50 protein-coding genes and 1 tRNA gene (1 of these 51 only partly in view) are annotated in these 57,671 nt (G+C 34.9%); 27 read left to right on the top strand and 24 right to left on the bottom strand.

All coding sequences use genetic code 11. The annotated features are described in order from the left end of the window. Positions 1-361, top strand: partial view of a hypothetical protein gene (locus tag ACFQ13_RS13220; protein ID WP_386118093.1) — the 3' portion only. The gene continues 347 nt to the left of window position 1, outside the view; only the last 361 of its 708 coding nucleotides appear in the window; the start codon falls outside the window, past its left edge; its stop codon occupies positions 359-361. Positions 362-488: 127 nt separating this feature from the next. Here ACFQ13_RS13220 and ACFQ13_RS13225 read toward each other — a convergent pair whose 3' ends face one another. After that, positions 489-1,016, bottom strand: a complete 528-nt coding sequence (locus ACFQ13_RS13225; RefSeq protein ID WP_386118095.1) for a hypothetical protein — start codon at positions 1,014-1,016, stop codon at positions 489-491. Between the two features lie 170 nt (positions 1,017-1,186). Between ACFQ13_RS13225 and ACFQ13_RS13230 the strand changes: the two genes are divergently transcribed. The 5 genes from ACFQ13_RS13230 to ACFQ13_RS13250 all read left to right on the top strand — a co-directional run bounded on the left by ACFQ13_RS13230 (position 1,187) and on the right by ACFQ13_RS13250 (position 6,387). Then, complete coding sequence (locus ACFQ13_RS13230; protein WP_386118098.1) at positions 1,187-2,140, top strand: NAD-dependent epimerase/dehydratase family protein; 954 nt, start codon at positions 1,187-1,189, stop codon at positions 2,138-2,140. A 56-nt stretch (positions 2,141-2,196) separates the two neighbouring features. Next, on the top strand, positions 2,197-4,239 hold the full coding sequence (locus ACFQ13_RS13235; RefSeq protein ID WP_386118101.1) for a response regulator: 2,043 nt from the start codon (positions 2,197-2,199) through the stop codon (positions 4,237-4,239). A gap of 420 nt (positions 4,240-4,659) precedes the next feature. Continuing rightward, on the top strand, positions 4,660-5,475 hold the full coding sequence (locus tag ACFQ13_RS13240; RefSeq protein ID WP_386118104.1) for a 5' nucleotidase, NT5C type: 816 nt from the start codon (positions 4,660-4,662) through the stop codon (positions 5,473-5,475). A gap of 89 nt (positions 5,476-5,564) precedes the next feature. Further along, complete coding sequence (locus tag ACFQ13_RS13245) at positions 5,565-6,050, top strand: DUF6557 family protein (protein WP_386118106.1); 486 nt, start codon at positions 5,565-5,567, stop codon at positions 6,048-6,050. A 22-nt stretch (positions 6,051-6,072) separates the two neighbouring features. After that, positions 6,073-6,387 carry a hypothetical protein gene (locus tag ACFQ13_RS13250; RefSeq protein ID WP_386118109.1) on the top strand — a complete coding sequence of 105 codons (315 nt, stop codon included), beginning with the start codon at positions 6,073-6,075 and terminating at the stop codon, positions 6,385-6,387. Positions 6,388-6,780: 393 nt separating this feature from the next. Here the strand turns inward: ACFQ13_RS13250 and ACFQ13_RS13255 are convergent, their stop codons facing one another. From ACFQ13_RS13255 to ACFQ13_RS13285, 7 genes are all read right to left on the bottom strand, one after another. Next, the gene (locus tag ACFQ13_RS13255; RefSeq protein ID WP_386118112.1) at positions 6,781-9,285 is read right to left on the bottom strand and encodes a DUF4268 domain-containing protein; all 2,505 of its coding nucleotides are present in this window, start codon (positions 9,283-9,285) and stop codon (positions 6,781-6,783) included. Positions 9,286-9,287: 2 nt separating this feature from the next. Next, positions 9,288-9,791, bottom strand: a complete 504-nt coding sequence (locus ACFQ13_RS13260; protein WP_386118115.1) for a hypothetical protein — start codon at positions 9,789-9,791, stop codon at positions 9,288-9,290. Between the two features lie 178 nt (positions 9,792-9,969). Beyond that, on the bottom strand, positions 9,970-10,218 hold the full coding sequence (locus tag ACFQ13_RS13265; RefSeq protein ID WP_386118117.1) for a hypothetical protein: 249 nt from the start codon (positions 10,216-10,218) through the stop codon (positions 9,970-9,972). A gap of 32 nt (positions 10,219-10,250) precedes the next feature. Further along, positions 10,251-13,430: an Eco57I restriction-modification methylase domain-containing protein gene (locus ACFQ13_RS13270; RefSeq protein WP_386118120.1), complete on the bottom strand. Its 3,180-nt coding sequence runs from the start codon at positions 13,428-13,430 to the stop codon at positions 10,251-10,253. Positions 13,431-13,763: 333 nt separating this feature from the next. Continuing rightward, positions 13,764-13,837: transfer RNA gene (locus ACFQ13_RS13275), tRNA-Asn, on the bottom strand. A 94-nt stretch (positions 13,838-13,931) separates the two neighbouring features. Next, the gene (rseP, locus tag ACFQ13_RS13280; protein WP_386118123.1) at positions 13,932-15,278 is read right to left on the bottom strand and encodes an RIP metalloprotease RseP; all 1,347 of its coding nucleotides are present in this window, start codon (positions 15,276-15,278) and stop codon (positions 13,932-13,934) included. A gap of 95 nt (positions 15,279-15,373) precedes the next feature. After that, positions 15,374-17,308 (bottom strand): M1 family aminopeptidase, encoded by a 1,935-nt coding sequence (locus ACFQ13_RS13285; protein ID WP_386118126.1) that lies wholly within the window; start codon positions 17,306-17,308, stop codon positions 15,374-15,376. Positions 17,309-17,392: 84 nt separating this feature from the next. On the opposite strand from ACFQ13_RS13285, the gene ACFQ13_RS13290 reads away from it, so the two are divergent. From ACFQ13_RS13290 to ACFQ13_RS13305, 4 genes are all read left to right on the top strand, one after another. Then, positions 17,393-18,073, top strand: coding sequence for an SCO family protein (locus tag ACFQ13_RS13290; protein ID WP_386118129.1), 681 nt, complete (start codon positions 17,393-17,395; stop codon positions 18,071-18,073). Between the two features lie 97 nt (positions 18,074-18,170). After that, a complete protein-coding gene (locus tag ACFQ13_RS13295) occupies positions 18,171-18,398 on the top strand; it encodes a FeoA family protein (protein WP_181858342.1) in 228 nt (75 codons plus the stop codon). After that, complete coding sequence (gene feoB / locus ACFQ13_RS13300) at positions 18,391-20,490, top strand: ferrous iron transport protein B (protein ID WP_386118132.1); 2,100 nt, start codon at positions 18,391-18,393, stop codon at positions 20,488-20,490. Before ACFQ13_RS13295 ends, feoB begins: the two co-directional genes overlap by 8 nt. 60 nt (positions 20,491-20,550) lie before the next feature. After that, entirely contained in the window at positions 20,551-20,691 is a 141-nt protein-coding gene (locus ACFQ13_RS13305; protein ID WP_386118135.1) for a FeoB-associated Cys-rich membrane protein, read from the top strand. Positions 20,692-20,997: 306 nt separating this feature from the next. Here the strand turns inward: ACFQ13_RS13305 and ACFQ13_RS13310 are convergent, their stop codons facing one another. Together ACFQ13_RS13310 and ACFQ13_RS13315 are read right to left on the bottom strand one after the other, a co-directional pair. Beyond that, positions 20,998-21,807 (bottom strand): DUF6503 family protein, encoded by an 810-nt coding sequence (locus tag ACFQ13_RS13310; protein ID WP_386118137.1) that lies wholly within the window; start codon positions 21,805-21,807, stop codon positions 20,998-21,000. A gap of 118 nt (positions 21,808-21,925) precedes the next feature. After that, the gene (locus ACFQ13_RS13315; RefSeq protein WP_386118140.1) at positions 21,926-22,588 is read right to left on the bottom strand and encodes a metal-dependent transcriptional regulator; all 663 of its coding nucleotides are present in this window, start codon (positions 22,586-22,588) and stop codon (positions 21,926-21,928) included. A 100-nt stretch (positions 22,589-22,688) separates the two neighbouring features. On the opposite strand from ACFQ13_RS13315, the gene ACFQ13_RS13320 reads away from it, so the two are divergent. The 6 genes from ACFQ13_RS13320 to ACFQ13_RS13345 all read left to right on the top strand — a co-directional run bounded on the left by ACFQ13_RS13320 (position 22,689) and on the right by ACFQ13_RS13345 (position 29,227). Continuing rightward, the gene (locus ACFQ13_RS13320) at positions 22,689-24,941 is read left to right on the top strand and encodes a TonB-dependent receptor (protein WP_386118143.1); all 2,253 of its coding nucleotides are present in this window, start codon (positions 22,689-22,691) and stop codon (positions 24,939-24,941) included. Between the two features lie 40 nt (positions 24,942-24,981). Further along, positions 24,982-25,893: a metal ABC transporter solute-binding protein, Zn/Mn family gene (locus ACFQ13_RS13325; protein ID WP_386118146.1), complete on the top strand. Its 912-nt coding sequence runs from the start codon at positions 24,982-24,984 to the stop codon at positions 25,891-25,893. Further along, on the top strand, positions 25,893-26,627 hold the full coding sequence (locus tag ACFQ13_RS13330) for a metal ABC transporter ATP-binding protein (protein ID WP_386118149.1): 735 nt from the start codon (positions 25,893-25,895) through the stop codon (positions 26,625-26,627). Before ACFQ13_RS13325 ends, ACFQ13_RS13330 begins: the two co-directional genes overlap by 1 nt. Positions 26,628-26,734: 107 nt before the next feature. Then, positions 26,735-27,862 (top strand): metal ABC transporter permease, encoded by a 1,128-nt coding sequence (locus ACFQ13_RS13335; RefSeq protein ID WP_114307982.1) that lies wholly within the window; start codon positions 26,735-26,737, stop codon positions 27,860-27,862. After that, positions 27,855-29,015 (top strand): metal ABC transporter permease, encoded by a 1,161-nt coding sequence (locus ACFQ13_RS13340; RefSeq protein WP_386118153.1) that lies wholly within the window; start codon positions 27,855-27,857, stop codon positions 29,013-29,015. The genes ACFQ13_RS13335 and ACFQ13_RS13340 overlap by 8 nt, the downstream gene beginning before the upstream one ends. A 62-nt stretch (positions 29,016-29,077) precedes the next feature. Next, the gene (locus tag ACFQ13_RS13345) at positions 29,078-29,227 is read left to right on the top strand and encodes a hypothetical protein (protein ID WP_386118154.1); all 150 of its coding nucleotides are present in this window, start codon (positions 29,078-29,080) and stop codon (positions 29,225-29,227) included. Positions 29,228-29,247: 20 nt separating this feature from the next. Here ACFQ13_RS13345 and ACFQ13_RS13350 read toward each other — a convergent pair whose 3' ends face one another. Continuing rightward, complete coding sequence (locus tag ACFQ13_RS13350; protein ID WP_114307984.1) at positions 29,248-30,024, bottom strand: TerB family tellurite resistance protein; 777 nt, start codon at positions 30,022-30,024, stop codon at positions 29,248-29,250. Positions 30,025-30,454: 430 nt separating this feature from the next. On the opposite strand from ACFQ13_RS13350, the gene ACFQ13_RS13355 reads away from it, so the two are divergent. The 5 genes from ACFQ13_RS13355 (at position 30,455) to ACFQ13_RS13375 (ending at position 33,820) form a co-directional block, all read left to right on the top strand. Next, positions 30,455-30,868 carry a BrxA/BrxB family bacilliredoxin gene (locus tag ACFQ13_RS13355; protein ID WP_114307986.1) on the top strand — a complete coding sequence of 138 codons (414 nt, stop codon included), beginning with the start codon at positions 30,455-30,457 and terminating at the stop codon, positions 30,866-30,868. 93 nt (positions 30,869-30,961) lie between these two features. Continuing rightward, positions 30,962-31,357 (top strand): hypothetical protein, encoded by a 396-nt coding sequence (locus ACFQ13_RS13360; protein ID WP_386118157.1) that lies wholly within the window; start codon positions 30,962-30,964, stop codon positions 31,355-31,357. A gap of 51 nt (positions 31,358-31,408) precedes the next feature. Beyond that, on the top strand, positions 31,409-32,146 hold the full coding sequence (locus ACFQ13_RS13365) for a lysophospholipid acyltransferase family protein (RefSeq protein WP_386118160.1): 738 nt from the start codon (positions 31,409-31,411) through the stop codon (positions 32,144-32,146). A gap of 21 nt (positions 32,147-32,167) precedes the next feature. After that, a complete protein-coding gene (locus ACFQ13_RS13370) occupies positions 32,168-33,148 on the top strand; it encodes an acyl-ACP desaturase (RefSeq protein ID WP_114307988.1) in 981 nt (326 codons plus the stop codon). A gap of 9 nt (positions 33,149-33,157) precedes the next feature. Further along, positions 33,158-33,820 (top strand): HD domain-containing protein, encoded by a 663-nt coding sequence (locus ACFQ13_RS13375; protein ID WP_386118162.1) that lies wholly within the window; start codon positions 33,158-33,160, stop codon positions 33,818-33,820. 39 nt (positions 33,821-33,859) lie between these two features. Here ACFQ13_RS13375 and ACFQ13_RS13380 read toward each other — a convergent pair whose 3' ends face one another. Together ACFQ13_RS13380 and ACFQ13_RS13385 are read right to left on the bottom strand one after the other, a co-directional pair. After that, positions 33,860-34,033 (bottom strand): hypothetical protein, encoded by a 174-nt coding sequence (locus ACFQ13_RS13380; RefSeq protein WP_386118165.1) that lies wholly within the window; start codon positions 34,031-34,033, stop codon positions 33,860-33,862. A gap of 15 nt (positions 34,034-34,048) precedes the next feature. Beyond that, positions 34,049-34,927: an AraC family transcriptional regulator gene (locus tag ACFQ13_RS13385; RefSeq protein ID WP_114307990.1), complete on the bottom strand. Its 879-nt coding sequence runs from the start codon at positions 34,925-34,927 to the stop codon at positions 34,049-34,051. A gap of 265 nt (positions 34,928-35,192) precedes the next feature. On the opposite strand from ACFQ13_RS13385, the gene ACFQ13_RS13390 reads away from it, so the two are divergent. The 3 genes from ACFQ13_RS13390 (at position 35,193) to ACFQ13_RS13400 (ending at position 38,122) form a co-directional block, all read left to right on the top strand. Continuing rightward, positions 35,193-35,750, top strand: a complete 558-nt coding sequence (locus ACFQ13_RS13390; RefSeq protein WP_386118168.1) for a hypothetical protein — start codon at positions 35,193-35,195, stop codon at positions 35,748-35,750. A 655-nt stretch (positions 35,751-36,405) separates the two neighbouring features. Continuing rightward, positions 36,406-36,963 (top strand): hypothetical protein, encoded by a 558-nt coding sequence (locus ACFQ13_RS13395; protein ID WP_386118170.1) that lies wholly within the window; start codon positions 36,406-36,408, stop codon positions 36,961-36,963. A gap of 601 nt (positions 36,964-37,564) precedes the next feature. Next, entirely contained in the window at positions 37,565-38,122 is a 558-nt protein-coding gene (locus tag ACFQ13_RS13400) for a hypothetical protein (protein ID WP_386118172.1), read from the top strand. Positions 38,123-38,186: 64 nt separating this feature from the next. Here the strand turns inward: ACFQ13_RS13400 and ACFQ13_RS13405 are convergent, their stop codons facing one another. The 10 genes from ACFQ13_RS13405 to hemH all read right to left on the bottom strand — a co-directional run bounded on the left by ACFQ13_RS13405 (position 38,187) and on the right by hemH (position 49,956). Then, on the bottom strand, positions 38,187-39,260 hold the full coding sequence (locus ACFQ13_RS13405; RefSeq protein WP_386118175.1) for a PA0069 family radical SAM protein: 1,074 nt from the start codon (positions 39,258-39,260) through the stop codon (positions 38,187-38,189). 300 nt (positions 39,261-39,560) lie between these two features. After that, entirely contained in the window at positions 39,561-40,052 is a 492-nt protein-coding gene (locus tag ACFQ13_RS13410; RefSeq protein ID WP_386118177.1) for a hypothetical protein, read from the bottom strand. A gap of 532 nt (positions 40,053-40,584) precedes the next feature. Further along, a complete protein-coding gene (locus tag ACFQ13_RS13415) occupies positions 40,585-41,334 on the bottom strand; it encodes a hypothetical protein (protein WP_386118179.1) in 750 nt (249 codons plus the stop codon). Positions 41,335-41,540: 206 nt separating this feature from the next. Continuing rightward, entirely contained in the window at positions 41,541-42,197 is a 657-nt protein-coding gene (locus ACFQ13_RS13420) for a response regulator (RefSeq protein WP_386118182.1), read from the bottom strand. 102 nt (positions 42,198-42,299) lie between these two features. Continuing rightward, complete coding sequence (locus ACFQ13_RS13425) at positions 42,300-44,342, bottom strand: tetratricopeptide repeat-containing sensor histidine kinase (RefSeq protein WP_386118183.1); 2,043 nt, start codon at positions 44,340-44,342, stop codon at positions 42,300-42,302. A 157-nt stretch (positions 44,343-44,499) separates the two neighbouring features. Continuing rightward, positions 44,500-45,282 (bottom strand): enoyl-CoA hydratase/isomerase family protein, encoded by a 783-nt coding sequence (locus tag ACFQ13_RS13430; protein WP_386118186.1) that lies wholly within the window; start codon positions 45,280-45,282, stop codon positions 44,500-44,502. A 120-nt stretch (positions 45,283-45,402) separates the two neighbouring features. Further along, positions 45,403-46,812 (bottom strand): sensor histidine kinase, encoded by a 1,410-nt coding sequence (locus tag ACFQ13_RS13435; RefSeq protein ID WP_386119456.1) that lies wholly within the window; start codon positions 46,810-46,812, stop codon positions 45,403-45,405. Positions 46,813-47,005: 193 nt separating this feature from the next. Beyond that, a complete protein-coding gene (locus ACFQ13_RS13440) occupies positions 47,006-47,557 on the bottom strand; it encodes a CopD family protein (protein ID WP_386118188.1) in 552 nt (183 codons plus the stop codon). Between the two features lie 9 nt (positions 47,558-47,566). Continuing rightward, positions 47,567-48,919: an MATE family efflux transporter gene (locus ACFQ13_RS13445; protein WP_386118191.1), complete on the bottom strand. Its 1,353-nt coding sequence runs from the start codon at positions 48,917-48,919 to the stop codon at positions 47,567-47,569. After that, the gene (hemH, locus tag ACFQ13_RS13450) at positions 48,919-49,956 is read right to left on the bottom strand and encodes a ferrochelatase (protein ID WP_386118194.1); all 1,038 of its coding nucleotides are present in this window, start codon (positions 49,954-49,956) and stop codon (positions 48,919-48,921) included. The genes ACFQ13_RS13445 and hemH overlap by 1 nt, the downstream gene beginning before the upstream one ends. A gap of 220 nt (positions 49,957-50,176) precedes the next feature. On the opposite strand from hemH, the gene ACFQ13_RS13455 reads away from it, so the two are divergent. After that, positions 50,177-53,692, top strand: coding sequence for a TraB/GumN family protein (locus ACFQ13_RS13455; protein ID WP_386118197.1), 3,516 nt, complete (start codon positions 50,177-50,179; stop codon positions 53,690-53,692). 4 nt (positions 53,693-53,696) lie between these two features. On the opposite strand, the gene ACFQ13_RS13460 is transcribed toward ACFQ13_RS13455, so the two are convergent. Next, the gene (locus tag ACFQ13_RS13460; RefSeq protein ID WP_386118200.1) at positions 53,697-54,596 is read right to left on the bottom strand and encodes a helix-turn-helix transcriptional regulator; all 900 of its coding nucleotides are present in this window, start codon (positions 54,594-54,596) and stop codon (positions 53,697-53,699) included. Positions 54,597-54,805: 209 nt separating this feature from the next. Here ACFQ13_RS13460 and hemA point away from each other — a divergent pair, with 209 nt between their 5' ends. Together hemA and hemC are read left to right on the top strand one after the other, a co-directional pair. Continuing rightward, positions 54,806-56,053 (top strand): glutamyl-tRNA reductase, encoded by a 1,248-nt coding sequence (gene hemA / locus ACFQ13_RS13465; RefSeq protein WP_386118203.1) that lies wholly within the window; start codon positions 54,806-54,808, stop codon positions 56,051-56,053. After that, complete coding sequence (gene hemC / locus ACFQ13_RS13470) at positions 56,046-57,626, top strand: hydroxymethylbilane synthase (protein WP_386118205.1); 1,581 nt, start codon at positions 56,046-56,048, stop codon at positions 57,624-57,626. Before hemA ends, hemC begins: the two co-directional genes overlap by 8 nt. Positions 57,627-57,671: the final 45 nt, after the last annotated feature.

A 57,671-nucleotide genomic window follows, 5' to 3' on the forward strand; every position in this document is an offset into this window, starting at 1 on the left:
GCTTTATAAAAGAAACCCTAATGTGTATTTAGCTTATGAAATCGCTGATATGAACATTCAGACCGGTGATTTAGCTGGCGCTAAAGAAAAATTAAATTACGCGCTATCAAACGTAAAAGACGATATGAAGCGTGCGTTTTACGAAACCCAAAAGCCTTATGAAACGTCTATGAAAGCCGCCATATTTTACCTTAAAGGGCTTTTAACGTTTAACGAAAACAAAACTGCGAATATCGATGCGGCTTTAAAGCTTATGAACGACGCTTTAGCTATTGACCCTAATTTTAATTTAGCAAAAATTAGTAGAGAAGCTTTAGAGGCTCAGAAAGCACAACAAGCCGCAGCACAAAGCAAAAACTAAGACCACAAGTCTTATCAGCTATAAAAAAAGGCAGCTCAATGAGCTGCCTTTTTTTATGGTTATATCATGATCGGATGGGTAAATCCACACATGCATCCTGATGTAAAACCCTTCAGATGAAAGGCTATTACTCAGGCAAAATTTTATTGTAGGTTTCGCGTTCAAGTTTCTTATTCATCATGTCATTCAGATTAGAAAAAGCTATAAACAGACCTTTTATACTCTCTAAACGCGTGCTATTTTTAATATTATCTAAAGTAAGATTTTCATTGAGCTGTAAAAGCTCGGTTTCAATCACGGCAATACGCGATTCTATAGGATTGGTTTCAAACGTCTCTGGTAATTTATTTTTAAACTCTAAAATAAACTTTTTAAGCACCGCTTTATCTCCATTAAAAAAGGAGAAATCGCCTCTTTTAAGGAAATCGAGCTGACGCCCTAATTCATGGTATTCTCCCCAAGAAGCAATGGCACGATCGGCTTCCGGACTTAAAGCAAAATCTCTATACTTTAAAGACTCAATCATTTTAGCTGTAATTTTTTTTGAAGTCGTTTCTACCGCGACCTCTTGCACCACAGTCTCGTTTTTTGCGTCTTCATCACAACTAGAAAGCCCAATAAAACTCAAAAACAATAGGATATATCTCAATTTCATAAGTCGTTTTTAATTTTACGGTAAATATACTAAACAATCTATTTTTAATAACAAACCCTAGGCACAATCCCACGTTAAGGAATTCTCAAATAAAAGCGTTTATTTTCTTATAAATTTAATATTGCAGCCTTTTTATTCTTATTACTTTTGCAAAAATTTAAATAGCACAAATGTCTTCAAAAATACTCATCATTGGTGCCTGTGGGCAAATAGGAACAGAGCTAACGGCTAAACTAAGAGAACTCCACGGAGTTGATAATGTTATAGCAAGTGATATTAACACAAGAAACCTAGATCTGGTTAACGCGGGGCCTTTTGTTATTTTAGATGCTAAAAATTTTAATGCCATTAAAGATTGCTGCATTAATCATAACATCGATACGGTGTATTTAATGGCAGCTTTATTAAGTGGAACCGGCGAAAAATACCCGATGGAAGCCTGGGATCTAAACATGAACTCTTTATTTCATGTTTTAAACTTAGCAAAAAACAAGTTTATTAAAAAGATCTTTTGGCCAAGTAGTATTGCGGTTTTTGGACCAACAACACCTAGAGAAAATACACCACAACACACCATTTGCGAACCAACAACCGTTTACGGAATTACCAAACAAGTCGGTGAACGTTGGTGTGAATACTACCATGATAAGTACGATGTGGATGTAAGAAGTATTCGTTATCCCGGCATTATAAGTCATAAAGCTATGCCAGGTGGTGGAACTACAGATTACGCCGTTGAAATTTATCATGAAGCCATAAAGCAGGGGACTTACGAAAGTTTTTTATCTGAAAACACAAAGCTTCCTATGATGTTTATGGATGATGCTATTAAAGCAACAACCGATATTATGCAGGCTCCGGCAAACGCGCTTAGCATTAGATCATCTTACAATTTAGCCGCCATTAGTTTTACCCCAGATGATATTGCTGAGAGTATTAAAGCTGAAATGCCTGAGTTTACCATGACCTATAAGCCCGATTTTAGACAAGCTATTGCAGACAGTTGGCCGTCATCTATAGATGATACCGTAGCTCGAAAAGATTGGAATTGGTCGCATAATTTTGATCTTAAAAAGATGACTTCGGAAATGCTTACTCAATTAAAGAAAAAATATAAGCCTTAACATTTCTATAGTATTACATCGTTTAATGCTTATATTGATGCATATATTGTAATTCAATGTTTTCAACCATTACAAAAAAAGAATATAGTATTCCCATTCTATCATTCTTTGTGCTCAATCTTATTATTCTATCTATATGGAGTATAGCGATTAATACCCAAAAATCAGACTTAGAAGCACAAGTAGAAACCCTTGGAGAACTTTTAACCAATAAATTCCATACCATTGTAAATTCGGACATTGAGCGCTTAGAAAACCTCAAAGACCGCCTCCAAACTACAGATGGTTACTATTTTAAATATTGGGAACATGATGCTGAAACCCTCTTAAAACAAAACAAGTCGTTTAAGTTTATAGAATGGATTGACAGTTTAATGATCATTAGAAAAATTAACCCCTTAAAAGGTAATGAGGCCGTAATAGGTTTAGACATTTCTACTATTGAATACCGAAAAGACGAGTGGAATAAACACCGTTTAGATAGCACCACCAATATTACACAATGGGCAAAGCTTACGCAAGGGGGGAATTCGTTTTTAGTGGATGTGCCGGTTTATTTTAATAATCGTTTTCAAGGCACCATTACTGCCGGCATGGATTTTAAAATAAACTTAGACGCCTATACCAGTAATTTAAAGGACTTCGCTATTGAAATAAAAGACAATAAAGGCGTCGTTTTTTACACTTATAATGAGATTTTAAAAAACAGGGCTAATTTAGACTTTCATTATTTTAACACCTTTACCATAGACCAACGCGATAATGAACAGTGGTCGATGACCATAACACCAGTGTCGCCTAATTTTCTTATGGATAAGAGCGCATCATTACTGAATATGCTCTACTTTGGCTTGGTCCTTTCCGCCTTAATGAGTCTATTAATCTTCTTCTATTTAAAAGCCAAAAAAGAAGCTTTACGAACCCGTATCAGTTATAAAAAATTAAAACGCGCCAATAAAAAACTAAATAAAGAACGTAATAAGGCCGAAAAGGCTTCCAAGGCAAAGACGGAGTTTTTATCGAATATGAGTCATGAAATACGCACGCCTTTAAATGCCATATTAGGGTTTATTCAATTGCTACAAGATTCAGATAACGAAGCCAGTAATAAGACCTTTTTAGATCTTATGGACAAATCGTCTAAAAATCTACTCGCCTTAGTCGATGATGTTTTAGATATTGATAAAATTGAATCGCGAGAAACGAGTCTCAACCTCGTTACCTTTAAGCCGTCTACTGAAATAAAAGCCATTGTAAGTCAATACACCTCTATCTATAACGAAAAGGACCTCTATCTCAAGCTAAACATTATACAAAGCCACGACGCCACAGTAATTGGCGATGAAGGGAAATACAACCAGGTTTTAATAAACCTTATTAAAAACGCCTTAAAATTCACCGTAGCCGGGGGTGTAACCGTCAGCTATGAGGAACATATCCAAAACGAAAATCTACAAGTAAAGTTAACCATAAACGACAGTGGTATTGGGATTCCTAAGGATAATTTAACGCGGATATTTGAACGCTTTACGCAAATAGATTACGGCTTAAAGAAAAAACATTCAGGAAGTGGACTTGGACTCTTTATTAGCAAGAGCCTTGTTGAACTTATGGGCGGTAAAATTAGTGTAGAGAGTAAACTTCAAGTTGGAAGTCGGTTTACGGTAGACATTCCATTTACGCTTTCAAAAGAATTAAAAACTGAAGACCTCGAATCCCAACTGGCAACCCTAAACTTAAAAGCCCTTAATGTTCTTATTGTTGATGATAATAAAATTAACATTCTCGTACTGACTAAAATTTTAGAACAGTTGGGTATTACACCAGATACGGCAGAAGATGGAAAACAAGCTCTAGAAGGGGTTGCAAATAACAATTACCAATTGGTCTTAATGGATATTCATATGCCAAATATAAATGGTTACGAGGCCACTAAAATCATCCGAAAAACCAATAAAGATATTGTCATATTTGGCCTCTCGGCTAATGTGACCAAAGAGGCCATTAAACGCTCTGCAGATGTTGGAATGAATGATTACCTCACCAAACCCCTATATAAAGACAAGCTGAAAAAATTACTTATTGATTATTTTTCTTAAATCCAGCAAATAGCAAGCCCTTACAACCGATACCTTCTTAAAGCCTATTGTACACTTTCAATGAGCAACCTTGTGCCAAGCCGCTATATTTAGATAAGCTGCTCTTGTTGGCCTCTCGCTACATAAGATTAAACCACAATTTTTCAAATTCTTATCCCTATAGCAACGCTATCCCTACGCTATGGATACTGTATACTTAGTGTATGCTTAGAGAAAGCCGAAAAAGTATCTATAGCGTACCGTTTACGTTAAAAATAAAATCCTGTAAGTCTACAAAAGTATCGCAATAGAACCTTTTTCTTTTGAAACCAAAATCCCAAAAAAATTTAATTAAATAGAGTAGGATTAATTTTCAGAATTCATTATCTTATAGGAGTATTAGTACAACGCTCAAATTGAATTAACCTTAAACCTAATTATATGACTACACTTACTATTGGAAAAATTTTAAAAACCTACAAAAACCACCTTACAGACTATGAATTAAAACAATTAAAAAAGATTCAAACCAAACAAACAAGCTTTTCAGAACAAGTACAGGCTTTAAAGTCAGCCTTATTTGGAGAAGAGTGGGATTTTATGATGCGTGAAATTTCTGATGACGGCAACCCCATGTCAGCTGCCTATACAGACCGCGTTAATAAAAAAAGAGCCGCTTTTGGCGTTGGCCCTATTAATGACGCTGGTTTTCCAACCGACGACAGCTCTCAGCTGTTCTGTGAAGAAGTGGTAAGACACTCCAAAAACTATAAAGAACTGCTAGAGCTTAAAAGAAGGAAAGCCAAACAAATTGTATTTGTGGATATGGATAACGTTTTGGTGAATTTTCAATCAGGAATTGATAGAATTTCAGAAGAAGAAAAAGAGCAGTATAAAAATGATTTAGACAATGTACCTGGGATCTTTTCTCTAATGGACCCGTACGAAGGCGCTATTGAAGGCTACCAATGGCTGGCTAAAAACTTTGATACCTACATCTTATCTACAGCACCTTGGAAAAACCCTTCCGCATGGACCGATAAACTCTTATGGGTACAAAAATACCTCCCAGAAGTGGCCGAAAAAAGACTCATATTATCCCATAACAAACATTTAGCGCATGGAGACTTCCTTATCGATGACCGTACCGCAAATGGCGCTGGAGATTTTAAAGGCAAACATATTCACTTTTGCGCCGAAGACAAGGGATTTAAGGATTGGAAAGCTGTAGTGTCCTATTTAAAAAATCTAGCTTAAGCCTTAAGCAACACAATTAAACAGAACAACAATGCAGGCCATCTATTATCATGTAAACCTTGCCTGCTAAAAACCATATTAAAGCGCCTATGACGCTACATCAACTTATAAAAACCAATGCATGGCCACAGGTCTCGGTAAAACTCTTAGACTTATACCCAGAAAGTAAAGCAAATCTTCTCGATTACAAGTTAGTGTATGAAAAATTAGAGAAGATGAAACCCCAACAGTCCAATTTTACTCTCATTATCTCTAAAGAAATTGATGACGACGAGGAATTTATAGACGTTTCGGGACTTCATAACCAACCTAAAACAGAAGAAGAGAAATACCCCCAAGCTTTAGAATTTTGTCCTTGGAGCGATTGGCTTGGTATGGCTGTGTCTAAAGATAGTCTCAATACCTACTCGGAACTAGATATTATTGCTTCTTGCCTTTATGAAATGACCTTTATAAGCTTTTTAGAAGCAGATATAGAACAAGCCAACAACACAATGAAATCGGCAGGAAATACAGATGAAGTAAAAGAATTTGTCACTTTGGAGGAGGTTTTAAATGTTTTAAATGAAAAATAACTGCTTAAATCTAATTCTATAAATGAAAAACGAAAACACAACAAATAAAATTATGAACGAAAAATTTAAAGATTTATCCGTAGATAAAGACACTCAAATTATTTTAAGCTTTGAAACTAAAGTAGACCATTATGATGTCGTTTACCAAAAGTGGTATTGGAGCGGGATTTATGCGGAGAGTATTATTTTCTGTAATGAAGATGTAACTCCGTTAAGTGAAGAAGAAATTAAAAAAGAAGTTGCTGAAAATACAGCCTTGCTAAAAGACGACTCACAAATGACAATAAAAAGAGGAGATAAATACACCTTTGTAAATTTTAATTTCATTACGGAATAAAAAAACATCTCCTAAAAGGCTAGAAAACCTTCACTCGCTTCACTATTAATGTTATCAAACAATTTTATAGCCTTAAAAGAACATGCACTAAGCTATGATAGGTTAACGATAGCATTGACCTTAGCGGGAAGCTATCCTGATACAGAAAAAACGGATAAAGCAATTTTAAGTCCATAGCCTGTGTAGGCTATTACCTAGCGTATAAATACGCACGGCAAACTGACTTTTACATAAAAGCAACTGAGGTATATAAACACAAAAAAGCCTCTACATTTCTGTAAAGGCTTTTGATTTAAATAAGCTCCTCTTCTTAGGCTCGAACTAACAGATTTAACTAGCTAACAATATGCCACTTAAGACTATTATTTATTTTTGGGTGTCTTATTTTAAGCCTTATCTTCTTATTTTTTTGATTAATGGCTGCATTGCTAATTCAAATTTTGGTAGATAAGTGACTAGGAATTGATTCATCTTAGACCAATCTTCTTTATCAAATAAATTAACATCATCTAATTGAAATTTTATTCTGCTCATTTTATTTTCAGGAAGTTCTTCCCAGACTAGTATATCTTCAAATCTAGATTCAATGGCTTCTTTTTGATTATATAATTGCTTAAAATATTTCTTGTTGTTTTCCTTACTAGATGAACCTATTGCTAATTCAATTCTTGCATATTTACTTGTAATAACAAAATTATAATTTAAACCACTAATACCTGCACCAGCACTCAACCAATGGTCTTTTGAAGGATTGACTTTTGAAAATAAATCGGTCTTTTCTATTTGAGGTAATAGCTGTTTCCAAAACTCTTTACGCACAAAAAATCGATTTTGAGAATTCTTCTTCTCTGAGTCTTGATATTTCACAGCCAACTCATCTTCGAGTTCAAATAAACTTAATAATCTTTTAAGACTACTAAACTTAGAATTACTATCTAAATTAGATTCAACAAAGTATCCATTATTCAATTCTTGCGCGAATCTAAAGTCATTAGGATCTCGAGTAATCTTAAATGTATCCTTCGCCTCTAATAACAGTTGTGGATTTTTCTCATATAATTTTTCAATGACGTAAATATACATTTGAGAAATATATTCTTCTTCTATTCTAGTATTTTCAAAAATGAAATATTCTAACTTCTTATGGGTTGGTGACTCTGCATTAAAAATATTTTGTTCATCGCCACTTTCATCAACAAGAACCTCAATATCTGGGTATTCCCATATTTTTAAGAATCTTTCATAGATTAAATCAAAACGCTGATTATAATTGTTAATATTCCAATTGTCAATTGTTCTAAGGTAATCATTAAGCCATAAACGACTATAACTATAACCTTGTTCAGAACCCTGATTATTCATTTTCTTCTTATCTAAAAAGGACTTATTTCCTAGCGCACCATTATTGCCTGATAAGGTTAAATTAGCTATTGTATTTACATACTTTTCTTTGAATTGAAAATAATCGTCAGGTGTTATATCTCTACTCCACGCTTCATTTGGGTTTTGAGGAAAAATATGTTCAATTGTAATTTTATCATTTGATGTATCTACATATTCTCTGTTATTAAAATTCTCTAATAACTCAAACATGTAATTTCTATTCTTAGACTGTATATTATACAAATCTTTATCCTTTAACGCTGTCTTTAAATCTTCATCAGTTGGAAATTTAGCACTACCACGTTTCTTTATTAAAGCTAAGGCAATAGAATCATAATAATCTTCAGTATCAACTTCGGAATATAATGTCATAAAGATTTTGTTTAAAGCATTAGTTGCTAACCCTACAACAAATCTTCTCCATACATAAGATTGAATTAGTTTTAATATTTTAATTAAGTCTTCATAACTCACTAATCCATTCTCTGCATCTTCAAATACTTGAAGTAGAAAAGGAAATGCTACATTAATCTCTAAACGAGAAATATAGTTTAACTCAGTTCTCAGTTTTATATCGTGAATACTTGATGGGTTGATAAACTTTTTATAGTGGACAGATAATGATTTTATATTTTCTAACTCTTGATGGTATTCTTCATCTTTTACCGAATACCTCTTCTTAAATTCTAAATAAACTTTATTTTTATTTGGTATTTTTTTATTCCGTAGAGTTAAATAATCTCTTATATAATCTGACACCAGTGATTTCTGTTTAATTACATCTCTAGCATTTTCCTCAATAGGACTCCAGATTTGTTGAAAAATTTTGTTTTGACTTTTAGGGTCTAAATCCATTAGAATATAATTTCTAATTAAGTCAGATTGTGATAAATCTAGTCCTGTTGAATTTAAGCTTTCAAATATTCTTTGAGGATCATCTTTACCTCGTTCTAATGATACCTCAACAAATATTAATCGTTTAAGTCCGTTTAAAATAATATTGAAATTTTCACTGGTAATAATACTTTTAAAGTAATTGAAATTCTCAATAACATTAGAGTAATGATTAAATTCATTCTCTGTATTATTCATTATAGCTTTAAATGCTAACGAATTAGTATCTGTTTGCTTTAATTTTAGTTTGCTATCCTCTTGCTGAACGTATTGATTAACTAAAAACATATTATGCAACATATCTGCTTCTTGTTGCATACCATTATCTTTTGCAAAACGATATAACGCCACATATAAAATATTGATAGTCGTTAACCTTTGTTGACCATCTATAATAACTAATTCTTTAACCTCACTTGTGCTGTAAGCACCTTCGTGTATAAAGACAATACTACCAATAAAATGCGTACCTCTATCTGCTGTTTCTACCGCTATTATATCGTTTAATAGTTCTTTACATTCATTATTTGCCCAATCATAATTACGTTGATATACAGGTATTACAAATTGTACATTAGGTGATTGAAGAAAATTGATTATTGGTAATTCGTTTGCTTTCATATTTAATCTTTAAAGAAATCTTCATTTGATTCCATGTAATAACTCAATCTAGAATTATTGTTCGTTATTTCTTCTTCCCACATTTCTCTAATTATCGGTTTACTATACCAAAAATCCATTCCATTTTTCCAACTCTTCCATACAGTTGGACTAATTCTATTTTTTTTATACCAATAATATTCTTCTGCACAAAGATTGAAATAATCATATATTTTATCTTTTTCTCTAAAAGACAAATCCTCTATTGTTTTATCAGAATTGGTAATATTATAGAGGCATTCATTTAATGCTGTATACCTTAAATTAAAGTCACGAAACAATTCTTTAAAAAATCTATCATTTTCCATTTGAGTTTTGCTTAGTCCAAAATAAAAAGTAGCAATAATCCCAATTAAACCAAGCAGTAATTTTTCATCATATGAGTTATATAGATATGTAATAATAACTATTGATGACCCAATTAAACATGTAAATAGTATATAATATATTTTAAGAATTCTTTTCATTTTTTTAATTTGTATAGTATTACTACCTCATAAAGCTAGCATGAAATACCATTTAACATTTTATCTCTCTTTCTCACTTAAGCTCCTATAAACAAGTATTTTATATTAATTTCTTATCTAAAACATATGCAACTAGTGCTGATAAATACTTTTATATTTCTATAAATAAATTATCACCTTAATCAATATATAATTTCTTACCTTTTAATATAACTTTCTTGGTATAACCAGATATTTCTGAAAAGTCGATTTCTCTTTTAATAAATTGCGATTTTATTGCAGATAAGTAACTTGATTTAGCAACACCTGAACCAGGATTACCAACCTGACTATTAAATGATTCTACAACTTCTTTATCTGATTTTAAATCAAAGCTTAAACTATACTTCTCAAAAAGTTCTTGAGATAGGTTTTTGTTATTTTTCATAATCTGTATTTACTCACTGTATTTTCATTATTTCAAGAATTTTCAACGATTTTGATTTCATCTTCAGTTAAGCCATACAACTCATAAACCATTTGGTCGATTTCTTTATCTGTTTGGTTAATTTGGGCTTGTAAGGCCTGTGCTTTTTGTTTGTTCTCTTCAAAGAGGTCTAACCACTCAAACTCGTCTTTTTTGGTTAGTGTAGGTACTATTTCAACAGGTGTACATTCTTTTAAATCACCTTCTTTCTCACCCAAATCTATTAAAGCGGCTTTTTCTCGTAATTTGTTATTTGCTTTTATGGCTTTGTTGAGCTCTTTTATAAAGTCTCCAAATTCTAACTCGTCCCAGTTTTGTAGTTTTTTGGATAGTTTAATTAAACTATATTTTGATAATAAATATTTACTTATTTTTTCTAGATTACTTATTAAAGTAGCTGAATTAAAAATTTGCAAGTCTACTTTTTTAATAAATTCTAATTGATTTTTTATTGAAGAAATAATTATTGGTATTTCATTGACATAATCAATTTTCACTTGAGCAAAAACTCTTCCTGTTTCTGGATTTAATTTTTGATATTGTCTATTTAATAATTTAGAATTTAGAAGAGCTAGTGCATATTTTAAATCTAACTTTTCATTTTTTTTATAAATAACAAACAAGGAATCTATTGTGTAATACTGATTATTATCATATGCAAGAATTAATTTATCAGAAGTTTGTCTCATTAATAATTTTTCAGGTTTAAGAAAAATACTTTCATCTCTAGACCTTAACAACTCTTCTTTGGAATAATTTATATAATTATTATTCCAACTTAAAGTATACCTATTAATATCCCTACCTTGAAGCACTTTTTTCGAATTATTAAAAATGGGTGACGAACACAAGTGTTTTTTATTACTTCCTGTACATACTCCTATTTTGATTTGAAGAACATCTTTTAAAGGTTTTGCTTTTTTAGATTTAACAAGTTTATTAACCTTAATAAATACATCATCAATATGAAGGTTAAAAGAAAACTTTGGTGTTTCAAAATATGAGGTTTGTCTTATTCTTTTAGGTTCTTTTAACTTTAATACCACATCTTGCCCAAATCCTGTTTCTATTTCATTATTTAAATTATTGTCATTTTCAAATATTAAAATTAAAGCTGGCACTGTTGCATCATCAAAAACTCCATCACCAATTTCGATTAGCTGATTAATTTTGAAGTTATCTAAAAGTAATTTTCTTAAATCCGTATAATAATCTATCAAACAAAGTGAGTCTGGTATTATCAAACCTGTAAAACCAAATTCTCTAATTAAACCAGTGCATTTTTCTACAAATAAAGAAAATAAATTTAAACGTCCATATGCTGTTTTATATGTATCCTGAAGGTAGTCAAATTCTTTATTTGCAAAAGAGCTTAAGACAACATAAGGCGGATTCCCAATAACAACATCAAAACCACCTTTTTCAAATACTTTAGGAAACTGTTCTTGCCAATTAAAGGCTTTATCTCCTGCAACAGCTTTACTATCTATTAAAGAGTTTCCGCATTTAATATTAGAACTTAAATCGTTTAATTTACGTCTGGGTTGTGCGGTGCGTAACCAAAGGGATAGCTTTGCAATTTCTACAGATTCTTCATTAAGGTCTACACCATAAATATTGTTTTCTAGTATGGTATTTTCAATATCTGGGAATTGTAAACCTCCACCTAACACTTTGGTCTTTAACTCATCTATATAGGTGTGTTCTTCAATTAAAAAGTTTAAGGCTTGGTTAAGGAATGCGCCAGAGCCACAAGCAGGGTCACAAATGGTGAGTTGTAGTAGCCAATCTCTATAATTGTCTAAGATGGTTACTAATTTAGCTATTGTTGCTTTGTTTCTATTTTTACGTCCTTTAAAATATTCTTCTTCTTTAAAGCCTAGTTCGGTTTTCTTTTCGTCACAAAGTTTACCAATGGTATTTTCTACTATGTATTTGGTAATGTATTTTGGGGTGTAGAATACTCCGTCTTTTTTACGTTTGGATTTTTGTTTATCAAAATCGCCACCTTCAATTTCGGCATTAACGCTTTCAATTTCGTTTAGAGAGTTTTCAAAAATGTGTCCTAATATGTTAACATCTACTTGGCTTTCAAAATCGTAGGCTGCTAATTTACTGGTGTGTTTGTATAGTAAATCACTATCTATGTCTAAACTATCTAGTGTTTTATCTTCTTTAAATAAACCACCGTTATAGGCGTATATTTCGGCTCTTTTAGCTGTTCCTGCTCTTCCTTGGTCTAAGAAGTTAAAGTATTGTTTAAAGAGTATGTAAAGCGGTCTGTCGTCTCCAAAATCTACATCTGCTTTCCATTTATCTAATATTTGTTGTGTGCTGTTAGGTGGTAGTAAACCTCTATCTTCTGCAAAGAAAATAAAGAGGTAACGGTCTATTAGTTTCTGTGATTTTTTAAAGAGTGTAAGCTTAACGTTTTTTTCTAGACGTTGAAGTTCTAATTGTTCTTCTTGAGACCTCTCGACTGCGCTCGAGGTGACACTAGATGCTTGTGCTTTTAATGATTTAGCATTTCGTTTTACTAAGTCTCTATATAATTCACGTTTAAATACAGAATAGTCTTTATAGAATTGTTTGGTGATTTGTTCTTCTACAACTACAGAGGCTTCTTTTATTTTTAAGGGAACATTATTAATGATGTTATCCTTTTGAAGGCATAGGTATAGTAATGCAAAACGTTCTGGTGAAAGCTCAAAGAGGTTAAATTCTTCAAACTCGGTAGCATCGTTTATATAGAAACGTAGTTTTTCGAAGTTTGATGTTATCACATATACACAACCTTTTTGATTGGCTTTATAATCGAAGGCTTGTTTACGTATACTTTCTAAGTCTTTAGTATTAGTTCCTTTTAATTCAATAACACCAATAGCAACATCATTATGTAATATGGCTCCATCTGCTTTACGTGCATTGGTTTGATTTTTATATTCTGCTACTAAATTAAAGTCTGCATTGGGTTTTAATGTGTAACCTAAAATATTTACAAATAACTCAGTAAGGAATATACCTTGATATTCTTCTTCTTTAGAGCTACGGATGTTGTCTTGTATGGTTGGATTTAAGAAGTACTTCGTATATTTTTTATAAGCTTTATTGACTAGGTCTTTATCTTGTAAGGTGATGTGTTGTTTTAATACTGAAACTTGGTACAATGCCATTATTAAACTATTGATTATTTAAGATTTAAAAGTAAGAATATAAATTGTTTTTATAATGTGGTTTACCGTATTTACTTAAAAAATCAAACCAGTGTTACTGCCGTCAAAGAACCAAACCGAAAGACTAACACCATGAATATTACAAAATACACAATAAAGTTAACAAAGTTTAAAAGCTGAAGATTATCTATAGCCAATGTGTAGTTACTAAAAGGATTCTACACTAGTACAACCCAAGATTAGCTATGATTGCCTTAAACATAAGCCTAACCAAAACTTATATAAACACAAAAAAGCCTCTACATTTCTGTAAAGGCTTTTGATTTAAATAAGCTCCTCTTCTTAGGCTCGAACTAAGGACCCTCTGATTAACAGTCAGATGCTCTAACCAACTGAGCTAAAGAGGAAGGTTATTTTTTTCGCGTTTGCGAGTGCAAATATATAACGCATTTTCGTTTCCACAAAACATTTTCGATATTTTTTTAAAAAAAATTTCAAAATTTAGTTTGTGACCGCTTTAAAGATGTCATTACCATTGGCAAACAACACTAAAGCGATTAAAATAAAGAACCCTACCATTTGTGCACGTTCTAAAAACTTTTCGCTTGGCTTACGTCCTGAAATCATTTCATATAATAAAAACACCACATGGCCGCCATCTAAAGCCGGAATAGGCAATAGGTTTAAAATGGCTAACATAATTGATAAAAAGGCGGTAAGACCCCAAAAGTAAGGCCAGCTCCATGCACTTGGAAATTGATCGTAAATGGCCTTAAAACCTCCTAAGCCTTTGTAGGCTCCGGTACTCGGATTAAAGATCGCCGCTAACTGATCAAAATAGTTGGTAATGGTTTTTGTAAACTTACGTCCTCCGGCAGAAAAACTTTCTCCAAAAGAATATTGCTTACGTGTAACTTCTAAATAACCCAATTCATCAAAACGACTAAAATTGTTAGTCCAAGGACGAATTCCAAATTTACCTTCTTCATCGAGTGCCAATTCTTCTTTAACAACACTATTATCTGGTTTTAAAACTTCAACAGAAACGGTTTCATTTTTTAAATCCTTCGTAAAGTTTTCAACCTGATCAAAATATTTAATTTCGGTACCATTAATACTTGTAATGATATCACCCATTTTTAAATCTTTCTTGGCATTTAAAGACGAATCTGCAACTTCACCCACCATAAAAGGCACACGATACTCAAAATTAAGCTTACTCTTACTTGCTGAGTATTGCCCTAAAAAGTCTTCAGGTAAGGTCATCACCTTCTGTTCTCCGTTACGTTCTATAGTAATGGTTTCTGCACTAATAAGATTAAACCCAATATCAGAATCATTAACAACCGGCGTATCATTAATACTTAAGATTTTATCTCCGGTTTTAAAACCAATCTCTAATAAGGTTGGGTTATCAATCCAGTATCCATCTTTTAGACTGTCTACTTTTACATCAGAATCGCCATAAGCAAATGAAACGGCAACATAAATAACATAAGCAAGGATAAAATTCACAGTAACCCCTCCTAACATTATAATAAGACGTTGCCAAGCCGGCTTAGAGCGGAACTCCCACGGTTGTGGTGGTAAGGCCATTTGCTCCTTATCCATGCTCTCATCAATCATCCCTGCAATTTTAACATAACCTCCTAAAGGCAACCATCCGATACCGTAAACCGTATCGCCGATTTTCTTCTTGAAAAGTGAAAATTTCACATCAAAAAAGAGGTAAAATTTTTCAACCTTAGTTTTAAAAAGTTTTGCTGGCACAAAGTGTCCTAACTCGTGCAATACAATTAGTAAAGATAAACTCAGTAAAAATTGAGATATTTTTATAATAAAGTCCATGTATTATTTTTCAAATTTCGATTTGCAAAAGTAAGGATTTTATATGACATGCGAAGGGACAGCGCCCAAGACAATCGATTAAAATTCAGCCTGCTTTATTTTTTTACAATTCTTTTGTTAATGATTTGGGTTTCCGTTTCAAACTGTATAAACAATAGCCCAGGAGCAATCCCTGAAATATCTATTTCTGAAGTCCAATCTTGAACCTGCAATAACTGCCCCAATTGGTTATAAATTGAAATTTGATGCACCACTACCCCATTTGGTTTTTGTACATACACTTCAGAACTTGAAGGGTTAGGATATAGCGTTATCTCAGTGTTTCGTATAAAATCTTCAGTTCCTAAGGTTACACTATTCTGTTTAGAAATTAAATGATAATCTGGATCAAACAGCAATTCTGAAATTTCAAAATCTACAGTTTCAATAAAAGTTTCATTATTACTTTGATGGTTTAATACAAGGTCTAAAATTTCCCCGCCTTCGCCCAAAACTCTAATCGGTACTTTAGCTTCAAAGAAATCTACAGAGCTATCACTTTGGGTTTGACCTAAGGTTACGGATAAGGCATTTCCATTTTGATTCCAATTAACTTGATAGCTCGGATACCCTTCATTATAAATCCAATCCTGAAAAAAACCGTCTAAGTCTTGCCCTGTTGAAGTTTCCATCACGGCCATAAAATCTTCTGTTTTGGCATAATCAAACGCTAAATCTGGTGCCACTAAATAATCTTGTAAACCTTGATAAAACGCAACATCCCCCAAATGTCTACGCAGTTGGTGCAAGACCATAGCCCCTTTGTTATAACTTAAGCGACTACTAAAAATTCGGCTTATACTTAAGGTATCTTGGTCCGTTAAATAAACCGCACCATTGGGTTGCGAGGTAATACTATTAATGGTTTGTTGTCTCCAGGTTTTAAAACTAGCGTCACCATCAAGGTCTTCAATAACGAGTCCGGATAAATAAGTTGCAAAGCCTTCATTTAACCAAATATCTTTCCAACTACCACAGGTAATTTTATTCCCAAACCATTGATGCGCTAATTCATGCGCAATAAGTCCTCGACTAAACGATCCCATAAAAGAAACGGTAGTATGCTCCATACCACCGCCCCAGCCAAATTGGGCATGGCCATATTTTTCATCCGCAAAAGGATAAGGTTCAAAACGCTCCGTAAAAAAATTCATAATATCTACCGTTACCGCAGTACTTGCTTGCGCACTGGCTAAGTTTTCGGGATACACATAATTAACAATGTCGAAAGGCGCTCCTCCATTGGCCACTTCATGGGCGTACACCTCATAGTTGGTCACCGCCAAGGCAATTAAATACGCCGGAATAGGATGACGATGCTTAAAATGCGTCACTTTTTCAGCGCCTATCAAAGTCTGACTTTGCTCTAAACCATTAGACACCGCAATATAACTTTCATTAGAAGGGTTATAGGCCGGAGTGGTAATATGAACATCTATTGAATCTATCTTATCGATTAAATCTTGCTTACAAGGCCACCATCCTTTAGCACCATAAGGCTCGGAAAGCGTCCAAATAATAGGATCGCCGTTATGGGTGGTTTGCTCAAAAGAATCAAAACCAGAACTAATAGGATCTCCCGCATAACTCACCGTTAAAGAATCTAACACGCCTTGGCTTTGTACAATGGGTAGCGTAATAACCAACTCGTCATTAGAATTTTGAGTATAGCTCAACGCGACACCGTGTTGTTCAACCTGAGACACCAACATATTATCCGCCAAATCAAAGGTAATTTCCGTCATATCTTCTTTAGCCTCAAAATACGTGGTAATGGCCCCAGAAATAGAAGCCTCTGAAGGATCTACATTTAGTTCTAAACGATGGTATTTTACATCGTAATTCCCCGTGTTGGCATTTTGAGAACTCATCATTTGTTGCATGGCAGATTTGGCTTCAGAAGCACGTACCTCTTCTAAGGTTTTCTGAAAATCTTGCGCAGCAATTTGTAGGGTTAACAAACCGAGAACGGCGCTTATAAATGGTTTCATAACAGCAGTTTTTAATGTTAAAAATAAGGTTTTTCTTGAGATACCATTGTATTTTTGTACTTCATACCTCTTAATACCCATAGCATGTCATTTCTTTCCTTTTTTAAAGATTATAAAAAGTTTGGTATCTTTTTTTCTATACTATCGCTTCTTATTCTCGCAATTATCTACAATATTTTAAATGTAAAACAACACCTTCCTATTTATCAACCCGGAATGGTGAGCGAGGAATTAGTAGACAGCAGCATTCAGCATCAGTTAAAATACCATACTATTGCAGATTTTAGTTTAACCAATCAAAATGGAGAAACCATTACCCAAGACAATTATAAAGATAAAATCTATGTGGCCGATTTTTTCTTCACCACCTGCCCTACCATTTGCCCTATTATGACCAAGAATATGGTTAGAGTACAAAGCGCTATCAGCGATTATGACGATGTAATGTTACTCTCACACTCCGTAACACCAAAGATTGATAGTGTGGCGCAGCTTAAAAAATACGCGTTAGAAAAAGGCGTTGACGATAAAAAATGGAATCTTGTTACAGGAGATAAGAAGCAAATTTATGAACTGGCAAGAAAAAGTTACTTAGCAGTAAAGACCGATGGTAATGGTGATGAATACGATATGATTCATACAGAGAACTTTATGCTTATTGATAAAAAACGTCAAATTAGAGGCTTTTACGACGGTACAAATCCTGAAGATATAGACCGTCTTTTAGAAGATATTGAAACGCTGCGCTATTTTGAGTCCTCTTAGAAAACAATAAAGCCGTTAAATATTCCCTATCACGCTTCTTACACTAACAAAATTCTCTTATTTTTGCTTCTTTAAAACTATTCTAAATAAGCCAAGGTTGACATTAGCAGAATTAAAACGCGGACAACAAGCCATCATCACTGATGTGTCTTCTATTCATATTCCTTTAAAACTCCTAGAAATGGGCTGTTTGCCAGGTAATTCGGTAGAACTTGTGCAGGTGGCACCATTTGCAGATCCGATGTACCTTAACATCAATGGCTCTCACTTAGCTATTAGAAAAGAAACCGCTATTCATATTATAATTGAAACCGTGCATGAGTAAGCAAATTAACGTCGCTTTAATAGGAAACCCTAATACTGGAAAAACCTCTGTTTTTAATGCCTTAACGGGTTTAAACCAAAAGGTTGGAAATTACCCAGGTATTACGGTTGAAAAAAAGGAAGGTATTTGCAAACTGCCTCGCGGCGTCAAAGCCCATATCATTGATTTACCAGGAACGTACAGTCTAAATGCATCGTCCTTAGATGAAAATGTGGTGATTGAATTGCTTCTTAACAAAAATGGTAAAGACTATCCCGATTTAGCTGTGGTGGTCAGTGATGTAGAAAACCTTAAACGGAATCTTTTACTATTTACACAAATTAAGGATTTAGAAATTCCAACCATTTTAGTGATAAACATGTCAGACCGTATGGCCTATAAAGGCATCACCCTAGACATTGCTTACCTAGAAAAAGAACTTAAAACTAAAATTGCCTTAATTAGCACCCGAAAAAATAAAGGGATCTCAGAATTAAAAGAACTGCTTACCCATTACAAGGAAATTTCGGCAGAGCCTTGTTTAAATGCTTCTGAAATTGATACTTCTTATTTCAATAACTTAAGAAAAGCCTTTCCTAACCAATTACTATACAAACTTTGGTTGGTGATTACCCAAGATGTTAACTTCGGAAAAACAGACCGAAAGACCTATGATGCTGTTGAAGATTTTAAAACCAAATCTAAAGCCGACTTAAAGCGTTTACAGCAAAAGGAAACCATTAAGCGGTATCAATTTATAAACGAAACCTTAAAAAAAGGGCAAACCATCGACCTTAAATCGGCAAAGGATTTAAGAATTAAATTAGATCGAATTTTAACGCATAAAGTTTGGGGTTATTTAATTTTTGCCGTTATCCTCCTGACCATTTTCCAAGCCATTTACGATTGGTCTAGTGTTCCTATGGATTTCATTGATAGCTCATTTGCTGCCTTAAGCGAATGGGTAAAAGTGACTCTCCCAGAAGGCGCCTTTACCAACCTACTCGCAGAAGGAATTATATCGGGCCTTGGCGGTATCGTTATTTTTATTCCACAAATTGCATTCTTGTTTTTATTCATCTCTATCCTTGAAGAAAGTGGATATATGAGTCGCGTGGTCTTCTTAATGGACCGTATAATGCGACGTTTTGGATTAAGCGGAAAAAGTGTTGTGCCTTTAATCTCGGGGACGGCTTGTGCGATTCCTGCTATTATGGCCACTCGTAACATTGAAAGCTGGAAAGAACGTTTAATTACCATATTGGTAACACCGTTCACCACCTGTTCGGCAAGACTTCCTGTATATTTAATAATCATTGCCTTAGTGATTCCTGAAGGTCGTGTTTTAGGACTAAGCTATCAAGCTTTAACCTTAATGCTACTCTACCTTATTGGTTTTGGTGCCGCAGTAGGTTCAGCTTGGATCCTTCATAAAATTATGGGCCAAAAGAGTAAAAGTTTCTTTGTGGTAGAAATGCCTAATTATAAACTTCCTTTACTGAAGAACGTAGCCTTAACCGTTTTAGAAAAAACAAAAGCCTTTGTCTTTGGTGCCGGTAAAATTATCTTAGCCATTTCTATTGTCCTTTGGTTTTTAGCATCTTATGGTCCCGGTGATAATTTTAATAATGCCGAAAGTATTGTTACTGAAAAATACGCCTCTCAGAACTTAAGTGAAGACGAACTCAACCAAAAAATAGAATCTCAAAAACTAGAACATTCTTATATAGGTATTGCGGGTCATGCTATAGAACCTGCCATTAGACCTTTGGGTTACGATTGGAAAATTGGTATTGCTATTGTTAGCTCTTTTGCTGCTCGTGAAGTCTTTGTGGGAACCCTAGCCACGATCTATAGTGTAGGGAGCGATGAAGAAGAAACCATTAAAAACCGTATGGCCGGAGAGGTTAATCCTATATTAGGTGGGCCCTTGTTTAATTTTGCTTCCGGAATCTCCCTATTGTTGTTTTACGCCTTTGCAATGCAATGTATGAGTACCCTAGCCATTGTTAAAAAAGAGACCAATTCTTGGAAATGGCCGCTCTATCAATTAGTTATTATGAGTGGTTTTGCGTATCTTGTAGCTTTAGTGGCTTACCAAGTCTTAATTTAAAGACAAGGGCTTACAACAGAATTTAAGTCCTTTGCCTTAAACGTTATTAAAAAGTCTTCTATGAACACTATTATTCAAAATATCCTCGTTTATATCGCCGTAGGCGCAGCGGTACTATTTCTTGTTAAGAAGTATGTATTACCGATGAAGAAAAAATCGACAAAAGTTTGTGGTGGTGACGATGGCTGTGGCTGTCATTAAAACCTCACCTCATAAGTTTACAAGTTAGAGCCGGCAAAGTCATAGCCATGCTTTAACCACTTCAGAAAAACAATCTTTTATTGCGAAAAATTCAGAACTAATCCTAAAGCTTATTCTATTGGCTACTTCTAAATAGAGCCACATGTTTCAGGTTGAAATTTGATGTATCACCGCGTAGAAATATAACACATCTATTTAAATAGAAGCACAACAACATCTCGGCTCTACTCCGTAGTTTTTATCACACTAACCCACGAAACACTTTAAAAAGTGCAGCATAGCGCTATAATTGAGACAATTAAATGCTTATTTCTCAATAAAATTTTCTGGAACTTTAAATGTCTCTTCATCGAGCGTTACAAACTTTACATTGCTTAAGGTTGCATCACCGATAACTTTACCAATACCTCCGGCTTTCGTCCACTCATAAAACTCCCATTGGTGTGCGACTGGTACCCCATCGATAGTTTTGTAATCTGAATAGCCAATGGCATGCGGATCAGACTCAGCAGCTTCTTTAGATTTATTAACCGTTACAATATACCCTACATAATCAATCATATGGGTTTTAGGGTCGCTATAAACGACGTACCAATCATCTGGAGCATCTCCTGTATTGGCTTCGAACGTTAGTGTTTGAGCATTATAGGTTTTATCTTGAAGTTTTAAAGATTCTACATCCGACCAAATAGTTCCATCATCACTTAATTTATTCGGAAATAATAAAAAGTACATCCAAGTATAAGCATCAAAACGCACGGCTTTCTCATTGACTAAATCTGGAGAGTGAAACACCTTATCATCTTGATAATAAATAAATGTTCCATCGTTTAAGGCTATTTTTCCCTGTGTAGAATTGGTTAAATAGGTCATCGTTGCATTTAAACGTTCCTGACCTCCAAAATTGATTACAATATCAGTCTGAATTGCCGCTTTAGACAAAAATTCATCTTTATTATAGGCTTTCTCTATGGTTTCAATAGGAGAAGCAGGTTCTTGCTCTATAATTAACTCCGGCGTTTCCTCTACAACAGGAGACTTATTCTCATTTTTACAACTTGAAAAACAAGTGAGTAGCAACATGCAGTAAAAACTAGATTTCAAAATATGTGACATGGAATACGGATTTATAGGTTAAGAATGTTTTCAAAAATAGAACGTCATAGCAACACCAAGTGCGCTGGGCGACTAAATTAATACAATTTTAACTTTTAAAGCCTAAAAATGAGTGGTATTAGCCCTCAATTTTCTTTAAATATAAATTTTTAGCCACACTATAAGAGACTACAATTTCAGCATGTTCTAAAGCTAATTTCACAGAATGATCAAAAGGTTCTTTGTGCAATACCTTCATAATCGTGCCTAGAGCAATCTTATTACTATCTAAATATTTTAAGAACTTAGAAGACGTATCATCAACCCCAATACATTTGTAAGTGGCCCCAACTTCGGCTTTAGCCAAAACAATTTTTTCTAAAGGTTTAAAATTTCCTTCTTTATCTGGAATAGGATCGCCATGCGGATCGTAAGTCGGAAACTCTAAAAAGGCATCCAATTCGTCCACCAACTTATCTGACTTAATATGCTCTAAATGCTCGGCGACTTCATGCACCTCATCCCATGAAAAATTTAATTTCTCCACTAAAAAGACTTCCCATAAGCGGTGTTTTCTAATAATATTAACAGCGACACGCCTACCGTCTTCCGTTAAAGTTACACCTTGATATTTTTTATAATCGGCATAATTCTTTTCCGATAATTTTTTAATCATATCGGTTACAGAAGAAGCTTTGGTCTGCATCACCTCAGCAATAGCGTTGGTATTCACGGTTTTTTCACCATTAGTACTTAAATGATAAATGGTCTTTATATAGTTTTCTTCTGTAAGTGTGATCATAAACTGAAATGTGAATTACAAATATAAAGAACTTATCTTTCTTAAAATATTTTTAGACAACTCTAAAAATAATTTTATATTTGAGCAAAAATAAATCAAGATGAAGCTAATTAATTATGTTATTTTTCTTTTAATTTCCTCAGCAACAGCTCAAACCACGTATAAAATTCAAGGAAAAGTATTTTCAGAAGGCGCACCACTCCCTTATGCGAATATTTATATTGAAAATAGCATTAAAGGCAGCACCACTAATTCAGAGGGTGTATTTACGCTTCAAGACTTACAACCCGGCACCTATACCATTGCAGCATCATTTACAGGATTTAAACTTCAAAAAAAAACCATCACCATTCAAAATAAAGACCAAAACCTTGTTTTTAATCTTATTGAAAGTGATGCGTTAGACGAGGTTATTGTCACCGGAACGCTTAAAGCCGTATCTCGCTTAGAAAGCGCCGTGCCCGTAGAGGTTTATAGCACTACCTTTTTAAAGAAAAACCCAACGCCTAATATTTTTGAAGCGCTTCAGAATGTTAACGGCGTACGTCCCCAATTAAATTGTAATGTCTGTAATACTGGAGATATTCATATTAATGGATTAGAAGGTCCTTACACTTTAGTACTCATTGATGGGATGCCCATTGTTAGTGGACTTTCTACCGTTTATGGTTTATCCGGAATTCCCAATTCTCTTATTGAACAAATTGAAATTGTAAAAGGTCCGGCCTCCTCTTTATACGGCAGTGAAGCGGTTGGAGGCTTAATCAATATCATTACCAAACACCCGGATAACGTCCCGCATTTTTTTGCCGATACGTTCCTAACCGGTTGGGGCGAGCTTAATCTTGACGCCGGATTTAAAGCAAAGGTGGGCGAAAAGGCTAGTGTTTTAGTCGGCACCAACTACTTTAGGTTTAACGAACGTATTGATAATAACAATGATAATTTTACAGATCTTACGCTGCAAGACCGCATTTCTGTATTCCAAAAATGGGATTTTAAACGCGCTCATAATCGAAAATTCTCCGTTGCCGGACGCTATTTTTATGAAGACCGTTGGGGTGGCGAATTACAATGGAATAAAAACTTTAGAGGTGGCGACGCAGTTTATGGTGAAAGCATCTACACCTCGCGTTTTGAGCTATTAGGAAACTACCAATTACCATTAAGTGAAAAGGTTAACTTCCAATTCTCCTATTCGGACCACGACCAAAATTCAGTCTACGGAAACACACCCTACATCGCACAGCAGCGCATTGGTTTCGGGCAATTTATTTGGGATAAAACCCTTTCTAATCACGATTTATTAGTTGGTGCCGCCCTGCGTTACAACTATTACAATGATAATACCACAGCCACCACAATAGCCGATGAAACAACCATACCTTCGGTGTTTGTTCAAGATGAAATTACCCTTAATTCTAAGCAAAGTTTACTCTTAGGCACCCGATTAGATTACGACAGTAGGCACGGTACAATTTTTACCCCAAGACTCGCCTATAAATTTAAACCCACTGATACCGATATTATTAGATTAAATGCAGGAACAGGTTTTAGAGTTGTAAACCTTTTTACCGAAGAACATGCGGCATTAACTGGCGCTAGAGATGTAGTGATTGAAGAAACACTAAATCCGGAAAAGTCTTATAACCTTACCTTAAACTATTTAAAGAAACTCTACCTTAAAAACGGCATGTACTTCACCTTTGACACCTCAGCCTGGTACACACATTTTACCAATGCTATTATTCCAGATTACGATAGCAATCCGAACCTCATCATCTACGACAACCTCGACGGTTACTCCACCTCAAAAGGTTTTAGTTTTAATGTAGACGCCGTTTTTGCAAGTGGCATTAAAGCGTCTATTGGCGGAACCTATCAAGATGTTTCACAAACCGAAAATGACATTACCACAAGACAAATACTAACGGAACGCTTCTCTGGGGTTTGGTCCTTCAGTTACAAACATTACCCCACCCATCTAACCTTAGATTATACCGGAAGCCTTTATGGCCCAATGCGATTACCTTTGTTAAGCGACCTAGACCCAAGGCAAGACTATTCGCCAACGTGGAGTATTCAGAATATACAACTGACCTTCGATGGCTTAAACAATTTAGAACTTTATGGCGGTGTAAAAAACCTATTAAACTGGACCCCAAACAAAGGTAATCCTTTTATTATTGCTAGAGCTGACGATCCTTTTGATGAAAATGTAGATTTTGATGCTAATGGCGATGTTATTGCCACCGCAGATAATCCTTATGCCCTAACCTTTGACCCCTCTTATGTCTATGGTCCTAATCAAGGAATTCGATTATTTTTTGGAATGCGATATCACTTCAATTAATCATTCATTTTTAGTACCTTCGTAATAAATATTTAGATTTATGAAAAAAATGATTTTCCTATGTGCTATCACGCTCATTTTTACGGCTTGCGCAGATAAGACTAAAGACGACGGAAAACTAAATATCGTTACCACAACCACTATGGTTACCGATTTGGTACAACATATTGGTGGTGATTTAATCCATGTAAATGGCCTTATGGGTGCTGGTGTAGATCCCCACCTTTACAAAGCCAGCGAAGGCGATGTGTCTAAATTGGTTAATGCAGATATCATTTTCTATAACGGATTACACCTTGAAGGGAAATTGGTAGAAGTGCTTGAAAAAATGGAAAGCGTTAATAAAACCACTATTGCCTTATCTGACGCCTTAGATAAGAACGCTTTAATTGGTTCTGAATATTTTGCTTCTAACTACGATCCGCACGTGTGGTTCGACATTGAGTTTTTTAAACGTTTTGCAAATAAAACTGCGACCGTATTATCAGAAAAAGATCCTGATAACGCCGCGCAGTACGAAGCCAATAAAGTGGCATACGTCCAAGACTTAGACCAACTTCAAACCAAGATAAAAGCAACGATAGCCACACTTGCTGAAGACAAAAGGATCTTAGTTACCGCTCATGATGCCTTTAATTACTTCGGAAAAGCCTACGGTTTTAACGTTGTAGGTTTACAGGGAATTTCTACCGCTACCGAAGCTGGCGTTCAAGATGTACAAAAATTAGCTACTTTTATTATAGACAAACAGATTAAAGCTATCTTTATTGAAAGTTCTGTACCCAAGCGAACAATTGAAGCCCTACAAGCTTCTGTAAATTCAAAGGGACACCATGTAGAAATTGGTGGCACGCTATATTCTGATGCCCTTGGAAATGCCGGTACTACAGAAGGAACTTATATTGGAATGTTTGAATACAATGTGAATACAATTGTTAATGCCCTTAAATAATGGATAAAATAGCCGTAAAAGTTGACGATCTTACTGTAGCCTACAATTACAAGCCGGTCCTTTGGGATATTGATTTAGAAATTCCTGAAGGCGTTCTTATGGCCATTGTTGGCCCAAATGGTGCCGGGAAATCAACCTTAATAAAATCTATATTAGGCATTTTAAAACCTATTGCTGGTAGTGTGTCCTTTTATGGTAAACCCTATAGCAAACAACGTCAATTGGTGGCTTATGTTCCCCAAAAGGGAAGTGTAGATTGGGATTTTCCAACCACAGCCTTAGATGTCGTGATGATGGGAACCTACGGAAGTCTGGGCTGGATAAAGCGTCCGGGGCAGAAAGAAAAAAAATCAGCCTTAGAAGCTTTAGAAAAAGTCGGGATGTTAGCCTTTAAAAACCGACAAATTAGCCAGCTCTCAGGAGGACAACAGCAACGGATCTTTTTAGCACGCGCCTTAGTTCAAAATGCTTCCATCTATTTTATGGATGAACCATTTCAAGGTGTAGATGCAACGACAGAAGTTGCCATTATCAATATTTTAAAAGAATTAAGACGGGCCAATAAAACGGTTATTGTTGTTCACCATGACCTACAAACGGTTCCCGAATATTTTGATTGGGTAACGTTTTTAAACGTAAAAAAAATTGCCACAGGTCCTGTTAAAGATATTTTTAATGATGATAACTTAACAAAAACCTACGGCATTAATTATAAAGTTAGTATTCAAGAATAATCTCTAAAACTACCAAGACTATCAGATTTTAAAATATGGCGATCCGAAAAAAAATGAACAAACAAATACCATAACGCTACATAAGCGCTTCAATTTTACCATACGCATTGGACATTACAACATACATAGAATTAGTATTTTCAGACTACACCCTTAGAACCATTACGCTAGGAACAGCAATTTTAGGTGCCATCACCGGAATGCTAGGAAGTTTTGCCGTCCTTAGAAAGCAAAGTTTATTAGGAGATGCCATATCGCATGCAGCCTTACCTGGTATTGCTATCGCCTTTTTAATAACCGGAGCAAAAGACAGTAATACTCTATTAATAGGTGCTTTGGTTAGTGGACTTGTAGGGACATTTTGGATTAAGAACATCGTCACCAAAACCCACCTGAAATCGGATACCGCCCTAGGCCTCATCCTATCAGTGTTTTTTGGATTTGGAATGCTCCTTCTTACGTTTATTCAGAAGCAACCTAATGCCAACCAAGCCGGCTTAGACAAATACCTCTTTGGGCAAGCGGCTACCTTAGTAGAAAGTGATGTTTGGATGATGGCTATTATTACAGGAGTTTGCCTTTTAGTGATGCTGACGTTTTGGAAAGAATTTAAAATACTCCTCTTTGATGCCGATTATACCAAAACATTAGGGTTTAACACCCGAATTATAGATATTCTCATTACCGTTTTCATTGTATTAGCCATTGTTTTAGGCTTGCAAACTGTAGGCGTTGTTTTAATGAGCGCTATGCTATTAGCTCCTGCTGCCGCTGCGAGACAATGGACCAATAGTTTATCTAAAATGGTTGTTTTAGCCGCTGTATTTGGCGCCTTCTCTGGTGTTTTTGGAACCGCCATTAGTGCCAGTCAGAATAATCTATCTACAGGTCCCGTGATTGTACTTGTCGCTAGTGTGTTTGTAGCCTTCTCCTTTATCTTTTCTCCCAGTCGAGGCTTATTATTTAAACAAATTAGAGTTATAAAAAACAGACGGGATTTAGAATTGCATAAAACCTTAGCTTTTATGTACCACATTGCAGAAACTCATGAAAATATTTCACACCCACACACGGTAAAGCTGCTTAACAATTTTCAAGGTTACACAAAAAGCACCCTTCAGAAATTGGTAGATAAAGACTACGTAAAACTTAATGGAAATATGTGGAGCCTAACCCCAACAGGGTTTGAAACCGCAGCCAATTTATATACTAAACAGAGCACAAACGATGAATAGCGCCCAATTAGAAATACAGCTCATAGCTAGTTTAGTCGCCATTGCCTGCGCCATCCCTGGAACATTTTTAGTGTTACGGAAAATGGCTATGATTAGCGATGCCATTAGTCATGCTATATTGCCTGGTATTGTGGTTGGCTTTTTTATTACGCAAGATTTAAATTCACCCTTACTTATTCTACTGGCTGCCTTAACCGGAATAATCACGGTAGTCTTAGTGGAGTACATTCAAAAAACAGGCTTAGTAAAAGAAGATACCGCCATTGGCTTAGTCTTCCCTGCGTTATTTAGTATTGGGGTGATTCTTATTGCTAAAAATGCCAATGACGTACACCTCGATGTGGATGCCGTTTTGTTAGGCGAACTGGCTTTTGCACCTTTTGACCGGCTTTTATTTAATGGCATTGATATAGGCCCTAAATCACTTTGGGTAGTTGGCCTTATTTTATTAGTTACGCTGTCTTTGTTAATCCTATTTTTTAAAGAGTTAAAATTAAGCACGTTTGATGAAGGTTTATCGGCCTCACTTGGGTTTTCGCCTGCCATTATCCACTACGGACTCATGTCTGTATCTTCAGTAACCACCGTAGGCGCTTTTGATGCTGTCGGGGCTATTTTAGTGGTAGCGCTTATGATTGCCCCAGCAGCTTCAGCTTATTTACTGACTACAGATTTAAAAAAGATGCTCGGTTTAGCCATCAGTTTTGGTGTGTTTAGTGCCGTTTTTGGCTATTGGGTCGCCCATTGGTTAGATGCCTCAATTGCAGGATCTATAACCACAGTTCTTGGACTTGTGTTTTTACTAGTGTATTTATTTGCTCCTACCAAAGGAATAATTGCCGTGATGTACCGAGAAAGACAACAGCAAATTGAAGTCTCTTTATTGACCTTTCTGCTGCATTTAAAAAATCATGACGAACTTGAAGAGCGCCACGTTAACCACCTTTACGAACATATTAATTGGCAGAAGGTGCGTGCCAAAAGCGTTTTAGATTTAGCACAAAAAAACAATATGATCAGTCTGGATAAAAATATCGTGTCTTTAACTGAAAAAGGAGATCAATTTACCTCTAAAGCCATTGATTATATCATGACTAATGAAGATGCCCAAATTGAAGATATGAAGGCCGATTTCTTTTTATTCCGAGGCTAATCGTATACAATTATTGAAAGTATAATCCTTATAAAGCGACTGAGCTTCATATTTAAATTCTTATGACAGTACTCAACTATATTACCGGAAAGAACGGCCTAATTATTCTAGGCTTTATTGTACTATGCGTTTACATTTATAATAAATACCGCACACAACGTTACTTTAAGCATATAGAGAAACGACAAAAAGAAAAAGACAACAAGGCCTAAACAATCAGGCCCTGTAGCGCTTATTTAAAACCGCGTTCTTTCTGAATGTGCTCATAAGACTCTTGTACTTGTCTAAATTTAGCTTCTGCACCTTCACGGTGTTCTTCACCTAAATGCCCCACACGGTCGGGATGGTATTTTTTTGCCATAGCACGATAAGCTTTTTTAACCTCAGCATCAGAGACCGACTTATCAATTTCAAGAATTTTATAGGCATTATCGCTACTGTTATAAAACATCGCTTTTATACTTTGATAGTCGCGGTTGCTTATCCCTAAATAGCCTGAAATTGTAAAAATCTGTTGCAATTCATCTTCAGTTACCAAGCCATCCGCTTTTGCTATTCCAAATAAGAAATGAAGCAATTGTAAACGCGAGGCATGATCCATCATTTGTTTTATCTGTAAACACACCTGACGGGTTGAAATCTCTTGCTTATTAATACGCTTAAACAATTCAAAAGCCTTATTAGCTCTATCCTTACCATACATATTAGCAAATTGTTGACGTACAAAATCGAGCTCACGTTGGTCTTGCACACCATCAGCCTTAATTACTACAGAGGCTAAGATTAACAGACTTACTTCAAAATCTCCAGATTGTGTTCTTGGCTGTTGCCTTGTTCCTGTAGAACGATAAGGATCACTTTGCCTACCCGTTTGACGATCGCCAAGTAAAGGCGCACTTTTATCGGCAATATTATCAACAAAACTCCCTAAGGCTAATCCTATAATGGCACCTATTGGACCTCCAAACGACCATCCAATTGCACCACCAATCCATTTTGCAAAACTCATATATTCTCTTTAATTTTTTAAGGCTGTAAATATACCACGAACCTATTAAAACGTTTGGTCTTTAAGTGAAAATTAGGATTTCAGAGACCACAAAATTTAGCTTTAAAAGGTATTCGTCTAACAATTACAACAGATTATTAGTAGAAGACATTTAGAACTTGTTACGAAACAGACTTGAAATTATATGTTTGTTGAATTTAAAATTAAGATTTCAAAAAAACTAGAACGACCTTTTACGTTCACCTATTACAATTCCCTTGAGCAAGCCGGTATCTGCTGAAGGGTTTGTTTTACTTTTAGATAGTGAAGTTATCCTTAAGCGATAGTGTTCTACAATAGCACTATTTAATCTGCCTACCAAAGACTGTGGGCTGCCTATTAATTTTACTTATCTTTGCATTTCAATTGAGATTAATTAAAATTAAAAAATATGTATCCAGCAGAATTAGTAAAACCAATGCGTGAGGATTTAACCAACGTCGGTTTTGAAGAATTACACACTACAGAAGCTGTAGATAACGCGATTGCAAAAGAAGGAACAACCTTAGTGGTGGTAAATTCGGTTTGTGGTTGTGCCGCTGCCAATGCTAGACCTGGCGCTCGTATGAGTATTCAGAATGAAAAAAGACCGTCTCATTTAGTGACTGTTTTTGCTGGTGTAGACAAAGAGGCTACCAATAAAGCAAGAGAATACATGATTCCTTTCCCTCCTAGCTCGCCATGTATGGCTTTGTTTAAGGATGGCGAATTGGTACACATGTTAGAGCGTCACCATATTGAAGGGCGTCCTGCAGAATTAATCGCAGAAAACCTTAAAGATGCTTATAACGAGCACTGCTCTTAAGCACTAGCTTTTACAAGACTTAAAAACCACGATAATATCGTGGTTTTTTTATTTTAAGACCGTCTTACGTTCTATCTTAGTAAAAACGTTTTTATGCAGTTTCGTTATCTCATTTTTCTCTGGCTTGCACTTCTCTTGGTCACGGCTTGTACTGACAACGACCACGATGATGATATAAACTGCACATCGCTATTACAAGATTTAGTGGAGCAAAAAGCTTTTATAGAAAGCTATGCCAGCAGCGCTATTTGTAGCGATGAATTTGAATGTCGTTATCTCCCCTTTGGGTCAAAACCTTGTGGTGGCCCTTGGTCTTACTTAATCTACACCACATCTATAGACACGTTGGAATTAGAGAATCTAGTCAACACTTACAATGCTAAAGAGGCTGAATACAACTTAAACTGTGGGGCTATATCCGATTGTTCTGTGGCTATACCGCCCATAGGCTTTAACTGCGAAGACCAAGAGTGTATTCCTATTTTTTAGTACCTGCAACATTAAGAATTTGATTATTTTTGTTTCAATAAATTGAATACTGTGCGAAAATTATTAGCCTATCCGCTTTCTGTTATATTTTATTTATGCTTCGGTTTAACCTTGGTCATATTCCACCCCATACAATGGTTAAGTTATAACCTATTTGGGTATGAAGCCTTAAAAAAAACAGTAGACGCCTTACAGTTTTTTATAATGCGATGCCTTAATCTCTTAGGCACAAGAATTTCGTTTTACAACCCTTACGAGATTAGCACCGAGCGCCCTATAATTATTGTATCTAACCACCAAAGCATGTTTGATATCTCTCCAATCATGTGGTATTTACGAAAACATCACGTTAAATTTGTCTCTAAAAAAGAATTAGGAAAAGGCATTCCTAGTGTCTCATATAACTTAAGACATGGCGGCTCTGTATTAATAGACCGAAAAAATGCCCGACAGTCTTTATCCGCAATGATGACCTTTGGGACATATATAGAAAACACCAAACGTGCCGCTGTTATTTTTCCTGAAGGCACACGAAGTAAGGACGGTAAACCCAAGCCATTTAAGACCAAAGGGCTAGAAATGCTCCTTAAAAAAGTCCCTTCTGCACTTATCGTTCCGGTCACCGTTAACAACTCTTGGAAAATGCTACGCTATGGTAATTTTCCTATGGGCATAGGAAATCATATGACTTTTACCGTTCATAAGCCCCTAGAAATTGTTAACTTTACAGATAAGTCCGAATTAATTCAGCAAGTTGAAAACACAATTGTTGAAGCCATTGAACTATAATCATCTAAAAAATTACTAAAGATGTCATTAAAAAACGTAAGATTAGAGGTCATGAAACATCTTGAAAAAGATGTCGATTCTCTTATAGAAAAATATTTAATTCCTGTTGAAAAAATCTGGCAACCCACAGATTTCTTGCCCGATTCTACAAAAGATACCTTTTTTGAAGAGGTCAGAGAAATTAGAGAACTTTCTAAAGAGCTTCCTTATGATTTCTGGGTGGTTTTAGTTGGTGATATGATTACTGAAGAAGCTCTTCCAACTTACGAATCTTGGTTAATGGATGTTGAAGGTGTAGACCAGGTAGAGAATAATGGTTGGTCCACTTGGATTCGTCATTGGACAGGAGAAGAGAACCGACATGGTGATGTTTTAAATAAATTTTTATACTTATCTGGACGTGTAAATATGCGCGAAGTTGAAAAAACTACGCAATATTTAATTAACGACGGATTTGATATTGGAACAGGTAGAGATCCGTACAAAAACTTTGTATACACAAGTTTCCAAGAGTTAGCCACTTATATTTCTCACAACCGTGTGGCTAAGATTGCCAAACAAAAAGGCAACAAACAACTGGCTAAAATGTGTAAAATTATCTCTGGAGATGAGATGCGTCACCACCACGCCTACTCTGAATTTGTAGAGCGTATTTTTGCCGTTGATCCAAGCCAAATGATGATGGCGTTTTACGATATGATGAAGCGTAAAATTGCGATGCCGGCCCATTTCTTAAGAGAATCTGGCGAGAGTATTGGTACTGCTTTTGAAGAATTTTCTAATACAGCACAACGTATTGGTGTGTATACGTCTAATGATTACGTAGACATCTTACAGAAACTTTTAGACCGTTGGGAAATTGATAAAATTACCGGACTTACAGATGAAGCTGAAAAAGCCCGCGATTACCTTATGAAATTACCACCACGTATGTATCGTTTATCAGAACGTATGAAAATCCCAGAAAACTCGTATCAATTTAAGTGGGTAGATCCTGCATAAGCATCACGGATGAGTACAGACAAGGCACTTATTGAAGCCACGATTAATTTTGTAAAAACCGAATTAAAACATGCCGAAGGTGGCCACGATTGGTTTCATATAGAGCGTGTTTATAAGAACAGTTTGCTCATTGCCCAACATGAAGCGGTTAACCTCACGACAGTAGCTTTGGCTGCTTTACTTCATGATATTGCAGATCCTAAATTTCATAATGGCGATGAAACCTTAGGCGCAACGGTGGCACGTACCTTTCTAAAAACACAAAACGTTGATGAAGCTACTATTGTGCATGTGACGAATATTATAGATCACATGTCTTTTAAAAATTCTTTTGATACGAACAAGAACGCCTTTAGTTCTAAAGAAATGGAAGTTGTACAAGATGCCGATCGCTTAGATGCCATTGGCGCCATAGGGATAGCCCGTTGTTTTAATTATGGTGGATTTAAAAACAGAGCGCTTTACAATCCTGAAATTGAACCTAACCTTAATATGAGTAAATCTGAATATAAAAATTCTGATGCTCCAACCCTGAATCATTTTTACGAAAAACTACTGTTGCTTAAGGACCAAATGAATACCAAAACAGGGCAACAAATTGCCTTAGAACGCCACCAGTATATGGAAAGCTTTTTAAATCAGTTTTTGGCAGAATGGGAAGGTAAAAAATAAAAAAGTGCGATTTTGACATTTCAAAATCGCACTTTTTGTTTAACTCTCTCGCGCTACTTCTAAGGCGGTTAATTTATATTCTATTTTCGCCATCTCTTCGCCATAATGTATGACTTCATCTGCAGTGAGATTTTGACTAGAATTAACAGCGGCCAAAATAGCCTCGCCTTGCTTTGTATAATACGCTATTGCGTTTTCAATTTTATCATCCATAGCAATGCTGTCTTTCTACTGTACCATTAACTTCAGTTCTCCTCGATATTTAGAGGCACTTTTACCTGTGAATTCTTTAAAGAGTTTATTGAAATGCGAAAAGTTATTAAATCCACATTCAAAACTTATATCAGCAATACTCATTTGACTTTCAGATAAGAGTTTTGTAGCATGTACCACACGGTATTCATTAACTAACTTAGTAAATGTTTTCCCGGTAACCTTTTTAAAGTAACGACAAAAGGCCGGCACCGTCATACTTACTTTATCCGCAATCTCATCTAAACTGATATGCTCTTTAAAATTCTGGTTTACATGCTTAAAGATAATATCAATCTTAGCGCTATCTTGAGGTTCTGTTTCAAAAGCAAAACCATCTGCATTTAATATGGTATAATCCTCAGATTTTGCCAATCCATGTAATACCTCTAAAAGGATCAGTATTCGTTTAAAACCGGTTTTTTCATTGAGTCTTTCAATTTTCTTACCGAGTTTTAATTTGGTCTTTACACCAAATAAGATGCCTTTCTTAGAAAGTTCAAACAACTTATTAATCGCTTCCATTTCAGGAATATCAAAGAAATGATCACCTAAAAATTCAGGTCTAAACTGCACTAGTGTTTCAGAACCATTAATGGTTAAACGGTCTGTAAACCCATTATGAGGCAAATTAGAACCTATTAATAATAACTGGCTATTATTAAAATAAGACAGGTGATTACCAATATGGCGTTTTCCTTGTCCTTTATTAACGTATACCAATTCAATCTCTGGGTGAAAGTGCCAATAGGGCTTCACCTCTTTTTTATACGCATCTATTTGATGCTTTCGTACCAAAATAGAGCTACCAAATTCTGGACTTATTTTCTCTAACGTAGGCTTTCTTGTATTCATAGTCTAATAATTACGGCAAAGTTAAATCTATTCAAAATGAAAACCTATAGAAGATTACCAATAATATATACATAATTATCCTAATATCTCATTTATAACCCCTATTAGGTTAATTATGTATATAAACATGCCAAAATCCTTGTTTTCCATAACCTAAACCCACTCTATCTTTGTCATGTTGAAACATCTTAACTAAATGTTTAAAAGCTAGTTATAACTCAAAACATCATTTTAAGATTCAGCTTAACCCTAAAAAAGGAACATTATGAAAACATTATTCAAAAACATTTTAGTATTAGCAGTGATGTTAGGAACATTCACGAGCTACGCCAACACAACATTAGAGGCCGTACCAAGTTTTAATGATGTGAAAAAAGGAAATTCAATTACCGTAACCGATGCTGAAGGTGCTGTTGTATTTAGCGGATTGGTCAATTTTGATGGGGACATTAATACCTTATACGATTTCTCTCAGCTTCATGATGGGGTCTATGTTATAGAAATAAACAAGGCTTTTGAAATTGAAGTTAATACTGTTGAGATTAAAGACCACGAGATTAACTTTATTGACCAAAAAAGTGAAAAGATTTTTAAGCCGGTATTTAGAATTGAAAACGACCGTGTGATCATTTCAAAATTAGCTTTAAATACTAATGAAATGGAAGTGCAGCTGTATTTTGGAAACGAATTAATATATAATGAAACCGTTAATGGCAATGACATTATAAATAGAGTTTACAAACTTGATAAAACTATTAAGGGCGACTATACCGCTGTGGTAAAATCTAACGACCGTCAATACGTAAAAACCTTCCAACTATAGAGATTGTTGTTTATAAATAAGTTTATATTGCTGAAAGTGGGCTCCTAAGAGCTCACTTTTTTTATACGCCTATTTGGCGCTACAGGATTCAAGATCGCGGAATTTCCGAAGCCTGTGATTAGATGTTTCTATATTGTATAATCAGAAATCAGTACTAAACTTCCTCTCCTAGTCCTTATTATAAGCGTCCTTATAATATAGTCGCTATTTAACAGCTATTCACCACGTTTGGCATCCCCTATATATTAAAGACGTCGTTCAGGTTTTATTACATCCTTATAAATACAATAGATCTATAAAGAATAAAACGATTAGGCTTATCACTCCAAATTTCTACACATCTTAACCAGAAGAGGCGCTTATTTAAAACTCACAGTTTTATAAAAAACAATAGAATGCACTACTGTAGGAAAGCTGAAAATATCAAAACCTATGGCAGATTACCACCAATATATACTATATTAACCTAATACATAAACCACATACTTCAATGGGTTAATTATGTATATAATTGTGCCAAAATGCTTGTTTTCTAGCATCCAAACCCACTCTATCTTTGCCGTGTTGAAACATCTTAATTAAATGTTTAAAAGCAAATTATAAATCAAAACCCAAGTTTTTTTAAGATTCAACATAACTCAAAAAAAGAAAAATTATGAAAACATTATTCAAAAACATTTTAGTATTCGCAGTGATGTTAGGAACATACACAAGCTACGCCAACACAACGTTAGAGGCTGTACCAAGTTTTAATGATGTAAAAAAAGGAAATTCAATTACCGTAACTGATGCTGAAGGTGCTATTGTATTTAGCGGATTAGTTAATTTTGATGGTGACATTAATACCTTATACGACTTCTCTCAGCTTCATGATGGTGTTTATGTTATTGAAATAAACAAAGCTTTTGAAATTGAAGTTAATACTGTTGAGATTAAAGACCACCAGGTTAGCTTTATTGACCAAAAAAGTGAAAAGATCTTTAAGCCTGTATTCAGAATTGAAAACGACCGTGTGATCATTTCAAAATTAGCCTTAAACACTAATGAAATGGAAGTACAACTTTATTTTGGAAACGAATTAATCCTTAATGAAACTGTTAATGGTGCTGAAATTATCAATAGAGTGTACAAACTTGATAAAAAGATCAAAGGTGATTATACTGCTGTGGTAAAATCTAACGACCGCCAATACGTTGAAACATTTAGATTATAGATTGTTGTTTACATATAAGTTTATATTCCAAAAAGTGGGCTCTTAAGAGCTCACTTTTTTTTATGCCTACATTTTAAGATCTCCAGATCAAAACGAACAAAGAAGCAATTAAACTATGATACGATGACCATGTATCACCACAGCTTAATAACAAATCTACGTTGTAGAACATTTTAGTCATTCCCTTTTTCTTCTTACGCTCTCATAGCGATTCCACAAATCGTATTCTGCTCTATCACTCGGCCTACCCAAAAGCTCTATTTATCCGTTTTTATTTTTCAATACATATAGAGACCAACCCCAAGGATTAAAGCCATTTTCTAATTCAAAGGAAGACTCCTACAAAATAGACCCTAAAAAGTTTAGGGTATCCGGAAAAAAAACTATGATTTTATAAAATTCAACCTTAAATAAAACCAGAAAAAAAGCTTGAAAATTCAAAACCTATGGCAGATTACCACTAATATATGCTAAATTAACCCTAAGAAAAACACCTAACAGGCATTCGGTTAATTTTGTATATAAATATGACAAAATCGTTGTTTTCAAACCTGAAGATGCCCTCTATCTTTGCCTATATATTTACATACCCTTATAGATAATGAAATTATTACTTAAAAACCTATTTATACTAGCTGTGATGTTCGGAACATTAACTAGCTACGCCAACGAAAATTTAGATGTTGTACCAACGTCTAACTATGTTAAAAAAGGAAACTTAATTTCTGTAGCTGATGCTACCGGAATGGTGATTTACAGCGGAACTGTTAATTATACAGGAGCACTAACTTCTCTTTTCAATTTTACACAATTAAAAGACGGTCAGTACACGGTAGAAATCACTAAAGACTTTGAAATCGAAATCAATACTATTGAAGTTAAAGATCACTTAGTGTCTTACTTAAACGCTAACAGAAAAGTCATTTTTAAGCCTGTAGTAAGAAAAGAGAATTCAAAAGTTTTAATTTCAAAATTAGATTTAGAATCAGATAGCATGGATGTTGAACTTTACTACGAAGGAGATTTAATTCTTTCTGAAACAGTAAAAGGAAGTAAGATTTTAAATCGTGTGTACCAATTAGACGAATCACTTAGAGGCAATTACACAGCCAGAATCGTGTCGAATGACAGAGTGTTCGTCGAGAATTTCAGAATATAGATTGTTGTTTATATTAGTTTATTTAGTTCAAAAAGTGGGTTGTAGAGAGCCCACTTTTTTTTGTTTAAAACAGTTTCAACTGCCCGTCTTTATAGGTTTCATGTAAAGCGGTATTTAACGGCGGCATCCCTTTATTCTTAAAGTATTTAAGCCGTGCCAACCTTACCATATCATTAATTTGCTGCGCTATTTGCCCTTCGCCATGCATTCGCTTCCCATATTCGCTTTCATTTAGCGTCCCACCATGACAACTTTCAATATGGTGTAATACTTTAGCCGCCCGATCGGGCATGGTTTTATGAATCCAATCCGTAAAAATTTCACCAATAGCACCGTTTAACCTTACTATAGTATGACTAATCCCTAAAGCCCCCGCGTCTGCCACCGCTTTTGCCATGGGCAATATCTCATGACTATTAATAGAAGGAATAATAGGAGCCAACATCACATTTACGGGAATCCCTTGATCACTTAAGGCTTTTACAACTTGAAGTCTTCGTTTAATAGTTGCTGTTCTTGGCTCTAAAACACGCCGTGTGGTTTCAGATAAAGACGTTATGGAGATATTTACCGCAATAAGATGATCTTCCGCTAAAGCTTTCAAGATTTCTATATCACGTAAAATTAAAGCGTTCTTAGTAATAATACCAACCGGATGTTTATACTTTAAAAACACTTCTAAACATTGCTTTGTAAGTTCAAATTGCTTCTCAGCAGGCTGATAACAATCGGTATTACCAGACATCACAATAGTTTGAGCCTTCCAACTTTTCTTTTTTAGATGGGTTTCTAATAGCTTGGGCGCCTCTTTTTTTACTAAAATCTTACGTTCAAAATCTAATCCCGCACTATAGCCCCAATATTCATGACTATTTCTTGCATAGCAATAAATACATCCATGCTCACAACCCTGGTACATATTCATAGAATAGGCCATCCCAACATCAGGACTCGTCACTTTATTTACAATGGTTTTAGGATGTACGTTAAGGTATTGGGTTTTATTCTTATCGGCAATCTCACCTTCCTTTTCGCAGAACTCTAGGAAGTCATCTCGCATGGTATGAGACAACTCAAAAAAACGATTGAGCGTGTTTTGTTGGGCACCACGGCCTTTTATGGGGTATTTAGCATTCATACCCTAAAATTACTATGAACTCGGGCTGAACGTGGCTACAGGTTGTAGTTATACCTAAAAATTAAAACTATCAACATTAAACAGACATGCCTATGATTCAATTACTAATAGAACTACAACTATTGCGCCTTTAATGGGCGCAATAATATTAACTGCCTCTATGATCAACTGAGAACATCAAAGACACCAGTATAACAGCTCATAAAGCCGCTAATAAGGTTTAGATTACACATTTCATAAGGACCAATGATTAATTTTGAAGAAAAGCATTCGCATTAAAGAAAGTCCCGTTTACAAATCTTACAAGTTATATTTAAATATTGCTCCTGCATTTAATATGCCTCCAGGGGAAATACTACTGTACGTTGAAACTATCCTAAGGCCATAGTGTAGTTTGCTTTTTAAACCAAATATAACCTGAACACCTAAATCAATTCCTAATCCATTATCATCTTCAAGACCTAGTTTCTTATCAAAATTAACGTAAGACAACCCAAAAATAGATTCAAACTTAGAAGTTTCAGATTTTCCAAAATCATAGTTTACTTGAAATGCATATTTGTCTAGTTTATACTCTAAGTCTAAATCCTTATTTTCCATAGTTGCATTGGATGCACTTAGAACCAAAGTTATATCAGAACTTAAGTTGTAACCTAACAAACCTTCAATGTTTAACCCCACATCTTTTTGCATAAACTGCTCACTTAGATCAAACCCTAATGTAAATTTAGATTGAGCGAACATAATAGAATTAAATAAAAAAAATGCAATAATAAATAATCTTGTTTTCATGGTTTTTAGTATTAATTGGTTATTTGCTTTTATATAAATCAGTTGGTTATTTAAAAAATCAAAATGTTTTTATTCTGGTTTCAGCAAACTTGTGAAAGCAGTTTACTTATAGCGACTTTTTCGGTTATATGTTAACGATCTACTTTTATCTAATAGCTAACCATACCTTCGTTTTCATTCAAAAAACCTATAGGTTGACACCCAAAATAGCTACATCAATTAAGTTGCAACCTATTGACAATGTAAATGTAACATAAAAAAAGGAGGTAGTATTACGGTAAAACCGCACTAAATGTTAATGTCAAATCACAGTGTAGCGAAATATATTTTTAAGACTTTCTATTTTAGTTTGAGTATTATCATAAGAACCCTACTAAAAGCCCGACCACTTTTCTATGAGCTTTGCGTTAGGCGAAAACCGCCAATATTTCGGTATGCCATACACTCTGCATCTAAGACAGTATTTCTGCATTTAGCAACATTACTTTAGTAATATTTTCAGAACCAGAAATTTGAACTTTTACAAAAAATTTCAATTACTTACTTGTTTGTTATCTACATAACCTCTTTCAATCAACTCTTTCTTAATTCCGTCAATATGGTTTCTACCATAAACAATAGCAATTTTACTATGTGTATTGTCATTTAATAAATATTCAACAACAAGGTTGTTTCTATAAGCAACCGCTACTTCATCATATTTTTGCTTATCCCTTTCTTTTTGATCACAATCAGTTTTTTCATAAATAGTATTACCATAGTCACAACTTTCTAAAACTAACTCTCCATACGTATTCTCATAATAATCTACAATTTGTCTTAAAGTCGCATCAACATTCACACTATTTTGTTCGTTTAAACCTAGCTGCTTATAATCTGGTTGATTAACAATTTCTTTCTTAAGTTTAGACCTTTGTCTTTTATTTAGTAATGAATCTAACAATGAGTTATACCCATTCTTTGAAAATGGAATTCCTCTTATTTTTCTTATTTTTCTCAATATTGTATCCTCTTTAAGACTTCCTTTAGTTTGTTCATAATAGAAATAATATCCTATTTTATTTAGGGAATCTATTTTATGTCTTACATCAGTATAAAACAACTCAGTACTCAAGTGAACCATAGGTATAAAAACAATCTCTTTATCTATACTAACTAGTTCACTGGCTACAACTCTTTCATCATATGCTCCTACCTTCTCAAGGGCTGTATTTATGAGAAAGCTTTTACAGCTCAAAAAAAGCAAAATAACAAGAGTAATACCCATAGTTTTAATTTTCATAAACAATATATTTTAAGTTAAAAACCACTATTAAAGGCTTGATCAAAAACGAATAATACCTAGCATCGTATCTGATACCATCTACAGCAGTTTCTACAGATACATGCTCCAAAACAATTATACTAACATTGTAAATGTAACAAGAGAAAAAGAGCTCGTATTACGGTAAATCCGTAATCTATGTTAAAGTTAAAAAATAGTTGAAATTAAAGTAGGCCGAGTTTGCGTACTTCTCTTAAGATATCTTCATCGTTACCTTTGGTAATACCTAAGACATCTTTTATAATAGATTTACGTTTTTCTACAGCACTTTGGGAAAGTGATAGATGCGTAGGTAGGTTTTTGGTCTTAATACCTTGGGCTAAAAGTTCGATGATTTTTCTATTGGTCCTATCTAAAAGTTCTTCCTTTGAGAGGAGTAGTTTTTTTGCCTTCTTTACGCTTTCAGAAAAGTAATAGTTTCCTTTTGTGATTTCCGAGAACGCTTCTAGTAGTTCTTCTCCATCTATATCACTTTTAACCAAAAGCCCTTGAGGGTTTACTTTTTTCAGCACATTATACAATACTATAGCTTCCGTATGTGAGGTAATAATTGCTATTCTTGTTTCTGGAAAATGACTTTTTATTAAACGTGCCACATCCACTCCGTTAAATAAATTTTGATCCTCATAAGGAGGAATGCTGTAGTCAATTATGGCTAGTGCAAAAGGATATTTGTTCTGTGCTGTTCTGATAACCCTATAGGCTTCTGTACAATTATGACATGCCGTAAAATTAAGAGACTCATTAACATCACTAAAAGATAAAATACTTTTGTAACCATCTATTTGGGTTGGATGGTCGTCAATAATCAATACTTCCATAAAATGGTTCTAAGGATAGATAGGTGTAAACCAAATATAAAAAAATTAATCAATACTTATCTTTGGATTCAACTTAAGCACTTTGAACAAAACACATTAAAACTATTTGGATATAAAAATCGAAAGCGTCGTGCCCATATTGCGTTGCGATTCTATTTTTAGTTCCGCTTTTATTTTACCAGCTCTGTCCTTCATGTTTTTTAGACCAATACCTTTTGGTTTGGTCGTATTAGAAAATCCTACACCATCATCTATAAGCTCAATAACAATATGGGTATCGGTTTGCGCCATCTTTACTATAACCGTATTGGCTTTAGCATGTTTTTTTATATTATGCAGTCCCTCTTGGAGTATACGATATACTTCGATTTTAGTAGCATTAGATACAACCTTCCAATCTATAAGCTCATCAAAATATAAATTGAGTTTTAATTTAGAGTCACCTGTAATATTTTCAAACAAACCCGAAATCATTTTTGTAAAATTCACTTGATCTGAAAATAAGTCTTCACTCAGATTATGAGAAATAGCTCGTATTTCTTTTTCTACATCATGTAAACTTTTTATATAAGGCAAACACTTTTCTACGGTATCAACATCTTTTCTTTTGTTAAGCACAAATAGATTCAAACGAATACCAGAAAGCTTTCCTAATATTCCATCATGCAACTCTTGAGACATTCGTTTTTTTTCAAAATGTTTCCCTTGCTCTATTTTAAATTGCTCTTCTAACATAAGATTGTACAAGCTCTCATTGGCCTCTAATTCCTTTTGAGCTAGAACTAATTCTTTGTTTTTTAATTTTCTGGCTCTATTAATGTAGACCATAACTGATATTACTATAATGAGTACACTTAATAGTGTTGCAACCCAAAATCCTTTATCGGCTTTGTCTCTTTGTTTTTCAGCAGATTGTTTTTCTTTTATTAAGTTCTCGGTATTAAACTCAATTAAAGCAAACTTTTCTTGTTGGTTACGCTCACTTAAAGTAATGCTATCTTGTAAAGTTAAATAGGTTTCGTACCACTGTTCTGCTTTTGTTAAACTATCGGTTTGCGCCATTAAATGTATGGCTTGTAATTCCTCTCCTAATTGTCCATTTTTTTTAGTGGTATGGTATGCCTTTTGTGCAAAATAAAAGGCCGAATCATTATTATTTATATCCTTATAATAATTAGCCAAAAGCAATTCTCCTGTACTACGTGAGGGCGAATCTATACTGTCGTGGACGCGCAGGGCTTTATTAAAAAGCGCCATCACCCCATTTTTATTTAACTTATGCCTATTATAGGCCCAATTCTCCAATAAATAAGCGTAATTAAAAGGGTTCTGCTTAGCAAGGACACCCAGGTTATCGGTTTGCTCATAATAGGTTTCAGCTTCCCTATATAACCCTTGATCCATTTTTAAAATGGCAATGTTAAGCAGCGACTGAGACTTTAATCTTAATTGATAGGTTTTTTGCTTTTCATTAAAATGGTCGGTTGATTTAAGTGCTCTATTATAGTAGTCAAAAGCTAAATCATATTTTTTGGTTTCAGAAAATAATTTACCTAAAGTATTATAAACTCCATATTTAGCCAAAAAATTATTATCATCATCAACTATTTTTAATGCTTCTACCGCATATTTTTCACTTTTTGTGTAATCTTTAACAGATTTTAAAATTAATGATAAGTTTGATAATGCACTTCTTTGAGTATTCTTATCTTTTGTCACTGGAAAATAAGTAGAAGCCTTATAGTTATAGTAAAAAGCACTATCTTTCTTATTTAATTTTAAAAAATTATCCCCGATATACATATAACTTCTAGCAATAATAAAAGTATCCTTAGCTTGGGTAGCTAATTTTAAAGCTATGAAAGCACTTTTATATTCTCCTTTTATATCGCTAATACTATAATATCTATTTGCAACTTTTAAATAATTTTTCCTTTTTGTAGAATCGTTTTTTCTTTTATTTAGATAACTCTCAATTTTATTGATAGCTGCTTCTCTTGTCTCAAGAGTTAAAAAATTATTATACGCCACTTTAAATAAATAATCCACCTCTTTGGGTAAAGGTGGTTCCTCGTTAGTATAAACCTCTTCTTTACAAGAAATAAAGAGGAACATAGTTAATAAGAAAAATAAATACTTTTTCATTCTCTAAAAATAAAGAAATAGAAATAACAGAGACCAATTACAACAAAACAATACTTTTTGTTAAAATAAGTGAGTCGAAATAAAAAACCTCTGCTAATTGACGTTATAGGTTTGTCAATTAACAGAGGTGAAATAAATTTAATTCGGTATAAAAATGCTATTTCCCAGGAAAATCTGCCTTACGTTTTTCTAAAAACGCCGTTGTTCCTTCTACAAAATCTTCCGTGCCAAAACAGTTTCCGAAGGCTTCAATTTCCACCTCAAAACCATTAATTCCAGCATCGTAATTTGCGTTTATCGCATGGATTGCTTCACCTATTGCTACAGACGAATTACGCATAATTTTACTCGCAATTTTTTCAGCTAAAGGCAATAATTCATCTTGAGGAACAACATGGTTAACTAACCCGTAACTTAAAGCTTTTTCAGCGTCGATCATCCCAGCCGTCATCACCATTTCCATCGCTCTTCCTTTACCGACTAACTGTGGTAAACGTTGTGTACCACCATACCCCGGAATCACACCTAATGAGGTTTCTGGCAAGCCCATTTTGGCATTATCACTAGCCACTCTAAAGTGTGCTGCCATCGCTAATTCTAAACCGCCTCCAAGTGCAAAACCATTAACGGCAGCAATAACAGGTGTGCTTAAATTGGCTACAAAATCGAATAAAAGCTCATGGCCCTTAGCTGCTAATTGTCCACCTTCTTCAACACTAAAATCGGCAAACTCACTAATATCTGCCCCAGCGACAAAGGCTTTTTCGCCACTTCCTGTGATGATAATCACTTTGGTATCTTCATCGGTATTGGCCGCATCAAAAGCTTCGTGTAGTTCTTGAATAGTCGCTTTATTTAAAGCATTTAATTTGTTAGGTCTGTTAATTGTAATGGTGGTAATTCCATTTGAATACTCTGATAAAATATTGTCGTAAGTCATAATAACGTATTTGTATTCCCCAAAAAGCGGGAATCTTATTAATTAAATTTAGTTATAAAATGAGGTCTAAACACCTTCCTATTCAAAATCTTGTCCTCATTACTTTAGTTTAAACATGGTTTAATGCTTCGGAAAAACAACCGTAAAAATAGTGCCTTTACCAAGTTGAGATGTAAAGGTAATACTTCCGTTATAAGTTTCTACAATGTTTTTCACCATCCCTAAACCTAAGCCCATACCACTAGACTTGGTTGTGAATTTAGGCTCAAAAATCTTAGATTTGGTCTCTTCTGAAATCCCTGACCCATTATCTTCTATGGTGATACTCACATTATCTTGCGTACTAAAAACACGCACTATAATCTTTGGCGCTTTTACCGTATCTGGAATTGCCTGTATACCATTCTTCACCAAATTAGTTACCACTCTAATAAGCTGTGTACGATCGAATTTCGCGATAATTTCTTCTGTTTCGGGATAAAACTCAATATAATCTTCATTAAAAATATCGAGGGCCATTTTTACAATCAGCACCACATTGAGCTCTTCGCTTTTTTGCGCAGGCATCTTAGCAAAGTTTGAAAATGCAGATGCAATAGAACTTAAGGTATCTATTTGCTGAATTAGGGTATCAGTATACTCTTTTAATTTCTGATGAATATTCTCATCTTCCGGATTAAATTTACGTTCAAAACTCTGAACGGTTAATCGCATAGGAGTCAGCGGGTTTTTAATTTCATGCGCCACCTGTTTAGCCATTTCTCGCCAGGCTTGCTCACGCTCATTGGTGGCCAATTTTACAGCACTCGCCTCTAATTGATCAATCATGCTATTATAAGAGTTGACTAAAGTTTCAATCTCTTCACTAGAGGCCTTTATTTCGATTTTTTTATTGCGTTTTTCTAAACGTGTTTCGCTCATTTTATCGCTAATGGTTTTTAGCGATTTGGTAATAAATTTAGAGATTAAATAAGCAAATATTATGGCTACAAATATTAACACCAAATATGCATAAGCCAAGCGTAATAAGAATTCTTTAAGCTCTTTATTGAAAAAGTCGTCATTCTCTAGATAGGGCAAGTTTAGAATGGCAATGTTTTTAAACTTTTCATCCATAATATAGGTATAGGAGGACTGAAAAGTATGCCCAGCCACCTTATTTTTTATCACATAACGATGTTCTAGGGTATTAGATAAAACATTGAGTATTTCCGGATCTAGACAACGCTCTTCAGGATCAACTTGCAAGGTCCGCTTAGAACTTTTTAACAACTGACCATCAAGATCATATAATTTAATTTGAAGATTATGGATGGCATCAATTTCAAAAATTTCATCTTTAAAAATTAATGGAATATTTTCTGTGGTGACCGGATAGGTGGTTTCCCTCAGGACAAAGCCAATACTTTGCTGTATGGCTCTCTCTTTACGTTGTAGGCGTTCTTCATGATAATCTTTAGCTTCTTCCCTGTATTGGTAAATAGTAACCGCAGCAATTAAGCCTGAAGCTAACAGCACCAAAAGAATCATATTGATAATAATTCGGGTTCTTAAGGATAAACGTTTAATCATTCTGATACTACCGGTTTAAAGCTATTGCTGTGCTAATTTTAATTACAAGTTTTAAAGATAGCAATAATCAATCCAAAATAGAACCCCAAGAACCTTCAGTTTAAAATTAGGGTATTACGTCCTTAAAACATATTTGGCGCTTCAGAAAAAGTTAAGCATCTGGATTTTTAGAACGTATATTTTTATAAAGCTTAAACCCAAGCATTAGCAATAAAGCCAACACAAATAAGCCAATCACGCCAAAAATCCAATTCACGGCACTTTTAAGGATGACAAGGAAAACCACGGCAAAGAGAATAAAGGTTGCCCCCTCATTCCATATTCGCATATAACTAGAAGTCACTTTAACCTCATCATTCTGAAGTTGTATAAAATAGCGATGGGTTTTGTAATGGTAAATAAATAAGAGTAGTACAAAGAGTAATTTTACATGCATCCAACTTTGTTGCAACCAAACCGGACTCAAAACCAATAATAGAATTGCAAATAGGGTTGCTAAAATTGCTGAAGGCCATGTAATAATATACCATAAGCGCTTCGCCATAAGCTTTAGCTGTTTGCCTAAAATTTCCTTTTCTGGCGACGGTTTTTCCGAAGCTTCTATTTGATATACAAACAATCTAGGAATGTAAAACAACCCGGCGAACCAAGTAATTACAAAAATAAGATGAAATGATTTTAGGTAATTATAGTAATCCATCATACAATACAATTAGACGGTTTTAGGAATGAGATTCTTCCGGATTTCCCGATTTAAAAAATAACCTGTCACTAGTGTTGAAAGCACATCGGCAATAGGAAATGACACCCAAACGCCGAGTTCCCCATAAAACTGGGGTAAAATTAATATTAAAGGAATAAAGAAAAACCCTTGCCGAGTTAAAGTAAGGAACAAGGCCGGTTTTGCTTTTCCGATAGCCTGAAAATAAGCGGCACCAATAAGCTGTAACGCAATAATAGGTGTGGCTGCAAAGACCCAACGCATGGCCATAGGCGTTTCATTAAGCACCTCAACATCTGAGGTAAAAACTCTAGTAATAGCCTCTGGAAATAACATTAACAGTACAAAGATAAAACTCGCTAAAATGGCGGCATACTTTATAGCAATATTAATGCTCTTACGGACGCGGTCAAAATTTTCAGCACCGTAATTAAAACCGGCTATAGGCAGAAAACCTTGGGTAACGCCCAATACCGGAAATAAAGCAAACATAAGCATACGCCCTACAATAGCATACGCCGTTACCGAACTGGCGCCACCTAAATTGAATAAAATATTATTCATAAACAGATACGTCACGCTCACCACGGCCTGCCTTGCTAAGGTTACAAAACCTAAGGCCGCAATCTCTCTAACAATAGGCCTATCGAGGCCTAAATGTGCAAAACTAATTTTAAGCTCCGATTGCTTAGAACTAAAAAACCAAAGCATATACCCAAAAGAACAACCATAAGACAAGGTTGTTGCCCATGCTGCTCCCGCCATGCCGTAATCTAAAAGGTTGATAAAGACATAGTCTAAAAGCAGATTCCCTACGGAAGGAATCATCATGGCATACATGGCAAATTTGGGTTTCCCTTCGGCTCTAATAACATTGTTTCCAAGCATAGAAAAAGCCAACATCGGAATGCCATAAAGCACAATTTTATAATACACCTTTGCGGGTTCAAAAATGGCGCCTTTTCCTCCAAAAAGTAAAATTATATAATCCACATAATAGAGGCCTAAGGCTACAATACTAGTGGTTAAGAGTAAGACTAAGGTAATTTGATTCCCGAAGGTTTTTAAAGCTTTCTCATAATGAGAAGCCCCTAAAGCTCTAGAAATAATAGAGGCTCCTCCAATTCCCACACTCATTCCTAAGGCGGCAATAAAAAAGGAGACAGGAAGTACAATATTGATGGCGGCAATGGCAATAGCTCCAATCCATTGACCTACAAAAACCGTATCCACTAAAACATTAAGCGACATTACCAACACCCCAATCGATGCTGGTACTGCCTGCTTTATCAGTAATTTCCCAATAGGTTCATTACCTAATGCTTCTGACGATACTTTGGCCATTAAACGGTTTTTGTTTCAGGTGTCGCCCATTCTTTTACAATACTGCTCAGCACCTCAGCAAAATCATCACGTTCATTAAGACAAGGAATCACAGTAAATTCTTTTCCTCCCATTTCGTGGAAGATTTCTTCGCCTTCCATGGCAATTTCTTCTAAAGTCTCTAAACAGTCACTAACAAATGCCGGAGTTACAATGGCCATTTTTTTAATGCCCTCTTTCCCCATTCTTTCAATAGTACGGTCTGTGTATGGTTTTAACCAAGGATCAAAACCAAGTCTTGATTGAAAGGTTGTAGAATACGTTCCGTTCTTTAAGCCTAACTTTTTAGCCACGTTAACTGTGGTGATTTCACATTGATGACGGTAACAAAACTCATGTTGTTTGCTTCCTTTTTTGAAACAACATTTTCCATTCATTTTACAGTTCCCATTAGTAATATCACTTTTACGGATATGGCGCTCAGGCACCCCGTGATAACTGAAAAGAATATGTTCGTAATCAAGATCATTCAACACTTCTCCGATACTCTTTGAAAGCACATTGATATAATCTTCACGTTTATAAAAGGCTGGTGTACGCGTAATGGTAACTCCCGGAAAATGCTCAGCCACTAACTCATCAACTTTAACATCAATCGTTTCTGTTGTTGCCATAGCAAACTGAGGATACAATGGTATGGTCTTAATTTCGGTACAGCCTTGATCTACTAATTCTTGAAGTCCTTTTTTTATAGTCATACTACCATAGCGCATGGCCAAAGCCACAGGGTAATCTACCTTTTGCTGCACTTTTTCTTGCAAACGCTCTGAAAGCACAATTAAAGGCGAACCCTCTTCCCACCATATTTTTTGGTAGGCGGCTGCCGAGGCTTTAGGCCTAGTATTTAAAATAATACCCTTTACCAATAGGGTTCTTGCCACAACAGGTAAATCAATAACCCGCTCGTCCATTAAAAATTCTCCCAGATATTTCTTCACATCTTTAGGATTTGGACTGTCTGGCGAGCCCAAATTGACTAATAATATTCCTTTTGCCATAGTTTTCTTTTTCCGTTACAAAAATACACTCTTAATATAATACTTTCTAATGGTTGGTATTGCTTTTATTTATCCTGCTATCTTCAAAATTTTTGTTAACTTTTAAGCTATCCATAAAAAAATGAATAGATTTAATCGCTATATAAGTTAGCGTTCACCAAATTCTACCTCACAAGGTATTGTATTTAGATTGCGTGACGCCTGCCACTTAAATTATATTATGAAAAACATCACATTTATATTTCTAGCGCTCAGTTCTGTTTTCGGTTTTGCACAACAGCAATACCAAAGTTTACTTTGGGAAATTACAGGAAACGGTTTAGAACAGCCTTCTTACCTCTACGGGACGATGCACGTGAGTAAAAAAGTAGCCTTTAGACTCGATGATGTTTTTTATAAAGCCTTAGCCCAAAGTGATTGTATTGCCTTAGAGTCTGACCCTACCACATGGCCCGGCTTTAACTACAATATTATGCTCAGCCAAATGGCCGCTTATAACGATTATAATGATGATTTTTATACCAATGCCTTTAAATTAACCCATCCTGAAGAAATGGCCATCCGTGGTGCTGTACGTATGGATAACAATGCTGTAAACGCTTATTTATACCGCAAAAACACCGCCTCAGATAATTTTGAAGAAGAAACTTATTTGGACATGTTTATTTTTCAGGCCGGAAAAAAGAACAACAAAAAAATATATGCCTTAGAAGATTTAGAAGAATCACGATACCTTACTACTAAAGCGGCTTATAACGCTAATAAAAAAGAGTTAGAGCCTTGGATTCAGAAACTTTACGCCAAAGAAAATCCCTATTTAATTCAGGAAAACTTATACCGTGACCGAAACTTAGATCTCTTAGATTCTATTGGTGCCGGAGTAAACACGCCGTTTTTTAGAAAAAACATGCTTTATATCCGTAATGAAAATATGGTGGTCGCTTTAGAAAAATTAATGCCTACAAAATCTGTTTTTGCTGGTGTTGGCGCCGCTCACCTTCCAGGAGAAAAGGGCATGATTAACCTTTTACAACAACAAGGCTATACGGTAAAAGCACTAACCTCGGAGCAAACCAACTATAGCAAATTAGAAAAGACCAAATTAGATAGTCTTTTTATTGCCCCAGACCTCCACCCTCATAGCACTCCCGATGGTTTTTTAAGCCTTAATACTTATGATGAATTAAGGGAATTCTCCTATGGAGGTCAAAAATATTATCTGGATCCAGACATGACTAATGGGGCTTATTTAACCGTGAATAGAATAAGCCGATTTCAGTATTTACCCAACGAAAAATCTAACATTACTTTAGACGCCATAGACCGTTTATTATATGAAGATATCCCTGGAGACATCATTAAAAAGGAAGCGCTAACCACACCGTATCCTGGTATAAGCATCGTGAATAAAACGAAGAAAGGCGAATTTCAGAAATACCATATTTACCAAACGCCTTTAGAAATTATTATCATAAAATTTGCAGGTCGCAGCGACTTTGTTCTTAAACACGAAGGTGCCATTTTTAACAGCTTAGCATTAAAAACACCTTCAGACAACATGCAAACCTTTACGGCTCCGCAGCAAAAGTTTCAAGTGCGTTTTCCTGAATATTACATTTCTAGTAACCTCCATAATTTTGGTAAAAAATTAATTGAAGGCTATAAGGATGATGCGTATTATTTTCTGGAAGAAGTAGTACTCAATGACCTCTCTTATATTGAAGAAGATAGTTTTGAGGCTAAATACTTCCATCATGCATTATATAAAAATTATAAATTAAAAGAAGCTAAAGGTGGTTTTAAAGCTGGCGATTACAAAACTTATGAATCCTATGCCATTTTAGATCCCAATACCAACAAAAAGCTCCACCTTAAAACCATAGTTAAAGACGGTAGTTATTATTTATTAGGCTATGTAGGTAGCAATGAGGCCGACAAATCAGCTTATTTTAAATCTTTTAAATTCGACAAAACCACCTACAAAAATTTTGAAAAGGTCACAGATACCACTTTGCATTTCACTGTTAAAACCGTAGGCAAAGCCCCTTTACCTAATCCGTATAATTACAACTATAACGGCAATGGGAGCGCCAAGGCTTATGAGCAAACGGTAAATGAAACTGTCTATACCACGGATGCCAATGAACAGATTACGATCTCTAGAACCAAATTTCATGATCTGCAAATGTTTCATAATGTAGATAGTCTTTGGAAAAATTTAGAACAGAAAATCAATCAGAATTCAACCTATTACAATACCGGTAAGACCTTTAATATTGGAAATCGTTCCACTTCAAAAACCGAATCTACCTATACGCATAAATTTACCTATTCCGATTCGGCTAGTGCCAAACAAGTATGGGTTAAAAACGTTTTAAAAGAAGGGGTTCTTTATGAATTAAAGACGCTAGTTGATTCTATAAGTGGACCTTCTACATTTGTAACTGAGTTTTATGAATCTTTTGCACCGCAAGACACACTTTTAGGACAAAACATATTAAAGGATAAGACACCTTTATTTTTTGAAGCCTTGAAAGCCAACGACAGTATTGTTTTAGAAGCCTATGATTTGGTGAAATTTAAAAAACACAATAGCAAAGATCTTATTTCTGTTTTAAAGACCTTTCCGTTTGACAAAAATCAGCTCAATATAAAATCGCATTTGGTAGAGCAACTTATTAAGATCGATTTAAAAAACAATTTAGACTTTATTGAACAACTGTATCTCGATAGTTACTCCGATCCCCAGACGCAAAGCTCTATATTAGAAGGGCTGCTAGATTCTAATAAAAAAGCCTCTTATAAAATTGCTTTAGATCTTATGGAGCGCGATTTACCATTAGAAAGTGTAAGCAGTATGTTTTACAACTACAGGGGGAAAGATTCTTTAGCACTTAAAGCTTCATTATTCCCAGAAATCTTGGAATACTCTACCATAGAAGAATACAAACAACCTTTATATATTTTGCTTGCCAAGGTGAAAGATAGTGGCTTAGTGAAACTAAAAACCTATAAAAAATACAAGAATCAGTTGCTTAACAACGCTAAAATGGAAATAAAGCGCACCTTAGGAAACAGTAATAATTATGGTTACAATTCATATTCTCATAATTTAGCTACCTATGTTCGATTAATTTTCCCCTACAGAAGAGAACGTAAGGCCCAGGATTTCTTCGAAAAACTACTCAATGTAGAAGACAGCAATGCCCTTGTAAAGTACTACGTCTTATTAACTAAAGAAAACGAAGCCATTCCGCAGCAATTAAAAGAAAAGTTGGTTAAAGATGAAGACAATCAATACCGATTATTAGAAGAATTAGATGACGCCAAACTTTTAAATACAATCAAACCTATTGGCATTAACCAACAACAATTTGCCAAATCTAAACTTTTGTCGGAGGCCAATTATGTAAAAGAAAAAGACTCTATTGCATTTCTTTTTAAGCGCAACTTTATAACCGATAAAGGTAAAAATGCCGAAATCTATTTCTTTAAAATCGACAAAGATGATGAGTATTCTGGTAAAACAGAGGCCTTGCATTACATCTCTTTTATTAAGCCTAAAAATCCAAATCAATTGGTTGTAGATTACTATTCGAAATCCGAAAATTATGGAACCTTGGTAGACAAAACCAAAGAAATAGAAGAACAGTATGCCGAAATTATGAATTTAACCATCTATAAAGACCGAAAACGTGTTACAGCGAGTAATAATGATGGGTATTATGATTATTAGAAATTTATGACGATGCCGTAATATACTTCTTAGGCGTCGTCCCATATTTCTTTTTAAAAGCCGCTATAAAATGACTCCCGGTACTATAACCCACGCGTAAACCCACTTCGTTTACATTATATTCCCCAGACTCCAATAGTTTACGGGCCACTTCCATTTTGTAATCAAATAGAAAACTAAAAACGGAGTCGCCATAAATCTGCTTAAAGCCTTCTTTTAACTTTTTAAGACTTAAATCAATCTCATCGGCGAGCTCTTGTAGGGTTGGTGGCTCTGCCATATTAGCAATAATAATATCTTTTGCTTTTTTTAGTTTCGCCACATTAACCTCATCCACCAAAAACGGACATTGTTCAATATCGGCATCTTCACTTCTATTAAAAAACAAACTCAACAACTCATAGGCTTTGCCCTTAAAATAGAGGGGCTTAATAGAATTATTAAGATTAAAACTAATCAACTGGTTAAGCACTACCGCCATGGAAGGCGAAATCTTACCATCCTTATAATACTTTTTATCCTTATTATCATCCATTAAAAAGGTGACGTAATTGGTATCTTCAGAAAACAAGCCGTGAAATTTCTTAATAGAAATCACAATAGACACTAACCAAGAATGAGGCTGTAACTCTAAATGAATAGGCAAATCGCGCTCCGGATTATAGAGCAGCAAGGAAGTCTCTTCATTAATATTTAAAGTATATCGCCCTTCATTAAAGACAAAAGCAGCCATACCCTTAGTACAAAAATGAAATTGAATGTAACGACTATCTATCTTGCGTTCAAGAATTTCTACGGTATCGTGCTCATTTTTATGGGCTAAAATGAAAAATCCTTCCTCTAAAAAGGTTTCATCAAAAGTACCTTTAGCGTTACTTTCTGAATTTGCATTTTCTAAATTCATTTCCGTATTATTTAGATTAGTTCTAAACAAAAGGCTTAAAACCTCTTTATTTTAAACAAAAGTATGATTTTTATCATGTTTTCGTTAAAAACAACGCTAAAAAACCCGAAACGACACTTAAAGTTCTTCTAGCGTTGTTTTTTTTAAAATATCGAAATTACATTTGCGCCGTTACTTTCCGAAGTCAGGTAAACGAGCGAACGTCACACATGCATAACAAAAGCAAATATTTTTACGCTATAGGTCTCAGCTATAAAAAAGCTGATGCGGAAGTGCGTGGTCATTTTAGCCTCAGCGATACCGCTAAGGAGAACATATTAGTGCAAGCCAAAGAAAACGGTATTGAAAGCCTATTGGTTATTTCTACATGTAATCGTACAGAAATGTATGGCTTTGCAGAACATCCTTACCAACTTATTCAACTCTTATGTGATAACACAAAAGGGACAGTTGAAGAGTTTCAAGAGGTGGCCTACGTACACAAAAACAAAGACGCTATTAACCACATGTTTCGTGTTGGTTCTGGTTTAGACAGCCAAATTTTAGGCGATTTTGAAATTATCTTTCAACTTAAAGCAGGTGCAAGAGCCTCTAAAAAACACCAACTTTTAAATTCCTTTACAGAACGTTTAGTGAATTCGGTAATTAGAGCGAGCAAACGTATTAAGAACGAAACGCAGTTATCCTCTGGTGCAACCTCGGTATCTTTTGCCTCGGTGCAGTACATTATGAATAATGTAGAACAAATTTCTAAAAAGAATATTCTACTCTTCGGTACAGGAAAAATAGGTCGTAATACTTGTGAGAATTTAGTAAAACACACTAAAAACCCACACATTACCCTAATTAATAGAACAAAAGATAAAGCCGAAGAAGTTGCCGGGAAATTTAATCTTATTGTTAAAGATTACGATAACTTAGCTGAAGAATTAAACGCTTCAGACATTGCAATTGTTGCTACAGGAGCGCATAGCCCTACCGTGTATAAAGATTTAATTTCTACTAAAAAGCCATTACTCGTTCTCGATTTATCGATTCCTAAAAATGTTAATGAAGACATTAGAGAACTCGATAATATTACGCTAGTCCATTTAGATGATTTAGCAAAAATCACGGACGATACTTTAGAGAAGCGTAAAACGTTTATTCCTGAAGCGGAAGCTATTATACTAGAAATTACAGCCGAATTTAATGCTTGGTTAGACACCTTAAAATTTGTCCCAACCATTCAGGCTATAAAACATAAGTTGACCCATTTTAAAAATACGGAGCTCAACAACCAGCGTAAAAAATTAACGGACTTCAATGAAGACCAAGCCGAATTGATCAGTAATAACATTATTCAAAAAATTACCAATCAGTTTGCGCACCACCTTAGAGAAGACAGTGACTCTTCTGATGAAAGCATAGAGCTCATCAAAAAAATATTCCAGTTAGAAACTACAGATAATGTCTAAAATTATTCGCATTGGCACACGCGACAGCCAGCTCGCTATGTGGCAAGCAAAAACCGTTCAATCACAACTTGAAAGATTAGGCCATAAAACCGTTCTTGTCCCTATAAAATCTACAGGAGATTTAGTCCTCGATAAACCTTTATACGAAATGGGGATTACGGGTGTTTTTACTAAAACTCTAGATGTTGCTATGCTTAACGGCAGTATTGACATCGCGGTTCACTCCCTAAAAGATGTGCCAACGATTTTACCAAAAGGCATTGTACAAGCCGCAGTTTTAAAACGTGGTAATGTGAATGACACTTTAGTTTTTAAACACAACGAAGAATTTTTATCTGCAAGAGAGGCAATTGTGGCTACCGGAAGTTTAAGACGCCGTGCCCAATGGCTTAACCGCTACCCTACCCACACTATTGTTGGCTTACGCGGTAACGTAAACTCACGCTTAGAAAAATTAGAGCAAAACGAAGATTGGGATGCTGCTATTTTTGCTGGCGCGGGCTTAGGACGTTTAAATTTAACGCCTGAAAACTCCATTAACTTACATTGGATGATTCCTGCTCCTGCTCAAGGGGCGGTTATGGTTACAGCCCTAGAAGCTGATGAAGAAACCTGTGCGATTTGTGCTGAAATTAATCACGAAGAAACCCAAATATGTACCACAATTGAGCGTGAATTTTTAAATCGTCTTGAAGGCGGTTGTACAGCTCCAATTGGTGCATTAGCCTATATTAAAGACGAAGAAGTCAACTTCAAAGCCATTCTTTTAAGTACAGATGGCTCTAAGAAAATTGAAGTGGCTAAAGTGGTGCCTTTAGGAAAACATGATGAATTAGCTGAATTCTGTGCCGATTATATCATTGGTAAAGGCGGTAAGGTTTTAATTGACGCGCTTACACAAGGCGATAAAATCACCAATATCTACTCCACAAAAAAATTAACCAACGATCAAGTTGCCAATTTCCATGAGGCGGTTGTACCTCAGAGTAGCGATGCTATTAAGATTAATCCTAACCGATTATCTAAAAGCATCATTCGTAACGAAATAGAAAATGTAATTATTACGAGTCAGAATGCGGTTGAAGCCTTATTAACTAATTTCTCGGCTACTGAATTACAATTCAAAAATATTTATTGCGTAGGCCGTAAAACCAAACGTATGGTTGAAAAACGTATTGGCAAAGTAAAACACTACGAACAATACGCTAAAGACTTAGCCAATTACTTGGTAGAATATATTGATGGTACTGAAGTTACCTATTTCTGTAGTAATCTAAGATTAGATACACTTCCAGATCTTTTAACTGAAAATAACATCAAGGTTAATGAAGTGGAAGCTTACCAAACCAAGTTTGATGCTGAAAAAATTGAGGCCGATTTAGATGGTGTTATGTTCTACAGCCCTTCTACAGTACAAAGTTTCTTAAAGCAAAATAAAGCCAAAGGGATTGCCTTTTGTATCGGAGAAACAACCGCTAAGGAAGCCCGTAAGTATTATGAAGATGTACGTGTTGCCAAAGTGCCTTTAGTAGAAAGTGTTGTTGCTTTGGTAAACGCCTATTACAGCGCCTAGTATTCCACACCCCTTTTTAATTTAAAGGGGCTTAAAACAAACCAT

This window comes from Winogradskyella rapida (assembly GCF_042675845.1).
Lineage (GTDB): Bacteria > Bacteroidota > Bacteroidia > Flavobacteriales > Flavobacteriaceae > Winogradskyella > Winogradskyella rapida.

Bases quoted from the DNA above. Each gene is read 5' to 3' on its own strand.
- ACFQ13_RS13380 (WP_386118165.1), bottom strand. From the start codon at position 34,033: ATGGATGATAAAATTGAAAACGCAATAGCGTATTATACAAAGCAAGGC.
- ACFQ13_RS13415 (WP_386118179.1), bottom strand. From the start codon at position 41,334: ATGAAAATTAAAACTATGGGTATTACTCTTGTTATTTTGCTTTTTTTG.
- ACFQ13_RS13390 (WP_386118168.1), top strand. From the start codon at position 35,193: ATGAAAACATTATTCAAAAACATTTTAGTATTAGCAGTGATGTTAGGA.
- feoB (WP_386118132.1), top strand. From the start codon at position 18,391: ATGAGTAAGCAAATTAACGTCGCTTTAATAGGAAACCCTAATACTGGA.
- ACFQ13_RS13340 (WP_386118153.1), top strand. From the start codon at position 27,855: ATGAATAGCGCCCAATTAGAAATACAGCTCATAGCTAGTTTAGTCGCC.
- ACFQ13_RS13410 (WP_386118177.1), bottom strand. From the start codon at position 40,052: ATGAAAACAAGATTATTTATTATTGCATTTTTTTTATTTAATTCTATT.
- ACFQ13_RS13400 (WP_386118172.1), top strand. From the start codon at position 37,565: ATGAAATTATTACTTAAAAACCTATTTATACTAGCTGTGATGTTCGGA.
- ACFQ13_RS13370 (WP_114307988.1), top strand. From the start codon at position 32,168: ATGTCATTAAAAAACGTAAGATTAGAGGTCATGAAACATCTTGAAAAA.
- ACFQ13_RS13325 (WP_386118146.1), top strand. From the start codon at position 24,982: ATGAAAAAAATGATTTTCCTATGTGCTATCACGCTCATTTTTACGGCT.
- ACFQ13_RS13375 (WP_386118162.1), top strand. From the start codon at position 33,158: ATGAGTACAGACAAGGCACTTATTGAAGCCACGATTAATTTTGTAAAA.
- ACFQ13_RS13305 (WP_386118135.1), top strand. From the start codon at position 20,551: ATGAACACTATTATTCAAAATATCCTCGTTTATATCGCCGTAGGCGCA.
- ACFQ13_RS13235 (WP_386118101.1), top strand. From the start codon at position 2,197: ATGTTTTCAACCATTACAAAAAAAGAATATAGTATTCCCATTCTATCA.
- ACFQ13_RS13245 (WP_386118106.1), top strand. From the start codon at position 5,565: ATGACGCTACATCAACTTATAAAAACCAATGCATGGCCACAGGTCTCG.
- ACFQ13_RS13225 (WP_386118095.1), bottom strand. From the start codon at position 1,016: ATGAAATTGAGATATATCCTATTGTTTTTGAGTTTTATTGGGCTTTCT.
- ACFQ13_RS13455 (WP_386118197.1), top strand. From the start codon at position 50,177: ATGAAAAACATCACATTTATATTTCTAGCGCTCAGTTCTGTTTTCGGT.
- ACFQ13_RS13320 (WP_386118143.1), top strand. From the start codon at position 22,689: ATGAAGCTAATTAATTATGTTATTTTTCTTTTAATTTCCTCAGCAACA.
- hemH (WP_386118194.1), bottom strand. From the start codon at position 49,956: ATGGCAAAAGGAATATTATTAGTCAATTTGGGCTCGCCAGACAGTCCA.
- ACFQ13_RS13350 (WP_114307984.1), bottom strand. From the start codon at position 30,024: ATGAGTTTTGCAAAATGGATTGGTGGTGCAATTGGATGGTCGTTTGGA.
- ACFQ13_RS13255 (WP_386118112.1), bottom strand. From the start codon at position 9,285: ATGAAAGCAAACGAATTACCAATAATCAATTTTCTTCAATCACCTAAT.
- ACFQ13_RS13460 (WP_386118200.1), bottom strand. From the start codon at position 54,596: ATGAATTTAGAAAATGCAAATTCAGAAAGTAACGCTAAAGGTACTTTT.
- ACFQ13_RS13440 (WP_386118188.1), bottom strand. From the start codon at position 47,557: ATGATGGATTACTATAATTACCTAAAATCATTTCATCTTATTTTTGTA.
- ACFQ13_RS13345 (WP_386118154.1), top strand. From the start codon at position 29,078: ATGACAGTACTCAACTATATTACCGGAAAGAACGGCCTAATTATTCTA.
- ACFQ13_RS13420 (WP_386118182.1), bottom strand. From the start codon at position 42,197: ATGGAAGTATTGATTATTGACGACCATCCAACCCAAATAGATGGTTAC.
- ACFQ13_RS13355 (WP_114307986.1), top strand. From the start codon at position 30,455: ATGTATCCAGCAGAATTAGTAAAACCAATGCGTGAGGATTTAACCAAC.
- ACFQ13_RS13285 (WP_386118126.1), bottom strand. From the start codon at position 17,308: ATGAAACCATTTATAAGCGCCGTTCTCGGTTTGTTAACCCTACAAATT.
- ACFQ13_RS13395 (WP_386118170.1), top strand. From the start codon at position 36,406: ATGAAAACATTATTCAAAAACATTTTAGTATTCGCAGTGATGTTAGGA.
- ACFQ13_RS13265 (WP_386118117.1), bottom strand. From the start codon at position 10,218: ATGAAAAATAACAAAAACCTATCTCAAGAACTTTTTGAGAAGTATAGT.
- ACFQ13_RS13330 (WP_386118149.1), top strand. From the start codon at position 25,893: ATGGATAAAATAGCCGTAAAAGTTGACGATCTTACTGTAGCCTACAAT.
- ACFQ13_RS13385 (WP_114307990.1), bottom strand. From the start codon at position 34,927: ATGAATACAAGAAAGCCTACGTTAGAGAAAATAAGTCCAGAATTTGGT.
- ACFQ13_RS13290 (WP_386118129.1), top strand. From the start codon at position 17,393: ATGTCATTTCTTTCCTTTTTTAAAGATTATAAAAAGTTTGGTATCTTT.
- ACFQ13_RS13445 (WP_386118191.1), bottom strand. From the start codon at position 48,919: ATGGCCAAAGTATCGTCAGAAGCATTAGGTAATGAACCTATTGGGAAA.
- hemA (WP_386118203.1), top strand. From the start codon at position 54,806: ATGCATAACAAAAGCAAATATTTTTACGCTATAGGTCTCAGCTATAAA.
- ACFQ13_RS13250 (WP_386118109.1), top strand. From the start codon at position 6,073: ATGAAAAACGAAAACACAACAAATAAAATTATGAACGAAAAATTTAAA.
- ACFQ13_RS13310 (WP_386118137.1), bottom strand. From the start codon at position 21,807: ATGTCACATATTTTGAAATCTAGTTTTTACTGCATGTTGCTACTCACT.
- ACFQ13_RS13240 (WP_386118104.1), top strand. From the start codon at position 4,660: ATGACTACACTTACTATTGGAAAAATTTTAAAAACCTACAAAAACCAC.
- ACFQ13_RS13435 (WP_386119456.1), bottom strand. From the start codon at position 46,812: ATGATTCTTTTGGTGCTGTTAGCTTCAGGCTTAATTGCTGCGGTTACT.
- ACFQ13_RS13405 (WP_386118175.1), bottom strand. From the start codon at position 39,260: ATGAATGCTAAATACCCCATAAAAGGCCGTGGTGCCCAACAAAACACG.
- ACFQ13_RS13260 (WP_386118115.1), bottom strand. From the start codon at position 9,791: ATGAAAAGAATTCTTAAAATATATTATATACTATTTACATGTTTAATT.
- ACFQ13_RS13315 (WP_386118140.1), bottom strand. From the start codon at position 22,588: ATGATCACACTTACAGAAGAAAACTATATAAAGACCATTTATCATTTA.
- ACFQ13_RS13230 (WP_386118098.1), top strand. From the start codon at position 1,187: ATGTCTTCAAAAATACTCATCATTGGTGCCTGTGGGCAAATAGGAACA.
- hemC (WP_386118205.1), top strand. From the start codon at position 56,046: ATGTCTAAAATTATTCGCATTGGCACACGCGACAGCCAGCTCGCTATG.
- ACFQ13_RS13430 (WP_386118186.1), bottom strand. From the start codon at position 45,282: ATGACTTACGACAATATTTTATCAGAGTATTCAAATGGAATTACCACC.
- ACFQ13_RS13425 (WP_386118183.1), bottom strand. From the start codon at position 44,342: ATGAAAAAGTATTTATTTTTCTTATTAACTATGTTCCTCTTTATTTCT.
- ACFQ13_RS13270 (WP_386118120.1), bottom strand. From the start codon at position 13,430: ATGGCATTGTACCAAGTTTCAGTATTAAAACAACACATCACCTTACAA.
- ACFQ13_RS13360 (WP_386118157.1), top strand. From the start codon at position 30,962: ATGCAGTTTCGTTATCTCATTTTTCTCTGGCTTGCACTTCTCTTGGTC.
- rseP (WP_386118123.1), bottom strand. From the start codon at position 15,278: ATGGACTTTATTATAAAAATATCTCAATTTTTACTGAGTTTATCTTTA.